This is a genomic window from Xanthomonas sp. NCPPB 1068 (assembly GCF_041479385.2).
GTDB classification, from domain to species: Bacteria; Pseudomonadota; Gammaproteobacteria; order Xanthomonadales; family Xanthomonadaceae; genus Xanthomonas; species Xanthomonas cannabis.
The window spans coordinates 4,527,889-4,585,559 of the sequence record NZ_CM192986.1; the positions used below are offsets into that span (position 1 = coordinate 4,527,889).

Consider the following 57,671-nt stretch of genomic DNA (forward strand, 5'->3'; position numbering starts at 1 on the left):
ATGGGGGACCGCGGCGTGACGCAACGTCAGGCCGGGCGCGGCTCGCCCATTATAGGGAGTGTCACCGCCATCAGGGTCGCATCGTCCGGATCCGGGCGCACGCCGAAGCCCAGGCTCTGGCACATCGCCAGCATGGTGCGGTTCTCGCGCAGCACCTGGCCTTCGATCTGCTTGAGGCCCAACCAGCGCGCGTACTCGATCATGATGCGCATCAGCTGCCAGCCGATGCCGTGGCCCTTGAGGTCGGAGCGGATCAGGATGCCGTACTCGCCGCCTTCGTAATCGGCGTCTGCATGCAGCCGCACCGCGCCGAGCATGTCGCCGGTCTTGGGGTCGATGGCCACCAGCGCGATCGAACGCGCGTAATCGAGCTGGGTCAGGCGGGCGATGAATTCGTGGCTGAAATGCTTGACCGACTGGAAGAAACGCAGCCGCAGGTCTTCGTCGGTGACGCGCGCGAAGAACGCGCGGAACAACGCATCGTCTTCCGGGCGCACCGGGCGCACCAGCGCGTGGGTGCCATCGCCCAGGCCGATCTGACGCTCCCATTCCTTGGGGTACGGGAAGATCGCAAAACGCGGATGGCCGCGGCCCTTGTGCAGCTTGCGCGCCGGCGCCACCGCCACGCGCGCGTCCAGCGCGATCACGCCATCGCGGTCGGCCAGCAGCGGGTTGATGTCCAGCTCGGTGATTTCCGGGATGTCGGCGGCCAGCTGCGCCAGTTTGACCAGCACCAGCGCCACCGCGCGCTCGTCGGCCGCCGGCACGTCGCGGTAGGCCTTGAGGATGCGCGAGACCCGCGTGCGCCCGATCAGCTCGTGGGCCAGGCGCAGGTCCAGCGGCGGCAAGGCCAGCTCGCGGTCGTTGATCACTTCCACCGCGGTGCCGCCACGGCCGAACACGATCGCCGGGCCGAACACCGGGTCGTCGGCGATGCCGGCGATCAGTTCACGCGCCTTCGGCCGCAGCACGGTGGGCTGCACGATCACCCCCTCGATCACTGCATCCGGCAGCGCAGCGCGCGCCCGCGCCAGGATGCCGGCCGCCGCCTCGCGCACCGCCGCCACGCTGGACAGGTTCAGGCGCACGCCATCCACATCGGACTTGTGCGCGATGTCGCTGGACAGCACCTTCAAGGTCACCGTGCGGCCGACGGCCAACAGCGGGTCGGCCAGCAAGGCGGCCTCGTTGGCGGTGGCGGCCACCTGCAGCGGCACGATCGGGATGCCGTAGGCGGCCAGCAGCCGGTTGGTGGCCACCGGGTCCAGCCAGCGCCGCCCGGCCGCCAGTGCCTCATCGACCACGGTGCGGGCGATGCCGGCATCCACCACGAAGTCTTCCGGCAGGCTGGGTGGGGTTTCCATCAGCGCCGCCTGCGCCTCGCGGTAGCGCACCAGGTGGGTGAAGCCGCGCACTGCGTCCGATTCGGTGGCATAGGTGGGCACGCGCGCGGCGTTGAGCGCGGCGATGGCCGCATCGTCCTGGCCCAGCCACACTGCGAACACCGGCTTGTCGCGCTGGTAGCGGTTGCGTTGGTCCAGCGCGCGGGTCAGCGCCTTGGCCGCATCGGCGGAGGAAGTAAAGGCGGTGGGCACGTTGACCACCAGCAGCGCGTCGTTTTCCGCATCGTCCAGCAGCGCTTCGATCGCCGCGGCGTAGCGCGCGCCATCGGCATCCACGATGATGTCCACCGGGTTGCTGCGCGACCAGCCTTCCGGCAGGGACTGATCGAGCTTTTCCAGCGTCTTGGGCGACAACTCGGCCAGGGTGCCGCCGCGCAGCACCAGCTGGTCCACCGCCAGCTGCCCCACCCCGCCGCCATTGCTCAGGATCGCCAGCCGCCGGCCGGGGAAGCTGCCGAGCCGGCCCAGGGTTTCGGCCGCGGCGAACAACTCGTCCAGCGCGCCCACCCGCAACAGGCCGGCGCGTGCGAATGCCGCTCCATACACCGCATCCGAGCCAGCCAGCGCCTGCGCGTGGGTGTCGGCATTGGGGTTGATGCGGAACTGGCGGCCGGACTTGACCACCACGACGGGTTTGGCACGTGCCGCAGCACGCGCGGCCGACATGAACTTGCGCGCATCGCCGATGCGTTCGACATACAGCAGGATGGCGCGGGTGCGGTAGTCGGTGGCGAAGTAATCGAGCAGGTCGCCGAAATCCACATCCAGCGTATCGCCAAGCGACACCACCGCGGAAAAGCCGACCGAACGAGCCACGCCCCACTCCACCAGCGCGGCGGCAATGGCGCTGGATTCGGAGATCAGCGCCAGGTCGCCGGCCTGCGGGCAATGCGCGGCGATGCTGGCATTGAGCCGCGCGTGCGGCGCGATCACACCCAAACAGTGCGGGCCGAGGATGCGCATGCCCTTGGCCCGCGCAGCCGCCTCCATGCGCGCAGCCGGCGAGCCAGGCCCGCGACCCAGGCCGGCAGTGAGGATGATCGCCGCGGCCACCCCGCGCCGCGCCGCGATGGAGACGATGCGCGGCACGATGCGCGCCGGCGCAGTGATCACCACCAGATCCGGCACCCACGGCAGATCGGTCAACCGCGGCACCGTGCGCACGCCATCGATTTCGGTGTAGCGCGGGCTCACCCAACCGATCTGGCCAGGGAAGCCGGCCGCGCGCAGATTGCGCACCACCGCCCGCCCGGCCGAGCGCTCACGCGGGCTGCCGCCCACCACCGCCACGGTGCTGGGGCGAAAGACCTGCTGCAGGTGGTAGGTACTCATGGTGCGGGGGACGCGGAAGCCATCGCGCTACGGTACACGTCAGGCAGAGCTGGCGTCATCGACCCAGCGGCAGAGAAACAGCGACACAGCACATCCTATTGTTGTGAACGATTCTTATTTTCGTTAATATCCCGTGGTCAGCCAGCTTCCCGCGCCGCCCGGCGCCCCTGCCGCCAGCGACTCATCCGGAACAGGGACCCCCCATGAAACTGCTGACACTGTCGGCGCTGCTGCTCGCTGCATCTGCCTCCGCGCATACCCCTTATCTGGCGCCGAACACCTTCGCTCCGCAGCCCGGTCAGACGGTGACGCTGGACGCGGCGTTCGCCGAGACCTTCTTCGTGCCCGAAGCGGCCTTCGACCAGAGCCATTTCAGCATCACCGGGCCCGATGGCCGCGATGTCGAACCGGCGCGGGTGCAGGCGCTGGACACCCGCACCGTCGTCGAACACGCGCTGGGCAAGCAGCCCGGCACCTATCGATTCAGCAGCGGCCTGCGCGTAGGCGCGCAGTTCCGCACCTGGGAACTGGACGGCAAGCGCGAGACCGTGCGCGGCCCGAAGGTGCCCATGCCCAAGGGCGCCACGCTGATCGCCAGCTTCCAGTCGCGCACCCTGGCGGAAACCTATGTGAGCGTCGGCAAGCCCGATCGCAGCGCATTGGCGCCGCGTAACCGCGGCCTGGAACTGGTGCCGGTCACCCATCCCAACGATTTGTTTGTGGGCGAGACGTTCGCTTTCACGGTGCAGTACGACGGCGTGCCGCTGGCCAGGCAGACCGTGGACATCAGCGAGGCGGTGTGGACCTCCGACCGCAAGCCGACGGTGCTCAGCGTGACCACCGACGCCGCAGGCCGCGCAGTCCTGAAACTGGACCACGCCGGCACCTGGCTGGCATTGACCCGCCACCGCACCCCCGCGCCGGCCGGCGCCCCGGTGCGCGAGTACAGCAACAGCACCACGCTCACCTTCCAGGTGCTGGAGCAGTAGCGCTACGCAAGCGCTGCGGCGGTTGCGTGTTTCGCGGCGTCCACGCACCGGTGCGGGCGCATCGGCCTGGCTCAGCTGGCCGTCTACAGGCAGCGCTCTGCCTGTCGCACCGATGACCCGGTCCGGCACTTTTTTCTTCCCTCACGAGGCAATCCATGAACACTGGCTCCCTGGCCGGCGCGTGCCTTTGCGCGCTGCTGCTTCCTGCCGTCGCTGTCGCCCAATCCGAGCCGCGCCCGCTGCTCGGCGGTCACGGCAACAATGTGCAGGCCTTCATCACCCAGCACGACGACAACCACGACGGCCGCATCACCGCCGCCGACTTCGCGGCCTTCCGCCGCAGCCGCTTCGATGCCACCGACCGCAACCACGACGGCACGGTCGATGAGGACGAGTACGTGGGCGAGTTCCGCGAGCGCCGCCAGCATGCGCTGGAACAGGAGCGCGGCGCACAGGCCGCGCAGGGCAAGCAACGCTTCGCCGCACTCGACAGCGATGGCGATGGGCAGGTCTCGCGCGCTGAATTCGATAATGCCGGCGCGCAGGACTGGGCGCGCGGACAGGCAGCCCTGGCGGCCGCCGCCACCGCTGCAGCTACCGAACCGACGGTCGCCTTCGATCGCGACGGCGGCCGCCCGGGCATGCCCGACAGCCAGTCGGCCGACGGCTTCCTGGCGCTGTACGACGAGAACGGCGACGGCAAGGTGGGCCGCGCGGAATACGCGGACCTGCGCGCGGCGCAGTTCGCCGGTGCCGACGGTAACCGCGACGGCGCGCTGTCGATGGACGAGTACCGCGTCGAGTTCGAAGACCGCCTCAACCGCCGCCTCACCGCGCTCGAGCAGGCCGACGATCGCCAGGTGCACGTGCGCTTCAACGTGCTCGACACCGACAAGGACAAGCGCATGAGCTTCGCCGAATACCAGGCCTCGGGCCTGCGCACGTTCGCCCGCGTCGACCGCAATCACGACGGAGTGGTGGATGCCAGCGACGCGGCGTTGCCGCCGCCTGCGCCTGCCCCGGCTTCTAGACCGGCCCGGGCGGACTGACGAACCGGCCAACTGCTCCTTCCGGCGCGGATCGACACCCGCGCCACCTGGCCCGCCACTGGCGGGCCCCACCCAGCCACGCGACCGCCCCGTGCCGCCCGCAGCCAGGTCCGCGCCTTTCGCGCCCCTCATTTCTCCTGACTGTGGACCCCACGATGACTTCGACACCGACCCTGCTGGCCCTGGCGATCGCCGCCGGCCTGGCCTTCCCGCTGCATGCCGAACAGGCGCCCGCCGACGCCACCACCTTCGACCCGGTCGAAGTGAAGGCCGCGCGCGACAAGCGCGCCTCCAGCAACCAGAACGTCACCACCCTGGACACTGCGCAGCTGCAGCAGGAACAGGCCGAAAGCATGGAGGACCTGGTGCGCTACATCCCCGGCGTGAGCATCGCCGACATGGGCCGCTTCGGCGAGAACGGCTTCAATATCCGCGGGCTGGAAGGCGACCGGGTGGCGATGACCATCGACGGCCTGTCGATGGCCGAAGGTGTGGAGACCGCGCGTGACTACGAGTTCTTCCGCGCCGGCCGCGGTGGCGTGGATGTGGATTCGCTCAAGAGCGTGGACATCGTCAAAGGCGCCGATTCGATCAGCGCCGGCAGCGGTGCGCTCGGCGGCGCGGTCGTCTTTACCACCAAGGACCCCTACGACTATCTCAAGGCGCAAGGCAACGACACCTATGTCGGCCTGAAGACCGGCTACACCGGTCATAACGACCAGCTGCTGGGCAACGTCACCGTCGCCAATCGCACCGGCATCGTCGAATCGATGCTGACTTATACCCGCCGCGACGGCCACGAATCGGAGGGCTGGTATTCCAGCACCGAAATCGACACCGGCAGCGCGCGGCGCACGCCCGACCCGATCGACAGCGAAAGCGACAACGTGCTGGCCAAACTCGACGTGGTGCCGAATGCACAGCACCGCTTCGGCGTGGTCTACGAACGCAACCGCTCGCAGAACCGGGTCGACAACCTGAGCCGTGTCAGCGCGCCAAGTTATGCCGAACGCATCGGCGACGACAGCAACGACCGCGATCGTTACGGCCTGCGCTATCTCTGGAACGCCCACAACGCCTTGTTCGACACCCTGGAAGCGCAGCTCGACCGCCAGCAGACCGACAGCCGCGGCACCACCCGCATCCTCACCCAGAGCGGCAGCTCGAGCACCCCCGCCACTGCGGCCACCACGCGCTGCACGGTGGCGCTGCCATGCCGCCGCGCCGAAGACCGCGACACCGAGCAGACCCTGGACCGCATCGCGCTGGATTTCGACAAGCAGGTGCACGGCAACGGCTGGTCGCAAGCGCTGCTGTACGGGGCCGCCTGGCAGCGCCGCAGCATCGATTTCCGCGCGGTCGACTACCGCTGGAACAACGCCGGCGCGCTGGACACCGCCACCGTCGACCCGGCACAGGTGCCACAGACCGATGCCGACACCTGGAGCGTGTACTTGCGCGATCGTATCGGCCTGCTCGACGACCGCCTGCAGCTCACCCTGGGCGCCCGCTACGACCACTATCGCTATACGCCGACACTGTCGCCCACCTTCATCGATACCACCGGCACGGTACGCGAGGTGACGTTCGCTTCGCCCACCTGGCAGGCCGGCATCAGCTACGCCTTCACCCCGCAGCAGACGCTGTGGTTCCAGGCCGGGCGCGGCTTCCGTGCGCCGACCACCGCCGAAATGTACGCCCCGACCAGCATCACTGCGCTGACCCGGGTGGACACCGGCACCACCGTCAACGTGCCGACCGTGGCCGCCAATCCCGCGCTGGAAGCAGAGCGCAGCCTCAACCTGGAACTGGGCTGGCGCTGGGAAAGCGACTGGGCGCGCGTGGGATTGTCGGTGTTCCGCGACCGCTACGACGACTTCATCCAGAGCGAGACGGTGACCGCCGATGCCGGCACGCGTTACCAGACCTGTACCCGCGGCGTGTGCACCTCGCGCAACGGCTACGCCTACACCACGCTGCTCAATGTCGGCCAGGTCGAGGTCAAGGGGGTCGAACTGGATGCGCAGTTCAAACTGGGCGATGCCTGGCTGCTGCGCGCGGCCTGGACCCACAACCAGGGCGAGCTGGAAGACGGCCGCCCGCTGGACAGCATCAATCCGGATCGCGGTGTGCTCGGCCTGAGCTGGCAGGGCCTGGACGAGCGGCTGCGCATCACTGCCAACATCACCCACGCGCTGGCCAAGAAGGCCAAGGACGTCAACGTGGAGAGCGATGTCTTCGGCGCGCCGGCCGAGCCGTTCCTCAGCGACGCCTACAGCGTGGTCGATCTGTTCGGCAGCTATCGCGTCAACGCACACGTGCGCGTCAATCTCGGCGTGTACAACCTGTTCGACGAGCGTTACTTCCAGTGGGCACGCATCCGCAACGTCACCCGCGGCGATTTCTATCTGTACGGCTATGCCACCGACGACGGCATCGGCCGCTATAGCGAGCCTGGCCGCAATCTGCGCGCCACGGTGTACGTCAACTTCTGACCGGCGTTGCCGGTGCGCAGTGATGCACGGTCTGCCATGCATCACTACGCAGGCTGTGCAAGATGTTCCGCAACCGCACGGCCGGGTACTGCAGCGCCTCTGCGCGCCAAGTGATGGCACGCAGAGGCGACTTACCCCGTATGAAATGCTGCCGTGCATGCGGCACCTCGACCGTCGGATCTCGACGATTGCAGACGTGACGAGGGCGGCGCGCAGCTGCTCGCACACGCGCCACGCATCGCGACGCTACAACAACGTGCCGCTCAGGATCGCCGCGGCGATGCTGAAATAAATCACCAGCCCGGTGACATCCACCAGTGTGGCCACGAACGGTGCCGAGGCGCTGGCCGGGTCGAAGCCGAAGCGTTGCAACACGAACGGCAGCATCGAGCCGGAGAGCGAACCGAAGGTGACGATGCCGATCAGCGCCGCGCCGATGGTCAGCGCCACCATCTGCCAGTGCGGACCGTAGTCGTACAGGCCGGCGTTTTGCCAGATTGCGATACGCACGATCGCCAGCACGCCCAGGATCGCGCCCAGGGTGAGGCCGGTGGGCAGCTCGCGCAGCGCTACCTTCCACCAGTCGCGCAGACGCAGTTCGCGCAGTGCCAGCGAGCGGATCAGCAGCGAGGTGGCCTGCGATCCGGAGTTGCCGCCCGAGCTCATGATCAACGGAATGAACAGGGTCAGCACCACCGCCTTGGACAGTTCATCCTCGAAGTGCTGCATCGCGCTGGCGGTAAGCATTTCGCCCAGGAACAGCACGCTCAACCAGCCGGCGCGCTTCTTGATCATCTGGCCAAAGCCGATCTGCATGTAGGGCCTGTCCAGCGCCTCCATGCCGCCGAACTTGTGCACGTCTTCGGTGGATTCGGCGATCAACGCATCCAGCACATCGTCCACGGTGACGATACCCAGCACATGGCCATGCGCATCCACCACCGGGATGGCGAGCAGGTCGTGGCGGCGGATCAGCCGTGCGACTTCTTCCTGGTCCAGCGCCGGGTCCACGGTGACCGGCGGATTGACCTGCGCCACATCCAGGATCGATGCCTCCGGCACGCCGGTGATCAGCCGGCGCATGGTGACCACCTGCTGCAGCACGCGGGTGTGCGGATCGAGCAGATAGATGGCGTAGACCGTCTCGCGGCTGCGCTCCACCTCGCGGATGTGCTGCAGGGTGCGGCCCACCGTCCAGTCGGACGGCACCGCCACGAACTCGGTGGTCATCAGCGCGCCGGCGGTGTTGGGCGGGTAGCGCATCAACGCCTGGATCGACAGCCGCGCCTCGGCACTGAGCAACCACAGCAGCGGCTGGCGCTGGTCGGCATCCAGGCCATGGAAGATATCGGTGGCGCGGTCGTCGGCCATCTGCCCGAGCAGCGAGGCGGCCTGTTCCGCAGGCAGTTGCGCGATCAGTTCGCTGGCATCGCGCAGCTCGGGTTGTTCGAGCAGCTTCACTGCACGCGGGGACGGCAACGCGGCCAGCACATGCGCAGCATCGTCGCGGTCGAGGGTGTTGAGATATTCCACCGCATCGGCCGTGTTGAGCTCGGCCAGGGGTGCGGTCAGTGCATCGACGCCTTGGGCAAGGCGCAGGGTTTGCTCGTACATGGTGGTTCGCCTGGTGACGACCGTCGTCGATGACAGCCGGCGAACCTCACGCCTCAGGCGCGCGCCAGCTGGGTCATCGACCCGGGTCTAGGGTGACTGTCGCTGGACATGGATAAAGGCTCCGAAAGTGCGCACCGACCGGCGATCCGGGCGGCAGCGCGGCGCAGTCTGCGCGCCTGAGTCGGCTTGGTCAATGCCCTGCGCAGGCCGTGCTCAGCGACCGTGCAGCCCCGTGCAAGTGGCCAGCGTCTGCGCCGTAGCGCGCCGGGGCGGCACCTCGCAGCATGCCCGCATGGAGACCCGACACTGCAGCGTGCGCTCACCTGGCCTGTTGCAGCGCGGCCCGGAACAGGCGATGCGCTGGCGACCGCAACGCGGCGTACCGTGCCTCGCTGCCGGGATCGGGCGCAGGCAGGCGTCGTTGCCGTGCGGCCGCGCCATGTCATCGGACGGACACCGGTTACCGGTGGCGTGCTGCGCGCCTCACAGCGTTTGGTGAATCACCGAACCGAAGTGCACCGCCGGCCCGCACCGTTGCACGCAGCGCACGCCAATCCAGGCGGGCACACGCAGGCCGGCGGCATAATGAGCACCTCAACGGAGAACGTGCATGCATAGCGGTGGTCTTGAACTGGCTTTGGTGCTGATGCTGGCCGCCATCGTGGCGGTGCCGGTGTTCAAGCGCTTTGGTCTGGGAGCCGTGCTGGCCTACCTGGTGGCCGGCGTGGTGCTCGGACCCGATGGCGTGGGCGTGGTGCAGGACGCCGAGCGCATCAGCGGTGCGGCCGAGATCGGTGTGGTGATGCTGCTGTTCGTGATCGGGCTGGAGCTGTCGCCGGCGCGGCTGAAGGTGATGCGCCATTCGGTGTTCGGCGCCGGCGCTACCCAGGTGGTGGTGACCACGGTGATCCTGGGCGGCCTGCTCATGGTGGGCAATCTGGGCTGGAAGAGCGCACTGATCATCGGCGTGGCACTGGCCTTGTCGTCCACCGCGGTGGGCCTGCAATTGCTGGCCGAGCGTAAGGCGCTGGGTAGCGACTACGGCCGGCTGGCGTTTGCGATCCTGCTGTTCCAGGACTTGATTGCGATCCCGCTGCTGGCGGCCATTCCGCTGCTGGGCGGCAGCAAGAACGCCACCCTCGCCTGGCCGGACGTGGCCAAGGCCGTGGCGGCGCTGGCGCTGGTGATCCTGTGCGGGCGCTTCGTGCTGCGCCACCTGTTCAACGTGGTGGCGCGCACGCGCATGCCGGAGGTGTTTACCGCCAGCGCCTTGCTGGTGGTGCTGGGCACCGCCTGGATCATGCAGGAAGCCGGATTGAGCGCCAGCCTGGGGGCCTTCATCGCCGGCGTGCTGCTGGCCGATTCGGAATTCCGCCATGAACTCGAATCGCAGATCGAACCGTTCGAAGGGCTGCTGCTGGGGCTGTTCTTCATCTCGGTGGGAATGGGCATCGACCTCAACCGCGTGGTCGCCGAGCCCGGCTTGATCGCGGCGGGTGTGGCGATCCTGCTGGTGGTGAAGTTCTCGCTGCTGGTGGGCATCGGCAGCGTGGCCAAGTTGCCGCTGCGCAGCAGCCTGATGCTGGGCAGCGTGCTGTGGCTGGGCGGCGAATTCGCGTTCGTGGTGTTCAACGAGGCCGACCGCGTGGGCCTGCTGGACGCGGCCAATCACGACCGGATGGTGGCCATCGTCGGTGTGTCGATGGCACTGACGCCGCTGTTGCTGCTGGGCATGCAACGCATCCTCAACGGACCGCTGCGCCTGCGTGCGCCCAAGTCCGAGCGCCCGTTCGACACCATCGACGCGCAGACGCCCAAGGTGCTGGTGGCCGGCATGGGCCGCTTTGGCCAGGTGGTTGCCCGCCTGCTCACCGCGCGGCACGTGCCGTTCGTGGCGCTGGAACATAACCCCGATACGGTGGAAGACCTGCGCCGCTTCGGCAGCCAGCTGTATTACGGCGACCCCACCCGCCCGGAGCTGCTGCGCGCCGCCGGTGCCGACCGCATCAAGGTGTTCGTGATCGCGGTGGACGACCCGGAAACCAATATCAAGACGGTGCGCCTGATCCGCCGCCTGTACCCGCAGGCCACGGTGCTGGCGCGCGCGCGCAACCGCCAGCACGCCTGGAAACTGATGGACCTGGGTGCAGAACCGTTCCGCGAAGTGTTCGCCTCCAGCCTGGAACTGAGCGGGCGGGTATTGACCTCGCTGGGACTCGGCGAGGCGGATGCGCGCGAACACGTCAAACGCTTCCGCCAGCACGACGAAGACCTGCTGCGCCGCCAGCACCTTGTCTACGACGACGAAGCCAAGGTGATCCAGACCTCGCGCGACGCCCGCGCCGACCTGATGAACCTGTTCGAAGCCGACGTCAAGGCCGACGTGGATGGCGAGCCGGCACCCGCCGCCACGCACGAGCGTTGAGCCCGGCACATCGCACTGACGTAGGCGCGCGCCTGAGCGCGATGGGGCTTTACCGGTAATGCCCGTCGCGCTCGGACGCGCTCCTACGAGGCAGGGAATACCGGCCGCTCGCTGCCGAGTGCCGACTCAAAAATCGGCGAATCGTTGCGCCAACAACAACCGCGCATCAACTCGCGAAGCCGCGCTTTTGTAGGAGCGCGCCTGAGCGCGATGGAGCTTTACCGGTCATGCCCCGTCGCGCTCGGGTGCGCTCCTACGAAGCAGCGAATACCGGCCGCTCGCTGGCGAGTGCCGACTCAAAAATCGGCGAATCGTTGCGCCAACAACAACCGCGCATCAACTCGCGAAACCGCGCTTTTGTAGGAGCGCGCCTGAGCGCGATGAAGCTTTACCGGTCATGCCCCGTCGCGCTCGGGTGCGCTCCTACGCGGGCGCTTGCGTTGCGTGACTGCGATTCATTGCACGCTGTCTGCGTGCACAGCCGCCGCCCGGCGGCGGCGGCGCTTCTGTCGTCGCTCAGCTGCGTGGCTTGCGTGTGGTGCGGGCTGAGGATTTCTTCGCTGCGGCCTTGCTGCCTGATGCGCTGCTGGTGGTCCTTGGTGCTTTTGCCACGCGCTTGCTTGCACGCTTGGTAGCGGTCTTCTTTGCCGACGTGCCCGAGGCTGCCGCTTGGGCAGGCGTGCTGGCAGCCGCCGACGCTCGCTTGGTTGACGCTTTGGTTGCCTTGGACGCGCTACCCGTCCTGGTCGCTTTCTTGGCCGCCTTCTTGGTGGCTTTCTTCACCGGCGTTGCAGCACTGGCACGCGCTTCCGGCGGCCGGCGCGGTGGCGGTTTACGGCCGGGGGTGAGCGCGCGCCAGGCGTGTCCGCCATTCATGGCCAGCAACGCATCGGCAGCCGAGGGGCCGGCGCTGCCGGCGGCGTAGTTGGGGAAGTCGCTCGCCGGTTGCTTCCAGGCATCCAGGATCGGCTGCACGATGCGCCAGGCGCCTTCCACCATGGCTGCGTCCTGGAACAGGCCGGCCTCGCCGTTCATGCAGTCCTGCAGCAGGCGCTCGTAGCCCACCGTGTATTCCTTGGGAAACCAGTCGCGATAACGGAAATCCATGCGCACCGGCGCCAGTGCGACCTGTGCGCCTGGGCGCTTGACGTCGAACTGCAGCGAGATGCCTTCATCCGGCTGGATATGCAGCACCAGCCAGTCGGGGCCGTAGCCGCCGACCTCAGTGCTGCGGAACGGTGCCAGTGGCGCGGGCTTGAAGCGGATCGCGATCTCGGTGGTGCGCTCGCGCAGGCGTTTGCCGGTGCGCAGGTAGAACGGCACGCCGGCCCAACGCCAGGTGTCGACCTGCAACTTCATCGCCACGTAGGTTTCCGTGTCCGAATCGTCCGGCACGGTGTCTTCTTCGCGGTAACCGGGGACGGCGTTGCGATTGACCGCGCCGGAGGCGTATTGCCCGCGTACCACGTCCTCGGGCTTGATCGGGCGTACCGCTTCGATCACTTCCGCACGCCGGCGATGCATGGCCTCGGTGGTGAAGGCGGCCGGCGGCTCCATCGCGATCATCGCCAGCAGCTGGAACAGGTGATTGGGCACCATGTCGCGCAGGCACCCGGTAGGGTCGTAGAAGCGGCCGCGCCCTTCCACGCCGATGGTTTCGGCGGCGGTGATCTGCACATGATCGATGCGGTCGCGGTTCCACACCGGCTCGAACAGGCCATTGGCGAAGCGGAACGCCAGGATGTTCTGCACGGTTTCCTTGCCCAGGAAATGGTCGATGCGGAACACCTGATCCTCGTGCAGCACCTTGGCCACGGTGGCATTGAGCGCGACGGCGCTGGGCAGGTCATGACCGAAGGGTTTTTCCACGATCACGCGGCGCCAGCCCTGGTTCTCGCGCTGCTTGACCAGACCGGCTTCGCCCAGGTTGAGCAGCACCGGCTCGAAGAAGCGCGCGGCGGTGGCCAGATAGAACAGCACATTGCCTTGCGTCCCGTAGCGCTTGTGCAGTTTCTCCAGCACGCCGTCCAGCGCCTGGTAGGCGCCTACATCGGTGAAGTCGCCGCGCAGGTAATGCATGCGCTCGCGCAGCCAGTCCCAGGTGTCGGTGTCGAATTCGTCGGTCTGGAATTCCGCATCGCGGCTGCTGAGCAGCTGCGTCATCGATTGGCCCATGTTGCTGCGCCAGGCGCGCTCGCTGATGTCGCCGTGGTCCATGCCGACGATGGCGAATTGCTCGCCCAACGCACCGGCGCGGCGCAGGTTGTACAGCGCCGGCATCACCAGCCGCCGGGTCAGATCGCCGCGCGCGCCAAATACCACGATGATGCAGGGCGGTGTGGTCTGTTGCTCGTTCATGGATGTGTTTCCTCTTCGCCCATGCGTCCGTGCAGGCGCAGTGCCGCATTGACCAGGGCCACGTGGGAATACCCTTGCGGGAAGTTGCCAAGCATGCGTTTTGCCCGTGGGTCGTACTCTTCCGCGAGCAGGCCCACGTCGTTGCACAGTCCGAGCAGGCGCTCGAGCAATGCGCGCGCTTCGTCGGTACGGCCGACCAGCGCGAAATTTTCCACCAGCCAGAAACTGCAGGCCAGGAAGGTGCCCTCGCCCGCCGGCAGGCCATCGGCGCTGTCGTCGGCGCGATAGCGTTCGACCAATCCGTCGATGGTGAGCTCGCGCGCGATCACATCGGCGGTTGCCGCGATGCGTGGGTCGTCGGCCGGCAGAAAGCCGACGATGGGAATCAGCAGCAGCGATGCGTCCAGGCGGTCCGAGCCATAGCTCTGCACGAAGTGCCCGTCCGGGTGCACGCCCTTCTCCAGCACTTCGGCGCGGATCTCCTCGGCGATGCGGCCCCAGTGCGCGCGTTTTTCCGCAGTGGCATGGGTAATGCCATCGCGGGTGCCGCAATCGAACGCCAGCCAGGCCATCACCTTGGAATGCACGAAGTGGCGGCGCTCGTCGCGGATTTCCCAGATGCCTTCATCGGGTTGGCGCCACAGCGTTTCCAGCGTGTCGAGGATCTTTTCCAGCAGCGAAGCAGAAGAACCATCGTCATCGGACGGCGGCGCCACGCCTTTTTCGCGCGCGTAATGGAAGGCGCCAATCAGCTCGCCGTAGACATCGAGCTGGAACTGATCCACCGCGCCGTTGCCGATGCGCACCGGGCCGGAGTTCTCGTAACCGGGCAACCAGTGCGCCTCCCATTCCTGCAGGCGGCGTTCGCCACCAATGCCGTACAGCGCCTGCAGTTGATCGGGCGAACCGGCGATGGTGCGCTGGACCCAGTCGCGGAACGAGGCAGCTTCGTCGCGATAGCCGGCCTGCAGCAAGGCGATCAGCGTGAACACCGAATCGCGTAGCCAGCAGTAGCGGTAATCCCAGTTACGCGTGCCGCCCAGATGCTCGGGCAACGAGGCGGTGGGCGCGGCCACGATGCCGCCGGTGGGCAGATAACTCAGCCCCTTCAACACCACCAGCGAGCGGCGCACCTGCTCGGTCCACGGGCCGACGTCGGTACAGCGGCGCGCCCAGCCATGCCAGAACGCGGTGGTGCGTTGCAGCGCCTGCTCCGGGTCGATCGCCGGTGGCGTGGGCTGGTGCGAGGCGCCATGGCTGAGCAGGAACCAGGTGCTCTCGCCGTCGCGCAGGGTGAAGTCCGCTTCGGTGCCCATGTCCTCGCCGTGCAGCGTCTGCGGCGAGCGCAGTGCAAGCTGATCGGGGCCGGCGATGGCGCGGATGCCGTCGTCGATGCGCGTCACCCACGGCACCGTGCGGCCGTAGTTGAAGCGGAAGGTCAGGCGCATGTGCATGGGCACTTCGCCCTGCACGCAACGCACGATGCGCACCAGATGCTGATGCACCTCGCCGTCTTCGCTGGCCACCATGAAATCGACCAGCTCCACCGTGCCGGTATCGGTGCTCAGTCGTGTGCACAACACCAGGCTGTCGTCTTCGTAGGCACGTTCGCTGCGGAAGTCCGCTGCGGGCGCCAGTGCCCATTGCCCGTGTTGCTCGTCGCCCAGCAACGAGGCGAAGACCGCATCGGAATCGAAGCGTGGCAGACACAGCCAGTCGATGGTGCCACGGTGGTCGACCAGGGCCGCGCTGTGGCAATTGCCCAGCATGGCGTGGTCCTCGATACGCACGCTCATCGTATGGGCGCTTCCTTCCGGCGAAAGAACATGCAGTCTTGCATGTGCGGTGTCGGGATCAGGTTACGAATACGCCGGCAAGCGCAGCAACGGTGGCACCGTGTGTTCCAGCCGACGGATCAGTGCCGGGTCCATGTAGGCGTAGTCGTCGGGAATCTGCAGCGAGAGCACGCGGCAATGGCGCAGATGCGCGGCGAAGCGTTTGCGCAGCAACTGCAGATGGCGGCGCTCCATCACCAGCACCAGCTCGGCCTCGTGCAGCAGTTCGGGGGTGACCTGTACTTCGGCATCGGCAGCCAGACCGGCCGACTGGGTCTGCACGCCGGGCCAGTCGGCGAACACGCGCTCGGCAGTGGGGCTGCGCAGGCGGTTGCGGCTGCACACGAACAACACCCGCAGCGGTTGCCCGCCGCGCCGGCTCAGCGGCCTTCGCGCAGGAAGCGCGCCATCGACGACACGCCCGGCAGCGCCGGTTCGAACTGGCCGGCCACATCGATGAAGCCGCGCATGATGGCGATCTCGCGCGGGGTGCGGTTGAGCGCATCGCGACGATCGGCGTCGGCACCGGCGCGCAGCAGGCGCTGCACCAGCAGCGGCAGCCCGTGCAGCGCGGCCAGATGCAGCGGGCCGAAGCCACGCTGGTCGGCCACATCCAGCGAGACGTCTTCGTCCAGCAGGCGTTCGACGCCGGCCAGCACCACCTTCTCGTCGCAGGTGGTGCCCGGTTCGGCACGCGCGCCCAGCAGCAGCAGCAACGGGCTGACCCGGCCGCCAGCCAGATGGTCCGGGTCGGCACCGGCCAGCAGCACGGTATCCAGCAGGGCCAGCAGGCGGGTCTTGTCACGCGCGGTGAAGCCGTACAGCGCCGCGCAATGCAGCGGCGCCAGCCCCTGATCGTCGGTGGCATGCACATCGGCTGCTGCGGTGAGCAGGCGCGCCACGATGTCCGGCAGGCCCAGCGCGCAGGCCAGCATCAGCACGGTGACCCCGCCCGGCAGGCGGTGCTCGATCTGTGCGCCGGCCTGCAGCAAGGCGGCCACGATCTCGGTCTGGCGCATGCTCACCGCCGCCGACAACGGGGTGGCGCCGCTGTTGGCTGCGCGCTGCGGATCGGCGCCACGGCCGAGCAGATGCGCCACCACGCCAAGATGGCCGCCACCGGCCGCACGCAGCAGCGCGGTGCAGCCCTGCGCGTCGACGGCATCCACCGGCAGCCCCAGGTCGATCAGGCGACGCACGGCGTCGGTGTCGCCGGTCATCGCCGCGGACGGCACATCGGCCTCGCGCAGCGTGCGGCGCGGCAGCGACCAGATCCGCCAGTCCAGCCAGTCGGCCAGATCGCGGCGGCCGATCGACAACGCCACGCCCAGCGGGGTCTGCCCGTCGGCAGCGCGCGCTTCCGGCGAGGCGCCCTGCTTGACCAGTAATTTCAGCGACGCGTCGCGGCCCAGCGCGGTGGCCAGATGCAGTGCGGTCATGCCATGGCTGTCGCGCGCTTCGCGGTCCACCCCGTGTTCCAGCAGCCACTGCTGCAGGCGCAGCCAGCCCAGCCGCACCGCCAGCGACAACGGTGGGTCGCCCGCCGCCGACGGCGCGAACGGGTCGGCGCCGCGGTCGAGCAATTCAAGCGCGAACTGTTCCAGCCCGCGCGACGCGGCGTCGTGCTGCACGCAGGCACTGAGCAGCCGGGTCAGCCCACCGGCGCCGGCCGGCGACACCCCATGGCGCAGCAGGGCCTGCATGGCCGGCACCGCCTCCACGCCGCGCGAGAGCAGCGCAAACATGGGCACATCGCCGCAGGCATCGCGCACTTCGGCATCGGCGCCGTGGCGCAGCAGCCAGTCGACCGCATCGGCATTGAGCGCCAGGTGCGCGTCGTGCAGCAGGCCGCCGAGTTCTTCCGGGCCGCACAACCGCGCCAGGGCGGTCAGGCCGTCACGCTGGCCGAACTGCAGGCCTTCGCGCAGCAGCACCAATGGCGGGCGATCCGGCAGCACGGTCACACCCGGGGTGTCGCCCGGGGCGTCGCTGACGGCAGCCGGCAGCGGGTAGGCCGGATCGAGCAACTGCACGATCGCCCAGCGCCCGGCTTCGGCCGCCACGTCCACGGCGCGACGGCCATGCACATCGGCCGCGTCGGCCGGCACCTGCAGATCCAGCAGCCGGCGAATCAGCGCCGGCGAGACGCTGTCGGCGGCGCAGGCGAGCATCACCGCATTGCGGCCCTCGCCATCGACGGCCAGCACATCGGCCTTGCGCGCCACCAGGCGTTCGAGCACCGCGCTGCGCGCCTGCCGCGCGGCGTCCAGCAAGGGCGTGCGGCCGAGCAGATCGCGCGCTTCCAGGTTGGCCCCGGCCGAGAGCAGCGCCTCGACGATGTCGCCATGGCCCGCCAGCGCGGCTTCGTGCAGGGCGCTGCGGCGCTGCCGGTCGCGCGCATCCACACGGGCCTTGTGCTTGAGCAGTAGCTGCACACCGGCCGGGTCGTCCTCTTCGGTGCCGGCGGCAGCCAGCAGCACCGGTGCGCCGCCATCCGGTTCGGAATGGGCACCACGCTCCAGCAGGAATTTCGCCAGCCGCCAGTTACCGACCTGGCAGGCCATTGCCAGCGGCGAGTGGCCGTCGTTGTTGAGCGCACCGAGTTCGGCGGCGGCATCGCGCAACAGCGCGGCCACGCCGGGGTCGGAACTGCGTACCGCATGGTGCAACGGGGTGTTGCCGTCGTTGTCGCTGGCGCGCGGGTCGGCGCCATTGGCCAGCAGGGTCATCACCGCATCCGGGCGGCCATGCCAGCTGTCGCGGGTGGCGGCCAGCAGCGGGGTCATGCCGCGGTGCGGCTGGTTGACGTCCACGCGCCGCACGATCAACTCGCGCAGCAGGCGCAGGTCCGGCAGCACCGCCGCCAGTGCCGGCAGGCTGCGTTGGTCGCGCCATTCCGGCAGCGGCATCGCCTGCGGGTCGGCACCGGCCTCCAGCAACTGCAGCGCGCGATCCACCCGGCCGCTGCGCGCGGCCTCGAACAATTCGGGCACCAGCTGATGCTGGGCCACCGGCTCCAGCGGGCGCGGCTCGGCGGCGGCCTCATTGAAGAAATCGGCCGCCTGGCGTGCCACCGGCGCATCGCTGCGGGTCGGTGCGGCGGTGCGTTGCAGCAGCAGGTGGGCGGCCGGCAGCAACGCGGCGGCGGCAATCGCCAGGCCCCAGCGCAGGCTGTCGGACAACCAGCCCGGCCAGGCCAGCGCCACCCCCAGCGTGCACACCGCCAGCACCAGCGCGGCCGCCAGCAGGCCACGCCAGGCATGCAATTCCTGCGTGGCCAGCGCATGCCAGCGCGGCGCCAGCGCACCACCGTCGCGCTCGACCTCGCCCCACAACGGCCAGGTCCGCCACAGGCCCAGCAACGCGGCGCTGATCGCCACGCTCAGCGCCAGCGCCGCGGCCAGGCTGCCGCTGTCGCGCAGGGCGGTCAGCGGCCAGCTGATCAGTGCGGCCAACGCCAGCAGCCCGACGCCCCAGATCGTCAGCAACGGTGGCAGCGTCTGGGCAATGGCACGCGGCTGGGTCGCCAGCGCGCGGCTGCCGCGCGCCCACGACACCGCCAAGGCAAAGGCCGGCTGGGCCAGCCACAGACTCACCGCGGCAATGCCGCCGCCAAACCCGCCCAGCAGGGACAACCCCACACCGGCGGCGCCAGCCAGGGCGGCGGCGCGCACCCGCGCGGCACGCTGCGGCTCAGTCATGGTCGCACTCGCCCGCCAGCACCACCGTCTTGGGTAGCTGCAGATAGAACCCGTGCTTGCCAAGCGCCTCGCGCACGGTGGCCGCATCGGCCTGCGCCAGGCGCCGCTCAGGCGTCAACGCCACCTCCAGCACGAAGGTCAATGGCGCCAGCTGCGTGTGCACGGCAGCGGGAAGACCGGAGAAGTCGTCACGCGTGGCGAGATAGACGAAGGTGTCCTGCTTGCGTTGGCTTTTATAGACGTAGGCGTGCATGCGCGCGTGATCGCGCTCGTAAGAGAGGTGGGCCGCAGGATTGTGTCCCAATTGCGGCGACGGCGAAAGCGCGGCAGCTGCGAAAAATCCCAGCTGCGTCAGCGACATGACCGGCGCGTTCAGTTGCGCCATCGACGGGGCCCAGCCACGCCATCGATATACTGCGAACACTTTTTGCCAGCCAGACCACCGTGAGCCAAGCGCAGCATTCGTCCCAGATGGCCCCGGTCGCCGTCACCGCCTTCACTTCCACCACCGCGCTCGGTGCGGGTCTCGCGGCCCAGGCCGCCGGCCTGCGGGCGCAGCGCAGCGGTCTGCGTCGCAACGATTTCGGGCCGCAACCGCTGCCCTGCTGGATCGGCCGCGTCGACGGCGTGGAAGACGTGGTCCTGCCCGCCGCATTGCAAGGCTGGGACTGCCGCAACAACCGCCTGGCCTGGCTGGCCCTGCAGCAGGATGGCCTGCTGGAGGCGGCGCAGGCCGCCGCGCAGCGCTACGGCGCCGAGCGCGTGGCGGTGATCATCGGCACCTCCACCTCCAGCATCGGTGCCAGCGAAGAGGCCTATACACGGTTGGTGGAAGACGCCGACGGCGCGCGCTTCCCGCCCGATCTGGAGCGCCCGATCGTGCATACGCCGCATTCGCTGGGCGACTTCGTGCAGCACGCCACCGGCCTGCGCGGCCCCAGCGTCACCGTGGCCACCGCCTGTTCGTCCAGCGCCAAGGTGTTTGCGCAGGCAGCGCGGCTGATGGCCGCCGGGGTGATCGACGCGGCCCTGGTCGGTGGCGTGGACACGCTGTGCGGCAGCGTGCTGTTCGGCTTCAACTCGCTGCAGGTGGTGGCGCCGGAGATGTGCCAGCCGTTCGACGCACGCCGGGTCGGGCTGAGCCTGGGCGAGGCCGGCGGTTTTGCGCTGGTCGAACGCACCGAGGCGGCACCGGACGCGGCGCTGTGGCTGTATGGCTATGGCGAATCCAGCGATGCGCACCATATGTCCGCCCCACATCCGCAGGGCCTGGGCGCGCAGCTGGCGATGCGCGGCGCGCTCGAACGTGCCGGGCTGGAGCCGGGCGCGGTGGGCTATCTGAACCTGCACGGCACTGCCACCCCGGCCAACGACAGCGTGGAAGCGGCCGCGGTGGCGGCGATCTTCCCCGATACCCTGCACGCCAGCTCGACCAAGGCCTGGACCGGGCACACCCTGGGCGCGGCCGGCATCGTGGAATCGGTGATCGCACTGCTGGCGCTGCGCGACGACCTGCTACCGGGCACGCTCAACAGCGAGGTGCCCGACCCGGCCTGCGGCCCGCAGATCCGTTTCGACACTGCCCACTCCCGGATCGATTACGCAATGAACAACTCTTTCGGTTTTGGCGGCAACAACTGCTCGCTGCTGTTCGGGCGGGCACGCTGATGCTGACCGCCACCATCGAAGGCATCGGCTTCTGGACCCAGGGCCTGCCCCACTGGGAGGCCGCGCAAGCCTTCGTGCACGGCGGCGCGCTGCAGGACACCCCGGCGCGTCCGGCGCCGCAGCTGCTGGCCGCCAATGAACGCCGCCGCGCACCGGACACGGTGGCGGTGTCGCTGGAAGCCGCGCTGGCCGCCTGCACGGCCGCCGGGCGCGCCCCGACCAGCCTGCCCTCGGTCTTCACTTCCACCCACGGCGATCTGGCCATCACCGATTACATGTGCACCACCCTGGCCAGCGACCCGCTGGCCATCTCGCCGACCAAGTTCCACAACTCGGTGCACAACGCCGCGGCCGGCTACTGGACCATCGGCGCCGGTGCGATGACCCCGACCACCGCGATCAGCGCCAACGCGGCCAGCTTCGCGCAAGGCCTGCTGGAAGCGCTGGTGCAGCTCACCGACGGCGTGGATGCGGTGCTGCTGGCCGGCTACGACGCGCGCTCGGTCGGGCCGCTGGGCCGGATCTCGCCCAGCCAGGGCCTGCTCGGGGGCGCGCTGGTGCTGGGCCGTGCCGGCCAGGCCGGCAAGCCGCAACTGCAGGCGCGGCTGGACGACGGCGTGCCCTCGCCGGCCGAGGGACCGTTGTCGCGGCATGTCGCCGGCAACGCAATGGCGCCGATGCTGCCGCTGTTCGAGCTGTTGGCCGGCGCTGGCAAGGCCGTGGCACTGCATGCCGGCCCTGGCCGCGTGCTGCATGTGGAGCTGCAACGATGAGCCGGGTACCCCTGAGCCGCGAGGACACCGCCATCCTGGTGCCGGCCCTGAACGAGGCATTGCGCATCCGCGAAGTGGTCACCGATGCGCTGACCTATTGCGCGCATGTGATCGTGATCGACGACGGCTCCGACGACGGCACGGCCGATTGCATCGCCGACCTGCCGGTCATCCTGATCCGCCACCCGCAGCGCAGGGGCAAGGGCGCCGCGCTCCGCAGCGGGTTTGCACGCGCCCAGCAGATGGGCATGCGTGCAGTGATGACCATGGACGGCGACGGCCAGCACAAGGCCGCCGACTTCCCGCGCCTGCTGGCGGCGGCCAACCGCCATCCCGGCTGCGTGATCGTCGGTGCACGCATGCGCAAGCGCGCCACCCAGCCCACGATCCGCCGGATCGGCAACGACTTCGGCGACTGGGGCATCGCCTGGGCCTGCGGCTTCCAGCTGGTGGACAGCCAGAGCGGGCAGCGGCTCTACCCGGCCTCGGTGTTCACCCTGCCCGACGTGCCCGGCGAAGGCTTCGTGTTCGAAGCGCAGTTGCTGATCTCGGCCGCGCGCCAGGCCGGTGCGCGCGTGGTCGCGGTGCCGATCGAAACCCGCTACGCCGGCAGTGCGCCCGGCACCTTCCGCAAGAGCCACTTCCGGCTGGTGCGCGACCTGTGGGAAATCACCTCGCACGTGGTCGTCCAGGCCTGGACGTATGGGCACATCTGGCGCGAATACCGCAACGTGCGCGCCAACCCGGTGATCGTTGACGATGCCGACGGCGAATTTGCTACTGTGCCGGCGGTCACCAAGAGCAACCCGTCCCCATGAATGCACAGCGTACCGATGTCGTCATTACCGGTGGTGGACTGGCCGGCCTGAGCCTGGCCCTGCAACTGAAGCAACGCGATCCGGAGCTGGCGATCACCGTGCTGGAGCGCCGCGCGCACCCGGTGCGCGAGGCCGCCTTCAAGGTCGGCGAATCCACGGTGGAAATCGGCGCGCATTATTTCGCCGATGTGCTGGGCCTGCGCGAGCATCTTGAGACGGAGCAGATCCGCAAGTTCGGCTTCCGCTTCTTTTTCTCCGACAAGCGCGACGACATCGACCGCTGCACCGAACTGGGCGTGAGCAAGATCCTGCCGACACCCTCGTGGCAGATCGACCGTGGCCGCTTCGAGAATTTCCTCGGCGAGCGCGCCCGCGCGCAGGGCATCACCTTTCTCGACAGCTGCAGCGTCAAGGGCGTTGAATTGTCCGGGGACGAGGCCGATCACGCGGTGCGTTACGAACAGGCGGGCGTGCAGACGACGCTGAGCGCGCGCTGGGTGGTGGATGCCAGCGGACGCGCCGGCCTGCTCAAGCGCAAGCTCGGCCTGGCACAGGACAACGCGCACAACGCCAACGCCGTGTGGTGGCGCGTGGAAGGGCTGATCGACCCGAATGGCTGGTCGCAGGACAGCAGCTGGTTGCAGCGCTGCACCCCGCCCGATCGCTGGCGCTCGACCAATCACATGTGCGGGCCGGGCTACTGGTTCTGGCTGATCCCGCTGTCCTCGGGCGCGCATTCGCTGGGCATCGTCTGCGATGCGGACATGCATCCGCTGGAGACGATGAACACCCACGACAAAGCCATGGACTGGCTGCGCCTGCATCAACCGCAGGTGGCCGCCACACTCGACAAGGCCGATTATCGGCTGCAGGACTTCCTGTTCCTGCGCAAGTTCTCCTACGGTTGCAAGCAGGTGTTTTCATCGCAGCGGTGGGCGCTCACCGGCGAGGCCGGGTTGTTCCTGGACCCGTTCTATTCGCCCGGCAGCGACTTCATCGCCATCTCCAACACCTACATCTGCGAACTGATCGGCCGCGATCGCGCCGGCAAGTCGCTCAGCCCGTATGTGGAGCTGTACCAGCAACTGTATTTCTCGTTCTACGAAAACACCCTGACCCTGTATCAGGACCAGTACGCACTGTTCGGCGACGAGCAGGTCATGCCGGTCAAGGTGATCTGGGATTACACCTACTACTGGTCGCTGCTGGCGCCGCTGTTTTGCGCCGGGCGCATCGCCGACCTGAGTCTGCTCTCGCGCATGAAGGCAGATTTCCTTTACGCGCGCGACATGAATCTGGCCATGCAACGCGTGCTGCACGACTGGGGCGTGCGCAATACCGAACAGGGCATCACCGGCGGCGAAGGACGCCTGCTGGATCAGTACCTGATCGGCTGGTTCAACGAACTCAATGGCGCGTTGAACGACACCCTGGACGACGACGCATTCGTCGCACGCATCCACGCCAACGTGGCGCAGATGGCAGTGCTGGCCCGCGAGATCCTGCAGCAGGCACGCCAGCGCCACCCGGACCTGCCCGACCACGGCCTGGATGCGCTGACCGCCAATGCCAGCGGCGCGCCGATCCTGACGGCCACGTGGTACGCCGACGCGGCGTGAGCTTGAGCGAGCGCGTCGATACGCGATGAGTTGTGGCGGACGTTGCGTGCGAGACGCCCGCCAGACAGTTAGGCGGCTGCTTTATTAAAAGCCCTGCGGACCGACCATCTCGACTGGTCCTTGCCCGCCCACCGTCGCGGGACCTTGAGCGGCATGGATGCCGCGCCAGAGCCTACAAGGACGTACTTGCGGCGTGTCCTGCGATGGTGGGCGGGCAAGGACCCTGCAGCAGAGGCGCAGACCATCCGCTCTGCGCCTGATCTGTCGGGATCGAGCAATCAGGTCGAGATGCCTGCACTGCGCGTATCGCGATCACTTGGCTCTTGAAGTCTGGTCGAGGGCGCGGCGCCCTCACCGATTGCGGGACACGCCGTGAATCCGTCCGTGGAGGCTCGGTGGCGGCATCCATGCCGCCACACGGTCCCGCAATCGGTGAGGACACCACGCCAGACGGTTGGTTGGTGGGTTTGTTGAAAAACGAAGATGCCACGTCGCCAGCTTGCAGGCTGCTTGAAACCTGTGCGCACCGACCATCCTCACTGGCCTTGTCCGTCCACCGTCGTAGGACCCGTGGCGGCATGGATGTCGCCACGGAGCTACATGGACGTACTTGCAGCGTGTCCTGCGATGGTGGGCAAGCGCCAAGCGCCTGCGTTTTGCCAGCCGCCCTCAGCCCATCCCACCATTGACGCCAATGACCTGGCCATTGATGTAACCGGCAGATTCCGAACACAGGAAGGCGACCAGCGCGGCGACTTCGTCGGGTTTGCCCACGCGCCCGGCGGGTACCAATTGCTTGATCACCTCCGGCGCAAAACTTTCGCCGACCATCTCGCTTTCGATCACGCCAGGCGCGACGACATTGACCGCGATTCCGCGGCTGGCCATCTCGCGCGACAACGATTTGGTCGCGCCATGCAAGGCCGCCTTGGCGGCGGCGTAGTTGGTCTGCCCGCGATTGCCCAGCACCGCCGCCACCGACGACACACTGACGATGCGGCCCCAGCGCGTGCGCGCCATCGGCAGCAGCAACGGTTGGGTGACGTTGAAGAACCCGTGCAGCGAGACATCGATGACGCGATGCCACTGCTGTGCATTCATGCCCGCCATCGGTGCGTCGTCATGGATGCCGGCGTTGTTGACCACGATCTGGATCGGCCCGGCTTCCAGCAACTGCTCCAGCGCCGCACCGCTGGCCTGCGCATCGGCCACATCGAACGCCACCGCCTCCGCGTGGCCCCCGTCGGCCACGATGGCGGCCACCACGGCTTCTGCGCGCGCAAGATTGCGATTGGCATGCACGATGACGTGCCGCCCCTGCGCCGCCAGCTGGCGGCAGATCGCACCGCCAAGATCGCCGCTGCCACCGGTCACCAATGCACGACGCTGCGGAATGGATGTGCTCATGACAGTCCCGATAAAGCCGCGTAAAGACGGCGGAAAGAGCCTCATCCTAACGACTGGCAGCAGGCGCAGGAATAGAGCGCCCGCATCGATCGCCCACATCCGGTAGGAGCGCGCTCGCGCGCGATGGGGCTTTCGCGGTGATGCTTCATCGCGCGCAAGCGCGCTCCTACAGGGCCTGTGCAGCGCCCAGCATCACCGTGGCACGCCCATCGGCAAGCAATTGCGCGCCGTGGGTCAGGCGAAAACTGTATTGCTGACTGTCCTCGCCCTGCATCAGCACCTGTGCTTCGCAGTCGATCGCATCCGGCAGCGTGTCCAGATACGTCACATGCAGCTCAACGCCACGCAGCGCCACCAACATGCCCGGGCGTACCGGCTTGCCGGATGCACGGCCCAGCAGGCCACCATGCACAGCCATGGCCTGCGCGCCGTATTCGCATAGATGCAGCGCGCGCAAGCGCCCGTTGGAACGCAATGGATGCGTGTCGCTGCGATGCGCATGACTGCGCAGCACGACGCGCTGCGCGTCCCATTGGACCAGCTCTTCCCACAAGCACATGCTGCCCTGGTGCGGAATCAAGGCGGCAATTGCGTCACGTCCCTGCATGCGGCTCTCCATCGCGCCTGCGCTCCAGTGCCGGCTCACGCGAGACCAGCAGCGCGAGAATGAAATTGAACATTACGCCCAGCGCCACGGTAGTGCCGATCGCGCGCAGTACCGGGATGCTCGATGCCGCCAGCAGTGCAAACACCAGCAGCGTCATCAGGCTGCACACGATCAAGGCATGCAACGTGCGCAGCTGGTCGGCATGATCGTCGCCGGCATGATCGAAGAACAGCGCGTAATCCAGCCCCAGGCCGGCGGCCAGGATCAGCGCGATCAGATGGAACAGGTTGAGCTCCACACCGGTGCCACGCAGGATCGCCAGGATCAGCACCGTGGTCAGCGCCATCGGCAACAGCACCCGCACGATGCGGCGCGGACTGCGCAGTGCAATGGCCACGGTAACCGCCAGCAACAGCGCTGCCAGTACCAGGGCGCCCAGCACGCGGCCACGGTAGGCCGCCACCAGCGATTCGGAGGCGTCCTTCAGATCCAGCAACTGCGCGCCGCTGCCTTGCAAGGCGATGGCCAGCACCGATGGATCGCGCAGGCCCGTCAGCGACACCAGGGCGGTGCTGCGATCGCCACGGCCCAACAGCAACCCGCCGACCGAGGTGGCCAGCGGCGAGCCGGCCAGATCCTTCGGCAATAGCGGTGCGGCGCGCTTGGCGGCGTCCAGGTCCTGCAGGAACGGCGCAAACGCATCGCCGCGGAATGGCGTGGTGGCGACGGCCCGCTCGGTCAATGCGCGTGCCTGCGCGGCATCGGGCAACGCGGCCTGACGCGCATGCTGGGTCTTGGCGCTGGGCAGATAGCGTGCCGCCATGTCGTAACCGATCAGCGCACCATCGCGCACCAGCGCATCCAGGCGCGGGCGCAACTGCTCGCTGGCCTGCAACGCGGCCTCATCGCTGGCTGCCGGCAGCGCCAGTACGTAACGCACATCGGGGGCGCCCAGTTCCTGACGCAACCGGGTGTCCTGGGCCAGGGCCTTGGGCGGCACCGGGGTGAGCTTGGACAGATCGTTCTGCCAGAACTGCCCCGGTGCGAAGGCGATCACCGCGATGCCGATCACCGCGATCGCCGCCAGGCTGAGGCGTGGGCGCGGCAGCCGCGCGATGCCACGCCACAGCAGCGCCAGCATGCGCGAGTCGGCGTAGTCGCGCGGCGCCGGGTCGATCAACCACGGCAGCAACCAGCGTGTGGTGATGGCGGCAGTCGCCAGCCCGGCGATGGTGAATACCGCCAGCTGCCGCAGGCCATCCACGCCGGAAAACAGGAAGGTCACATAGGCAATGCAGGTCGACACCACGCCGGTAGCCAGCGTGGGCCACAGATGGCGCGCGTTGTCGCGCGGATCCAGGCCGGGCCGCTGATGACTGAACAGGTGAATCGGGTAGTCCTGCACCACGCCGATCAGGGTGAACCCGAAGGCCACGGTGATGCCATGCACGCCGTCGAACAGCAGCGCTACGGCACTCAGACCAGCCAGCCCGGCACTGGCCAACGGCAACACGCCCAGCACCGGAATCTTCCAGCTGCGGTAGGCGATCAACAGCAACAGCACCAGGCCCGCCGTGTCCAGCGTGCCGATCCACTGCGACTCGCCTTGCGTGCGTGCGGTGATCTCCACTGCGAACGCGCCCGGCCCGGTGAGGGTCAGCCGCGTGGCAGTGCCCTTGCTGACCTTGGCAAACGCCGCCTGCACCGCGTCGTAGGCCAGTTGCTGGCCGGTGGGATCGAACCCGGCCGCGCGCGTCTGCACCAGCAGCAAGGCCGAGCTGCCGGCCCGGTCGAACCACACCTCGTTACGCGTCTGCGGCGCGGCTGCCGGCTGCAGGGTTTCGGCCAGATGCAGCACTTCCAGCGTGGGGTCGCGCGGCAGCAGCGGCTCCACCAATGCCGCTGCCGGTGAACCCAGATCCTGCACGCGCGCCTGCAACGCCGCCTGCAGGCTCGATGCATCCAACGGTGCCTGGTCGAAGCTGTCGCTGAGCAGATACCGATAGGGCAGCAACCGTTCGGGAATCGCATCCAGGCCGGCAGTGCCGCCATTGGCGACCAACTCGAACAACGCCGGCTGCGCGACCAATGTCTCGCGTAGCTGCTGCGATTGCGTCGCCAGCGTGTCCGGGTCGCTGTTGGACAACGCCATCAGCAGCAGCCGCGAGCCCGGGCCTTCGCCCAGTTCTTCGATCAGCAGTTTCTGCGCCGGCGTGCGCGGGGCGGGCATGAACTTGCGCAGGTCGCCGGTGACCTTGAGCGTCTCGCTCAACCAGAATCCGGCCACCACCAGCAACGCCAGCCACAGCAGCGCCAGGCCGATGCGGCGGTTTGCGTTCAACTTAAACGCCATGGTGTGCGTGTCCTGCTGCAGCGGCCACACGTCCACCGGCCGCGCGCGCGGCATGCGAGGTCATCGGCAGCACACGCTTGCCGAAGGTGGAGGGTGTGATCTCTCTGCAGACGACCGGCGCAACCCTCGCGCGCGCGGTCACGCGCCCGAACCATGGCACAGCGTGGTCAGCGCGGCGGCATCGGTCACGCTGGCCGCCTCGCGCGCCGCACCAGCCAGCAGCGTGCGCTGCACGTCGCCCTTGGCCGGCACGCTTTCGATACACCGCAGCTCGTCGTTGCGCCCGTACAGACGCAATTCGCGCACCTGCTTGGCAACGGCGGCGTCCCTGGGCTGCAGCGTCAATGCCCAGGCGTGGGGTCGGCCTTGTCCGCTGACGCGGTACTGCTGTTCCAGCAGTGCACGGTCGCCGGCCAGCAACGCGCCGAAGCCGGATTTCAATCCAGCCAGCTCAGGCACGCGGCTCAACGAAAAACGTCGCGGCGGTTTGCCTTCGCGTTCCAGCACGCCTTCGTCGCCCTGCAAGGTGGTGGTCTCGCGGTACGGCGCGCTGACTTCGCGCACCAGCGTCTGCGCATCCGGGCGACGGTAGTGGCCCTGCACGCGCAAGGGCGTCTTCAGCAGGGCCGAGCCACGCAGTTCGACGAATTCGGTGCTGACCGGTGCGGGGCGTGCCAGGCGCTGCAGCACCTGGCCGACGTCCAGCGTCTCAGGCGGTGCGGCGCATAGCGGTGCGGCGCTGAACAGCAGTATCAGCATCCACGGCAGGGTGCGGCACATCGGCATGGTGGGTGTTCCAGAAATCGTAGAAGTTGAACCAGTTGTACGGCGCGTAGCGTGTGTAATGTTCCAGCCTGGCGGCGTAATCGCGCATGAGTACCGCCAGCACCGGGGCGCGCTGACGACGCGGCACGTCCAGGCCTTCGCTGAAGGTCTCGAAGGCCAGCTCGTAATGATTGCCGCCGCGATACAGGCCGAATGCCAGCACCACCGGCACCTTGAGCGCGGCGGCGATCAGCCAAGGCGAGGTCGGGAACATCGCGTTGCGGCCCAGGAACATCGCCGGCAACGCGGGGTCGCCTTCGCGCGGGCGATCGATCAGCAGCGCCACCAGCGCACCGGCATCGGTGGCTTCCTTGATCGCCATGACGATCGAGGTCGCATCCATGCCGGCGTCGATGATGTTGGCGGCCAGCTGCGGGTTGAGCGCGCCCAGCAGGTCGGTCATGGCGCGGTTGTGCGCCTTGTCCAGCACGACCTTGACCTGCACGTCGGGGCGCTCGGTGGCCAGCACACGCAGCGCATCGAAGCTGCCCAGGTGCGAACCGAAGATCAGCACGCCGCGGCCGCGATCCATCTGCGTGTGCAACTGATCCAGCCCGGTGATGTCGACGCGGAAGCGCTGCATCTGCCCGCACAGCATGTAGACGCGATCCAGGATGGTGGAGGCGAAGGTGTGGATATGCCGCGCCACGTCGCGCAGCGTTGCCTTCCGCCCCAGCACCCGCGCCAGATAGGCACGCGAGGCGGCGCGCTCGGGCGCACGCACCAGCAGGAAGTACAGCGTGATCGGATACAGCAGCGCGCGCCCCACGGCGCGCCCGGCATGCCGTGCAATGCCGCGGATCAGCCACAACGCAAAGCGCCCGCCGCCTTCCGGACGCTGCTTCCAGTGCTTGCTCATCCCGCCGCCTCCGCCACCAGCTCGCCGCTGACCAGCAGTGTCTGCTCACGCTGCACGCGAAAGCGCCAGCGCGGGCCATCGCCTTCCAGCGTGACCGAGGCGGTCTGCCCGGGCAGCAAGGGCTGCACGAACTTCACCTGCGGCAGGCGCGCGGCTGCGCGCGGACCATGCAGCGCTTCCACCGCCTGCAGCACATGGTCGAGCACGACCACGCCGGGTACCACGGGGCGGCCCGGGAAATGCCCGGGCAGGCAGGGATGATCATGCGGCACGACGAAATCCATAAGCGCAGAACTCAGATCCTGGGTTGAAGCATTGCAGCCACGGCCTTGTGTGCCTGCTCGGTCAATTGTTGGCGGTCCGGCGCATCCGGCCCGGTCACTGCGATCGGCGCACCGATCCGTACGCGAATGATGCCGGGGCGCACCCTGAACAGACCATCGACCGGCAATACCTTGCCGCAGCCGTCCAGCGCCACCGGAACCACCTGCACGCCAGCATCGATAGCGGCCTGCAGTAGCCCGGCCTTGAATGGCAATAATGCGCCGCTGCGGCTGCGCGTGCCTTCCGGAAACAGACACAACTGTTTGCCCTCGCGCAGCAGCGCGGCGGCCTGACGGCGCACCAGCGCGCCGGCCCGGCGGCTGTCGCGGTCCAGAAACAGCATGCCGGTGGCGCGCGCATACCAGTTCACGAACGGCACCTTGAGCATTTCTTCCTTGAGCAAGAAGCGCAGCGGCACCGGCAGCGCGTAGAACAGCGCGCAAATGTCGATGATCGACTGGTGGTTGCTCACGAACAGATAGTTCTTGGACCAATCGACCTGCTCGCGCCCTTCCACGACGACGGTGGCGCCCGCGCCGCGGAACAGCACCGGCGCCCACATCCAGGCGCCCATGCGCAGCAGGCGGTCGGCGTCGCGCGTGATCGCCAGCAGCACCAGGGCATAGACGATGCCGCCAGCGGTAAACGTCAGCGTAAAGGCCAGTTGCAACAGGTTGAACACGGCCCACGCCAGGCGCGACGGCATCCTTGCCAACGGCATCTTTGTCTTGTCCCCGAAAATATGCACGTACGTCGCTGCCCCTGGCCACGCACTCAGCGCAGCAGATCGCGCCAGAAGTCCGGCCCGAGCCGCGCCATCTGGCGCAAGAAGTCTGGCAGATTACGATAGGGACGCTGTGGAAACCAGCGGCCGCGCAATAGATATTCCCCTACGAAGAACCCGCCAACCACGCCGTAGGCGAGCAGATTGGCGAACAGCGAGGCGCGCGCGTCGCTGATCGGCAGCGGCGAGGCGTAGCCCAGCTGCGCCAGCACGCCGCTGGGCTCGGCGCACAGGCCCAGCACCAGGTTGACCAGGGTCAGCGCGCACAGCAGCAGCGCCCAGGCCAGGGTGAGACGACGCGTGTAGCGGTATTGCTCCGGCGTGATCGGCATGCCGGCCTGGCGATACAGCCCTTCGACAATGCGCGTGATCAAGGGCGTGCGCCCACGGCGCAGGCTGCGGCCGAAGAACCAGGCGATCCAGCCGGTGAACACCACCGGCGGCGCGGCCAGCAGCAACATCGCATACGGGGAGTGCCACAGTGCGCTCAGGGCCAGCAACGTCAGCACCGCCAGCGCCCAGGCCCAGGCCCGGCGCGCCACCATCGGTTCGATCAACACCATCAGCACCAGCAAACCACCGGCGATGACGGCCAGCTCAGGGCGGTGGGTGGCGTTGGCCCAGTGCGCCAGCGGCGAGTACGCCACCGCCAGCAACACGCCCAGCCCGAGCACCCACGGCGGGGCGTCGCCGGGCGCTAGATCAGACGGTCTTGTTGGCTTCGACATGCGCCGACAATGCGCGCAGCGACGCGAAGATGCGACGGTTCTCGTCGTTGTCCGAGCGCAGCTGGAAGCCGTAGCGCTTGCTGATCGCCAGCGCCAGTTCCAGCGCGTCGATCGAATCAAGCCCCAGCCCGGTATTGAACAGCGGCGCCTCCGGATCGATGTCGGCGGGTTGGACGTCTTCCAGGTTCAGGCTTTCGACCAGGAGTTCGGCCAGTTCACGTTCGGCAGCGGTTTGCGAGGACATCCAGAAGTTCCAGGGTGAGGGTCGGGCAAAAGTCGGCGCAGGCAGGCGACGGCGCGCGGCCATCGGCGGGGCGGGCGGCGCATCGCCTCGTCAGTGTACGTGGTCGTACCTGTCGATTCCGAGCGCCCGGCCCGCGTCGCATCCGGCGATCGCGCTGTCCTTGCATGGTCCTGAGTGGGTGCAGCATGGGCCCGCATCAGTGTCCGGGCCGCCGGTCAGGCTATCATGACTGCTTGACGCTCGCCCGCTGCAGGTTCGTTCCAGGATGACTTCCACTGTTGTTCGCCCCACCCCGACCGCCATGCCGGCAGCCGGGCCGGCCCCCGGACCGGAGTGTCCGGATGTCCTGATCGTTGGCGGCGGACCGGCCGGCTGTGCGGCAGCGATCATACTGGCCGAGCTCGGCTGGGCGGTGACCGTGCTCGAAAAAGCGCAGCATCCGCGCTTTCATATCGGCGAATCGCTGCTGCCGATGAACATGCCGATCCTCGAACGGCTGGGCGTGCTGGAACAGGTGCGTCAGATCGGCGTGCTCAAGCGCGGCGCGGATTTCCCCAATGACGCCGGCGGCTACAACACGTTTCGGTTTTCGCACGCGCTCGATGCCAAGGCCGACTTCGCCTTCCAGGTCCCGCGCGCGCAGTTCGACCAGGTCCTGTTCAACCGCGCACGCGCGGTGGGCGTGGATGCGCGTGAGCAGGTCCTCGTCGAACAGGTGAACCTGGACGGCGAACAACCGGCGCTGCAGGCACGCAGCGCCGACGGCCAGCGCCTGCAGTTCCGCCCGCGTTACCTGCTCGATGCCAGCGGCCGCGACACCTTCCTGGGCAACCGGCTCAAGCTCAAGCGCGCCAATGCCAAACATCAATCCGCAGCGCTGTTCAGCCATTTCCGCGGCGTCGCCCGGCGGCCGGGCGAGGATGCCGGCAATATCAGCATCTATCGGCACGCGCATGGCTGGATGTGGCTGATTCCGCTGCCCGACGACATCATGAGCGTGGGCGCGGTCTGCTATCCGGAGTACATGAAGACCCGTCAGGGCGACAGCGAAGGATTTCTGATGCGCACGCTGGCGCTCAACCCCGAAGTTGCCGCGCGCATGGCCGGTGCGCAGCGGGTGGCGCCGGTGCATGCCACCGGCAACTACGCCTACGAATGCACGCGCATGGCCGGGCCGCGCTGGCTGATGCTGGGCGATGCCTATACCTTCGTCGACCCGATGTTTTCCTCCGGCGTCTTCCTGGCCATGCACAGCGCCGAACGCGGCGCGGCGATGGTGGATGCCGCACTGCGCGCGCCGCAGCAGGAGGCCAAGCTGCAGCGCAGGCTGCAGCGTGAACTGGACCGCGGCATCGACGAATTCAAATGGTTCATCTACCGCTTCACCTCGCCGACGATGCGTGCACTGTTCGCGCAGCCGCAGAACACCTGGCAGCTGGAACAGGCGGTGGTGGCGATGCTGGCCGGCGACGTGTTCGACAGCCCCAAGGTCCGCTTGCGCCTGCGTGCGTTCCGCGCCATCTATGCGCTCACCACACTGTCGATGATGCCGCGCGCCTGGCACTCGTGGCGCCTGCGACGGCGCCAGGCCAAGCTCGGTTTCGACGGCGACACCTTGCAACGAGACCCTCAATGACCGCTTCCCCGGCCCAGACCGCGCAGCCGCTGCGCCATCCCCGCCTGCAGGTCGATTATGTCGACCAGACCGACCCGAGTGCGCTGCTGGCCGACCCGCGGGTGCTGGCGGTGTTCGGATTCGGCAACGCGGCGCCTGGCCTGGACGACCCGCGCTATCTGCGCGTGCCGCTGCAGCCGTACCGGGCCGACGTGCTGGAAGTGTGGCGGACCGATGCGCCGGTGCGCAGTGGCCGTAACGGCAACATCGCCTGGTCCAGCGATGGGCATCTGCAGTTCGGCGTAATCGAGATCGACGAGCAGGATGTCGACATCGAAGAGGCCGCCGCCAAGGCATATGCGGAAATGACCGCGTTCGTCAGCGGCAGCGCGACACCGCGCCTGCTGCGCATCTGGAACTACCTGGATGCGATCACGCTTGGCAGTGGCGACCGCGAGCGCTATCGCCAGTTCTGCGTGGGCCGCGCGCGGGGGCTGGGAGCGTTCGACACCGCGCAGTTGCCCGCTGCCACGGCGGTGGGCCGCTGCGATGCCGAGCGCATCATCCAGATCTACTGGCTGGCCGCCGCCGATGCCGGCACCCCGCTGGAAAACCCGCGCCAGGTCAGCGCCTACCACTACCCGCGCCAATACGGCCCGCAGCCACCGAGCTTCGCGCGCGCCATGCTGCCGCCACCCGGCAGCGACATGCCCCTGCTGCTGTCAGGCACGGCCGCGGTGGTCGGCCATGCCTCGATGCATACCGGCCAATTGCTGGCGCAGCTGGAAGAGACCTTTGCCAATTTCGATGCCCTGCTCGGCGCCGCGCGTCAGCACGCGCCCGCGTTGCCCGCGCAGTTCGGCGCCGGCACCCGCCTGAAGGTCTATGTGCGCGAGCAGGACGATCTGCCCAAGGTCGCCCAGGCCCTGGACGCACGCTTCGGCAACGCGGTCCCGCGCCTGCTGCTGCACGCGGTGATCTGCCGCGACGAGCTGGCAGTGGAAATCGATGGGGTGCACGGGTAGGTAAACCACGCCCGCCGCAGATCCCGTCTACGGCGCCCGACTGCCAAGGATGAGCGGCAGGCAGCGTTTGCCGGCTGCACACGCGCGTCTGCAACGCTCAGCCGTTGAGCAAGCCCAGCACGGTATCGCGCGGCAGTTTGCCGGTCTCGTTGCGTGGCAGGACGGCAAGCTTGCGCAGGCGGCGCGGCAGGAACACCGGGTCGACGCTGACGCGCAGTGCGGCCAGCACCTGGGCTTCGTCCAGGGTGGGGGCGACCACCAGCGCGGCGATGCGGCCCACCGCCTGGCCGGCATCCGGGGCCAGTTGCACGATGGTGCCGTCGACCACGCCGGGGATGGCGAGCAGGCGGCGGGTGAGATCGGCCAGCGAGGCGCGTTTGCCGGCAATCTCCAGCAAGTCGGCCTGGCGCCCGCGCACCTGGAAGGTGCCATCACTGGCCACGTCCATCATGTCGGCCAGCATCACCGGGGTGGCCAGATGCGGTGCATGCACCAGGGTGCCCGCGGCCTGGGCCTGAAGACGCACGCCGGGCAGCGGTGTCCATGCCGCTTCCAGTGCGGTGCGGCGCACGGCGAACACGCAGGTTTCGGTGGAGCCGAACATCTCGCGGACTTCTCCGCCAAAGCGCGCCTCGGCGGCGGCGGCAATGTCCTGGGTCAGTGGCGCGGTGGCCGACACGATGCCCGCCAGCGGTGGCAGCGCCACGCCCGATTCCACCAATGCACGCAGGTGCACCGGCGTGGTCACCAGCACGCGCGGCGCGGGAATCTCTGAAAGCGCGCGCGCCACATCGTCGGGGAAGAACGGCCGGCCGGCATGCACCGCCAGCTCGGTCACCATCGGCAGCAGCACCGACAGCTCCATGCCGTACATGTGCTGCGGCGGCACCGTGGCCACCACGTGCGGCACCGCGTCGGTCCCGGCCCACAGGCTTTGCAGAGCAACCAGATCCTGCCGCGTACTGGTCAGGAAGCTGCCCCAGGTCTTGGGATTGGGCTGCGGGCTGCCGGTGCTGCCGGAGGTGAAGCCGATCGCCACCAGGGCGTCGTCGGCCAGCTGCGGTACCGCGCCATCGGCCTGCGGCAGCTCGGCCGGCAGCTGCCAATACCGCGGCGGCGCCAGCTCCAGCGCCAGATCGCCCAGACAGTACGCATCGGCGTGACGGGCCTGCACTTCGCCGACCACGGCCGGCGCGCGCGAGGATGGCAGCAGCGACACCTGCCCACGCAGCGCGCAGGCGTAGAACGCGACCATGAAGCGGTACCGGTCTTCGCACAGGTTTACCGCGTGCTGGCCGTCGGGCAGCTGCTGCGCCAGGCCGTGCACGTGCGCGATGAACGTCGCCAGGTCGACCGACTGCCCCGCGCGCCACGCCAGCGGCCGGTCAGGCGCGCCGACGGCCATCGGGTGGAAAACGGCAGAAGAAGGCAGGCTGGACATGTGCACCGACAATCGCAAAAGCGCGCTAGCTTGGCGGCCACCCGCGCTGCTGGCAAGTCGGGAGGTTTCCGGCAGTGGGACGCGGCCACACCCGGCGGAACAGCTGTCAGATGCGTGCTGCCGGCAAGGCCCAGGACCACAACCGGGGCTGCCGCCGTGATGCGCGCTGGCTGCAACCAGCGACGCCGCACCTCACGCAAGTGCGGTGCCGGTCGGCGCATCCGATGGGGCATCTTTACCGACCACCCGCTCACCTGACGGCTGCCGCCTGAAGCACTGGCCACGCGCATTGACCCGACCGCCAGCGGCCGTTTTGCATCGGTTACCCGTGCACCGCGCCACCGCTGCTGCAACGCGATCGGCGCGAACAGGCATCGCTACGCGACACGCCCACGCCGCTTTCTGCCGCTGGACACCAGCGTCGTGCATGGCCGCGCCGCTTACGCGCAAACGCGCGTGCAGTGTTCGAACGCAACCGCCGCGCCGCGCCAGCCGGCCGCAGCGCCAACGCGACGCCGCATAGCCTCGATCGAGCGTAGTGCCGCACAGGCAAGCACGCGCGCCCGGCAGACTGAAGCGTTTAGCCCGATCCCGGTACCGCAATCGACGGGCACACAGCGACGTCGTGGCATCGCATTGCACTGCCCACGATCGCCGCATCGATCATCGCCGTGTGCCGCCGCGCAACAGTCCCGCTCGTCATCCCAGCCCGAGGCGTGGCACCGCCCACGCATGACCTGTGGCCCAAGCGTGCCGCAGAGGCAAACTGCTAGGCTTGCCCGCTCTTCCGTTGCGCCCGTTGTTATCGATGCCCAGACTGTTGCCGTTGACCCTTCTGCTGCTGGCCGCGACCGCGCATGCGCAGTCCGCCGCACCGCTCACCATCGAACAGGTCATGGCCGACCCGGACTGGATCGGGCCGTCGGTCGATCAGGCCTGGTGGCAATGGGACGGCAAACAGGTGCAATACCTGCTCAAGCGCGACGGCAGCCCGGTACGCGACACCTATCGCCAGAGCATCGGCGGCAGCACTGCCGAACGTGTGGCCGACACCGCCCGCGCCGGCCTGGATGCGGCCAACCCCAGTTACGACGCAACCCGTCAGCGCATGCTGTTCGCACGCAATGGCGACATCTTCTTGCGTGACCTGCGCTCGGGCGCACTGACGCAGCTGACCCGCAGCAACGAGCTCGAATCGCGTCCGCAGTTCGCCAGCGATGGCGGCGCGATCTGGCGCGCGGGCAACAACTGGTACCACTGGCGTGCCGACGGCGGCACTGCACAGGTGGCCGTGGTCAAGGCCGAGCGCGACCCCAACGCCGCACCCAAGGCCGACGTGCTGCGGGAACAGCAACTGGCCACGCTCGCCACGCTGCGTCGTGACCGCGAGCAGCGCGACGCCTTGCGTACCCAGGAAGATGCCTGGCGCCGTGCAGACGCCACCCGTGCGGCAGCGCCGGTGTACCTGGGCGATGAGGTCGAGATCGTGGACAGCGCCCTGTCGCCGGATGGCCGGCACCTGCTGGTGGTGACGCAGGCCAAAAGCGCCGACGAAGGCCAGGCCGGCAAGATGCCCAAGTACGTGACCGAATCCGGTTACGAGGAATTCCAGGAAGCGCGCACCCGGGTGGGCCGCAACGCCCCGGCCGCGCACACGCTGTGGCTGGTCGATGTGGCAGCAGGCAGCGCACGGCAGCTGTCCTTCGATGCATTGCCCGGCATCGCCACCGACCCGCTCGCCGCACTGCGCAAGGCCGCCAAGCGCGATGCGCTCAAGGGCAACCGCGCCGTGCGGGTGGAAAGCGATGGCGACGGTCGCGGCCCTGCCGTGCACTGGAGCGACGACGGCCGCAACGTGGCGGTGGAAATCCGCGCGGTGGACAACAAGGACCGCTGGATCGCCAGTGTGGACCTGGACAACGCCAGGCTGCAGCCGCGTCACCGCCTGAGCGATGGCGCCTGGATCAACTGGGACTTCAACGATTTCGGCTGGCTGCCCGACAACCGCACGCTGTGGCTGCTGTCGGAAGAATCGGGCTATTCGCAGCTGTACACGGTGGAAGGCAATGGCAAACCGCGTCAGCGCACACGCGGCAAATGGGAAGTGTCGATGCCGGTGCCCAGCGCCGACGGCAACGGCATGTACTTTCTGTGCAACCAAAAATGGCCGGGCGACTACGAGGTGTGCAGGCTCGACCTGCGCAGCGACCAGCTGACCGAAGTCACCGCATTGAACGGCGTGGAAGGCTTCAGCCTGTCGCCGGACGGCCAGCAGCTGCTGGTGCGCTACTCCGGCAGTTACCTGCCCACGCAGCTGGCCGTGGTACCGGCCACCGGCGGTCAGGCCACCGTGCTTACCGACACGCGCACGCCCGCATTCAAGGCGCAGCCGTGGATTGCACCGCAGTACGTGCAGGTGCCGTCCAAGCATGGCGCCGGCACGGTTTGGGGCAAATATTACGGGCCGAAAAATCCCAAGCCGGGCAAGCAGTATCCGATCGTGATGTTCGTGCATGGCGCCGGCTATCTGCAGAACGTGTCCGAGCGCTACACGCCGTATTTCCGCGAGCAGATGTTCCACAACCTGCTGGTGCAGCAGGGCTACATCGTGCTGGACCTGGACTACCGCGCCTCCGAAGGCTACGGCCGCGACTGGCGCACCGCGATCTATCGCAACATGGGCCACCCGGAGCTGGAAGACTATCTGGACGGCCTGGACTGGCTGGTCGCCACCAAGCAGGGCGATCGCGCACGCGCCGGCATCTATGGCGGTTCGTACGGCGGCTTCATGACCTATATGGCGTTGTTCCGCAGCCCGGGCACGTTCAAGGCCGGTGCGGCGCTGCGGCCGGTGGGCGACTGGATGCAGTACAACCACGAGTACACCTCCAACATCCTCAACACGCCCGAGCTCGACCCGGAGGCGTACAAGACCTCCTCGCCGATCAACTACGCCGACGGCCTGCGCGACCATCTGCTGATCGCCCACGGCATGATCGACGACAACGTGTTCTTCAAGGACTCGGTGGACATGACGCAAAAGCTGATCGAACTGCACAAGGACAACTGGCAGGTGGCACCGTACCCGCTGGAACGTCACGGCTTCACCCGCGCCGATGCATGGCTGGACGAGTACAAGCGCATCCTCAAGCTGTTCAACGAGCAGGTGAAGCCGTAAACGGCTGACAACTGCGCGTGCTGTCTTGAAATGGATATTGACCGCGCGCGTAGAACCTCGTTTGCGTGTGTTGGGGGCAGAAGGTGACTCCATCTTCTGCCTTGACCGCCAGCGCTTATGCGGCCCCTGACGGCAGCTGGCAGCACCAGCCCCGACGTCGAGACCTGGGTATCGCGGGTTAGCATAAAAGCGGCAGATGCCACGCTGATGCATCTCTACGCACTTAGGCTTGTCGCTCCGAAGCGCTCTCAGTGCTCCGGGCGCGGGGCAGCGACGAACCGCCCTGGCCACGTGTGCAAACTTTTCCCCGTCCCACTATCGGCCGCCGCGGCTGCACACTCCCGGCCGCAATGCGCACGCAACCCCACGTGCGCGGCTCAGTTGCTTCGCACTCACCTGTCGCTACACAAGTGGCTCTAAGCTTGGCGCAGGATAGGTAACGCGCTGGCGCATCGCGTGCGCCGCGTTACTGGTCCGCCGAATGACCGGTGCGCCGCCGGCATGGCGGCGCTTCCACTCACCATTGGCGCAGGGAAGGTAGAAACGATGGGCCTGTGGGACCGTTTGTTTGGACGCAAGACCGCTGCGGCAAAGACGCCGCGCACAGAACCAGCCGCAGTGCCCGTCGCTGCCGAACACGCATCGGAGGCGGCGGCCGAGATCGACCCCGCATTGCAGCCGGCATTGACTGCGTTTCAGCGCGGCGACCACGTCGGCGCCTACAACGCTGCGCAGGCGCAGCTGCAGCTGGGTGCGGACGCGCAGCGCCTGTGCGCCCTGTCGTTGAGCGCGCTGGACCGCTACCGCGAGGCCTACCCGCACTGGCTGGCCCTGTATGAGCTGGAGCCCACCGCACACAACGCGCTGCAGCTGGCGACCACCTCGGTGATGTGCAACGAGATCGAACGCGGCGAACAGTGGCTGCTGACCTTCGACGATCTCAACGCGCAGGAGCGATCGACCTCGCCTGCCACCGCACGCACCAGCTTCCTGACCGCACTGACCCGCGCCGGCCACGGTGCACATGCCTTGCCGCACCTGGAGTGGCTGCGCGAAGCCTATGCCGGCATGTCGATCACCGACAGTCATTTCCTGTATGTGCGTGGCCTGCCGTTCCTGGAGGCCTTTCTCGAGCGCAGCACCCCGCTGCTGCGCCAGTGCCTGCCGGCCGATGCCCTGCCCGGCTGGTACGCACAGCTGCAGCCTGCGCTGGACCCGCCGGGGCAGGCCGCAGTCGCCGCGCATATCGCCTCCCTGCAATGAACGCGACACGGCGCGTAGCACCGCAGCCGCACGGCGGATTCGTCTCGCCGCTGGCATGGGTGTCGTTGTTGCTGGGCGTGGTGAGTGCGCTGGCCAACCTGTTGCAGATCGTGCTGATCGCGCTGACCCCGGATGCAGCATCGTTAGGACTGCCCGAAGGCGTCACGCTGCCGCGCTCCTGGCAATGGCTGATCGACCATGCGCTGTCATTGTCTGTCGCCGGCGTGGTGCTGTCGGCCGCCTTCGCGTGGTTGAGCTGGGCGCTGCTACAGCGGCGCGAATGGGCAAGGGTCGGTTTCGTGGTAGTGCTCGTGGTGACCGGCCTGCTCAATTTCGGCGGGCTGGCGTTGATCGGGCCGTTGTTCGACGGCGTGCAGACGCTACTACCCGCCGATGTACTGCAGAGCCCGGAATGGCCACAGATGCAGGCACGTTTGCAGGCAACCCGGCAGACGGCGTTCATCCTCACCGGCCTGGGCGTCGTGGCGATCGGCTGCGTACACGCGGCATTGGCATGGCGGCTGTGCACGCCAGCCGTCCGCGCGGAGTTCGCCCAGGCGTAGTGGCTGCAGCAGCGCGTCGGTCACCAGCCGCGAATTTCCTGCCGGCCACGGCCAGGGCATGCCGTCTTCGACATCCAGCATCTCGCGCTTGGAGCAGACCGGACCCTGCAGCAAAGGCGCTGATGATCCGCTCTCCGCCTGATCTGCCAGTATTGCGCCATCAGGTAGCGACGCCTGCATCGCGCGTATCGCGAGCGCTTGGCGATCTTCAAGCTTCCAGTCTGGTCGAGGGCGCGGTGTCCTCACCGCTTGCGGGACACGCCGTCAACCCGTCCATGGGGGCTCGGTGGCGGCATCCATGCCGCCAACGGTCCCGCAATCGGCGAGGACACCGCACCAGACAGTTGGCTGGTGGTTTTGTTGAAGAGCAAAGACACCGCGCCGCCAGCTTGCCAGTCGCTGGTTGAGATCCATGCACACCGACCAACTCCAGTGGCCCTGCCCGCCCACCGTCGCGGGACCCTTGGCGGCATGGATGCCGCCAAGGAGCTACATGGACGTACTTGCAGCGTGTCCCGCGATGGTGGGCGGGCAAGGGCCCTGCAGCCAACCTGCAGATCAGTTGCTCTTCCGCTCTTCCCTCTTCCCTCTTCCCTCTTCCCTCTTCCCTCTTCCGCCAGGCATCCACCCTCCACATCGCCCTGCGACAAACTGGCGCGTTCGGGTGGACGCACCGGCCGCGATGCACAGCTTAGAATTGCGCCATGAACGAATTCGACCGTGTACGCGATTATCTGACCGACCTGCAGGACCGTATCTGCGCTGCTGTGGAAGCAGCCGATGGGCGAGCGCGGTTCTCCGAAGATCTCTGGCAACGCGAGGAAGGCGGCGGCGGGCGTACCCGCATCCTGCGCGATGGCGCGGTGTTCGAGCAGGCCGGCATCGGCTTTTCCGACGTTTCGGGCACCCGCCTGCCGCCCTCGGCCAGTGCGCACCGCCCCGAACTGGCCGGCGCCACCTGGCGCGCCTGCGGCGTGTCGCTGGTGTTTCATCCGCACAATCCGCATGTGCCCACCACGCATGCCAACGTCCGCTATTTCCGCGCCGAACGCGATGGTGAGGTGGTTGCCGCCTGGTTTGGCGGCGGCTTCGACCTGACCCCGTTCTACCCGGTGGACGAAGACGTGCAGCACTGGCACCGCGTCGCGCAGGCGCTGTGCGCCCCGTTCGGCGAGGAGCGCTATGCCGCGCACAAGCGCTGGTGCGACGAATACTTCTTCCTGCGCCACCGCAACGAGACGCGCGGCGTCGGCGGGCTGTTCTTCGACGATCTGGGTCAGGACTTCGAGCGCGACTTTGCGTACCAGCAAGCGGTCGGCAACGGCTTCCTGGATGCCTACATGCCGATCGTGCAGCGCCGCAAGGATGAGCCGTTCGGCGAGCGCGAGCGCGAATTCCAGCTGTACCGCCGCGGCCGCTACGTGGAATTCAACCTCGTCTACGATCGCGGCACCCTGTTCGGGCTGCAGAGCGGCGGGCGTGCCGAAAGCATCCTGATGAGCCTGCCGCCCCGGGTGCGCTGGGAGTATGGCTACACCGCAGAGCCCGGCAGCGCCGAGGCACGGCTGCTGGATTATCTGGTCCCGCGCGACTGGCTGGGCTGATGGCGTCAGCGGCCAGCTGATCTGCTTCGGCGTTTAACGGAAGCGCTGACATCCTGATCCACAGAGAGAGACGTCAGCGCCTTATCGCCATCGCCCAATCAAGCGCCACTCAGCGGCGTATTCAGAATACTAATTCATGAAACCTGAATTGGGAAAATGAAACACTGTGTTGATTAATCGAGTTAATCGCGCCTATTTATATTTGTAATTGCTCGTACCTCGACGCCGAAATCCATTTCGTGTGTTGCGATGCGCCATGCGCTAGAGAGCTGTAGCACAGGACATAAAAAAGCCCCGCAGACCAGGGGGAGGTCGGCGGGGCCAGGGAACGGAAACTTGGGGAGGAGTTTCCGCTCCGAGATCTGCTCCAGGGGATGGGAGAGATCTGCCGACAGGCGTTGCGCCCGTCGAGGGATATAACACCATTTTCTACATTGATGGATCGTGAAGATAACTGTTAAAAAAATGTAGAATTTAGCGGTTATTCATTCCCTCAAACTTGCTGAATTCGCATTATGTTTGACCGACTTATGTCTGGTCTGTGCGTTCAGCATATCAGCGTCTTATGGCGCGTCAGTGCGCCTCGTCCCAGTTATCGCCAACACCCGAATCCACCACCAGCGGCACGCGTAGCTCGGCCGCTGCGGCCATGCGCGTGGTGACTTCGCGCAGCAGCGTGTCGACGAAATCGGCATCTGCCTCGAACACCAGTTCGTCGTGCACCTGCAGGATCATCAGCGCGCGCTGCGCGTGGTCGGCGATCCAGCCGTCCACACTGACCATGGCGCGCTTGATGATGTCTGCGGCGGTGCCCTGCATCGGCGCGTTGATGGCGGCGCGCTCGGCGCCGGCGCGCTGGCCCTGGCTGCCGGCGTTGATGAAGTCCAGATACAGCCGGCGGCCGAACACGGTTTCCACGTAGCCCTTGTCGCGCGCCTGCTGGCGGGTGGTTTCCATGAAGTCGCGCACGCCCGGGTAGCGGCTGAAGTACAGCGCGATGTAGTCCTGCGCCTCGCTGCGCCCGATGCCGAGCTGGCGGGCCAGGCCGAACGCGCTCATGCCGTACATCAGGCCGAAGTTGATCGCCTTGGCGGCGCGGCGCTCGTCCCCGCTGACGGTGTCGATGGTGCGGCCGAACACCTCGGCGGCGGTGGCGCGGTGCACGTCGGCACCGGACTCGAACGCGCCCACCAGGCCGGGGTCGCCGGACAGGTGCGCCATGATGCGCAACTCGATCTGCGAGTAGTCGCAGGCGATCAGCTTGCGCCCGGCCGGCGCGACGAAGGCGCGGCGGATGCGGCGGCCGTCCTCGGTGCGGATCGGGATGTTCTGCAGGTTGGGGTCGGACGACGACAGCCGCCCGGTAGCGGCACCGGCCTGGTGGTAGCTGGTGTGCACACGCCCGGACTGCGGGTGGATCATCTCCGGCAGCTTGTCGGTGTAGGTGCTGCGCAGCTTGGTCAGGCCGCGGTATTCCAGGATCACCCGCGGCAGCTCGTGCTGGTCGGCGATGGCTTCCAGCGCTTCTTCATTCGTCGAGGGCTGGCCCTTGGGCGTCTTTACCACCGCGGGAAGCTTGAGCTCGTCGAACAGCAGCGCCTGCAGCTGCTTGGGCGAATCTAGGTTGAAGGTGCGCCCGGCCAGTTCGGTGGCTTTCTGCTGGGCGGCGAGCATGCGCTTGGACAGGTCCGCGCTCTGGCGACGCAGCTCGGCCGCGTCCACGCACACGCCGTTGGCTTCGATGCGTGCCAGCACGCCTACCAGCGGCATCTCGATCTCGCGATAGACGCGCTCGAGGCTGGGCTCGGCGGCCAGGCGCTTGCCCAGCACCTGGTGCAGGCGCAGGGTGATGTCGGCGTCTTCGGCAGCGTAGCGCGTGGCATCTTCCAGGCTGACATGGGCGAAGGGAATCTGCTTGGCGCCCTTGCCGCAGACGTCTTCGTACTTGACGGTGTCGTAGCCCAGGTAGCGCTTGGCCAGGCTGTCCATGTCGTGGCGGGCGCTGCCGGAATTGAGCACGAAGCTTTCCAGCAGCGTGTCGTCGGCATAGCCGGCCAGGTCGACGCCATGGCGGCGCATCACGTGCAGGTCGTACTTGCCGTGCTGGCCGAGCTTGCGCACGGCGGGGTCGGTCAGCAGCGGTGCCAGCTGGGCCAGGGCCTGGGCCCGGTCGAGCTGGGCCGGGGCACCGGGGAAGTTGTGGCGCAACGGCAGATAGGCCGCCTGGCCGGGCTCGGCGGCCACACTCAGCCCGATCAGGTCGGCCTGCAGCGGGTCCAGGCTGTCGGTTTCGGTGTCGAAGGCGAACTGCCCGGCCGTGCGCAGGCGTGCGACCCAGCTGTCGAGCTGTTCCTGGGTGAGGATGGTCTCGTACTGGCCGGGGGCGGACAGCGCCGGGTCCAGGTCCACCGGCGCACTGGCCGGGCCGGACACGAACCCGGTGCCGCGGGCGCGGCCGGGCTCGGTGCGGGCCACCGCCATCGCTTCGGTCTGCGCCCCGGCTGCGGCCGCGCCGCCCAGTTCGCGTAAGGCCTGGCTGAAACCGTAGCGGGCGTACAGCACGGCCAAGGCTTCGGCATTGGGCTCACGCAGGTCCAGCGCACGCGGGCCGCTGGCCAGTACCACATCGGTCTTGATGGTGACCAGCTCACGGTTGAGCGGTAGCCGCGGCAGTGCGGCGCGCAGGTTGTCGCCGATCTTTCCCTTGATCTTGTCGGCGTTGGCGATGACGCCATCGAGCGAGTCGTATTCGGCCAGCCATTTGGCAGCCGTCTTGGGGCCGCACTTGTCCACGCCCGGCACGTTGTCGATGGCATCGCCCATCAGCGCGAGCAGATCGACGATCTGGTCGGGCCGCACGCCGAACTTGGCGATCACCGCCTCGCCCGAATCCATGCGGCTGCCGCTCATGGTGTTGACCAGTTCGATGCCCGGGCGCACCAGCTGGGCAAAGTCCTTGTCGCCGGTGGAGATGGTGACGCTCAAGCCGTCGGCCGCGCCCTGCAGCGCCAGCGTACCGATCACATCGTCCGCTTCCACGCCGTCGATGCGCAGGATGTCGATACCCAGCGCATGCACGATGTCGCACATCGGCTGCACCTGCGCGCGCAGGTCGTCGGGCATCGACGGGCGGTTGGCCTTGTAGTCGGCATACAAGTCATCCCGAAATGTCTTGCCCGGCGCATCCACCACGAACGCGACGTAGGCCGGGCGCTCCTTCAAGGTGGCGCGCAGCATGTTGACCACGCCGAACAAGGCGCCAGTGGGCTCGCCCTGGGCATTGGTCAGCGGCGGAAGCGCGTGGAACGCGCGGTACAGGTAACTGGACCCGTCGATCAGGACTAATCTGCTCATGGCCCAATTCTACGCTGCACGCCCACGCCACACCGTGCCAGCGCATACTGGCCGGCGACCTAGAACGGATGACAACGATGAAGAGAGCACGTCTTTTGCTGCTGCCGTTGCTGCTGCTTGGCGGCTGCGCCACCACCTCCGGCGGCGCTGGCGGTGACAGGATCCCGGCCGGTGCCGATGTCACCAGCAAGACCATGGGCAATGGCGACAAGGTGGACGAATACCGCGTCAACGGCCAGCTGGAAATGGTGCGCGTGACCCCGGCGCGCGGCGCGCCCTACTTCCTGTACGACCGCGACCATGACGGGCATACCGACGCGGAGAAGGACAAGGTCAACAAGGTGTATTGGCAGCTGTATAGCTGGTGATTCCGGAGTCGGGATCGGGATTGATGGAAGCGGGCCGATAGTTGGTGTCGGTGCCGGTTGTCGGTGGGGTGTTGCAGGTCGCTGAGCGCGGCATGCAGACGATGCGCCAAGGTGCGGGCCGTCGCGCAAGCTGGCGGCGTCGACCTTGGACGTGTTGGATGTGGAGCAGTGATGGCCAAGCGGCCGCGCAGCGGTTGGCGGGCAGATTGCAGCTGGATGAAGACCAGCGCCCGCAATGTCCATGCCGATGCCGGTGGGCTGTGACCGGTTGGCAGGCCGGGCCGAGGTGCCACCGGTCGCAGTGAGGTGAGCCGGGAGTCGACAGCCGGACACCCTGCCTTGCAGCAGGGAAGCAGCCGGGTGTTGCACACGGCCGTCGTCTACAGCGTCTTTATCGGCTGTGAGGGCGCACCCATCCTTGGTGGCCCAGCGCTGCACCGTTTGCGTTCAGGGCTGGAGCGGGGGTGGGGGCGATTGCGGTTGAACCGGCGTGGCCGAGGCCACGGCGATGGGCGGGCGTTGCTCGAAGCCCGCACGATCGAGCCCGGTGCTGATCTGCACCGCCTGCTGCGCGTGGTCGCGCGCGGCGGCGGCCTGCCCCAGCGTGCGCTCGGCTTCGGACATGCCGCGCAGAATTTCTGCCGTCTGCGGATGTGCGCGGCCCAGCACCCGCAGCGAAGCCGCCAGCGTGGCGCGCTGTTCGGCCAGCGATTGCGCCGCCTGCCCGGCGTCCAGCAACCAGAACGCATGGTTGCTGCGGAAGGCGATCGTCTCGGGCGCGTCGTCGCCGAGCACCGCGCGCGCGCGGTCCAGCACCGCCCGGTAATGCGGGCCGGCCTCGGCCACCTTGCCCTGCTGCCGCAATGCGCCGGCCAGGTTGCCTTCCACCGTCAGCGTGTCGATGGCGTTGTCGCCATGGAGCTTGCGGCTGACCTGCAGCAGCGGCGCCAGCTCGGCCTCTGCACCGGCGTAGTCGCGCTGCATCAGCAGATACATCGACAGACTGTTGCGCATCGACAGCGTGAACGGATGCTCGGGCCCGTCGAGCGCGATGCGCTCGCGCAGCAGGGCGCGCTGCAGGGTGATCGCCGGCGCCAGTTGCCCGACCTCGGCCAGCATGGCGGCGTAGACATTGCCCGCGTCGATGCGCTGCCCCGGGCGCGTGGCAGGGTTGGCCAGCGCCGCCACGTAGGCATGCCGGCTTTCGGTCATGGCCTCGGCAATGCGGCCCTGGTCGCGTAGCGTCCAGGCCAGCCATCCGCGCATGTCGTTGGCCATGGTCTGCTGCTGCGCGTCGCCACGCTGCGCCTGCGCAATGCCCTGGCGCAGCAGCTGCGCGGCGTCCTCGCGCCGACCGGCACCGCGTAGCGCCTGGCCCAGCATGGAGGCCGCCTGCAATGCCGGCATGCTGCCCTCCCCGGTGCTCTGCTGCGCCAGCGTCTGCGCAGTGCGCAGGTGCTCCACCGCCTGCGGGTACTTGGCCAGTGCAATCAAGGTGCGGCCCAAGGTCAGCTCCACATCGGTGCGCGCATCCGGCTGGCTGGCCAGCTCGCGCGCGGCGCGCTGCGAGGCCTGCTCCAGCACGCGCAGCATCAGCGTCTTGTCCAGATCCTGCGCCACGCCGGGGTCCACGCTGGACAACACCGAACTCATGAAATCGCCGGTGACGCGCGCGCGTTGCGCATCGCGCGCGGCCTGCTGCAACGACCACAGCGTGGCGCCGAGGCCGGCGAGCGAGGCAACCGCCACCAGGCCGCCGGCCAGCACGCCGCTGCGATGGCGCCGAATGAACTTGCGCAGCCGCACCCAGCGGCCGGCCTGCAAGGCGCGCGGTGGGTAGCCGTCGAGCCAGCGGTGCAGATCGTCCAGCAGCGCCGACACCGAGGCATAGCGCGCCACCGGTTGCGGCGCCAGGGCACGCAGCACGATCGCATCCAGACCATCGCGCAGCTGCTGCTGTAGCTGCGTGTGGGTGGTCGCGCGTGCTGCGCAGATGCGTGCACGCGCATCGGCCGGCACGGCCGCCACCCGTTGCGAGGGTGGCTGCGGCACGCCGTCGCTGCCGGCTACCGGCGCCAGCCCGCAGCTCAGCTCGTAGAACATCGCGCCCAGCGCATAGATATCGCTGCGCGCATCCACGTCCTGCACACCACGCGCCTGCTCCGGGCTCATGTAGCCGGGCGTGCCGCGGCCATGCGCGGACGTCATGCCGGGGTTGGTCGCATCGATGGCGATGCCGAAGTCGATCACGCCCGGCATCGGCCGGCCGTCGATCTCGCTCACCAGCACGTTGCCGGGCTTGAGGTCGCGATGGATCACGCCCTTCTGGTGCGCGTGCTGCACCGCCTCGCTCACCCGCAGCATCAGCAGCACGCGTGCATGCAGCGACAACCGATGTTCGTCGCACCACCAGGTGATGGGCTCGCCACGCAGGTACTCCATCACCAGATACGGACGGCCCTGCGCATCGGTACCCACGTCGTGGATCTGCGCGATGGCCGGGTGCACCATCTGCGCCAGCACGCGGCATTCGAACTCGAACAAGGCCCGGCCCTGCGCATCCAGCGCGTCGGCGGCCACCAGCTTGATCGCCACCTCGCGCTCGTAGGTACCGTCGGCGCGGTGGCCCAGGTAGACCTGGCCCATGCCGCCGGCGCCGAGCAGGCGGTCGATCGCCCACGCGCCGAAGCGCGTGCCCGCCGGTAGTTCCGGCAATGGCGCGTGCAAGGCCGCGGCCGCCTGCTTGAGCGGTGCGCGCACGCGCAAGGTGGCCTGCGATTCCGCCGCCAGCATCGCCAGCAACTCGTCGCGCAACACGGGCTCGTCGCCAGCCTGCGCGCGCGCGAAGGCGTCGCGCTCTGCGGCCGGCAACAGGCATGCCTGGTGAAACAAGGCCTCCAGCCGTTGCCAGGTGGTGGCCGCCACGCTCACAGCTGCGCCGCCAGCCACACCCGCGCAAAGCGCAGATCGCGCTCCAGCGTGGGCACCGACACCTCCAGCTGATCGGCTGCTTCGGCCACGCTGAATCCCACCAGCTCGGTCAACGCGAACGCGCGGGCCTTGCGCTCGTCCACCTGCGCCAGCTTGTCGAAGGCATCGGCCACCAGCATCAGCGCCTCCGGCCGCGCCGCGCCATCGGACAGGCTGATGGTCAGCGTCACGGCCTGCCCCAGCCTCTTGGCGCTGGCCTGCTGGCGCGCCAGATCCACCAGCAGGTGCCGCATCTGCAAGGCCGCCACCGCATAGAAATGCGTGCGCGAACGGAACGCCTGCTGGCCTTGTTCCAGCCGCAGCCAGGCTTCATGCACCAGCTCGGTGGCCTGCAAGCCGGCACGCGCATCGCGCCGCAGCTCGCGCAAGGCGGTCGCCCGCAACACCTCATAGACCTGCCGCGCCAAGGCGTCGCCCGCCCCGGGCTCGTCGTGCTGCCAGGCCTGCAACAACTCGGTGATCGGCAGCTCGGGCATCGAAGTCCATCTCACCTGCGTGGACGCGCAGTATCCCGCATTGGCGAGCGGCCGGGCGCTTCAAGCCCGAACGGTTTGGTTCGCTTGCGCCGTCCCTGGCACATAGACGTTGGGACGCCCGATCTGGCGGTCAGCAAGCCGGCCTTCGCGTCGGCCCTGACGGACGAAGGCCACGCAGGCTCCGGCGTCCAATCGCCAGCCGTCCCCGTGCCTGATCTTGGTATTTGCAGGATTTGCCAGATTTCGGGTTGTGGCACCAGCCCTTGCACAGATTCCCAGCATCACCAGTTGGCAGGGAATCGCCCTGCCCTCCAGCGGTTTGTTGCGCTTGACCTGATCTGGATTGGCGACGTCGATCCGGTGATGTCCGACCGCTTTTGCCACAAGCGGTTGGGCCGTGGTGAGTTCGGCATCATCTGGCGGACGGCGTCTGCTGCAGGACTCGTCCTTTGCTTCGGTGAATCAGCGACCTCGCACAGGAACGTGCTGGCTGTGACCAGCGCCGATCTCGATGAAGTGCACACCTTGCATCAGCGGCGGGCCAACGCGCAGGCCGGCTCGCCAGCGTCGCGATGCATCGAGGCGAGGGCCGCCCGATTCGGGGTCAGCGGCACCGATGCGTGACGCAACGCCGGATTCAAGAACGGCGCGTGATGGGTTGGCGATGCTTTTTTCGGTTGATCCAGGGACAGGCCCCGGGGAGTGGGCCGCAGGCAGCACCGCATGAGCATCAGTTACTACAGCGCCGTCGTTCCGCAAGCGCCCGCAGCCACGAAGGCGCACGCGTCACTGATGATCGATCTGCTGGCCTACATCGAGCAGCACATCGGCGAGGCGGAGCTTGGTACCGGGTCGTTGCAACAGGCGTTCGCGCTGTCGCGTGCCTCGTTGTACCGGATGTTCCAATCGCACGGCGGGGTGGCCAGCTATATCCGCGAGCAACGCCTGCGTACCGCATATCGCTATCTTCAGGCGTACCCGGAGTGCAGCCTGACCTGGCTGCTGTACGAGATGGGCTTTGCCTCGGAGCGACAGTTCCAGCGTGCATTCCAGCAACGCTTCGGCATGCCGCCGATGCAGTGGCGCCGCCTGTGCCGCGCCACGCCGCATGCGCCGGCACCGCGCCGCGGCCACTGCATGCCGATGTGGCGCTTCATGCGTGAACTGCGCCAGGACCTGCAACCGCAGCCCGTCAGCGCATTACGCAGCCGCATGCCAGGTGCGCATGGCGCACCGCTGATGCACGCCGAGGCGCTGCGCCGCCTGACGCGGCCGGCAATCGGCGCCACACTGCAGCGCGAGCCGTTGGACGCGTGAGCTGCCGCCCGCAGGAATGGGCTTGCGCGCGAGGGGTTTGCTGGGAAGGCCCTCGCGCCCGGGTGCGCTCCTACGGTGGAACGAGAAACTTGTGCGTGACAGCTCGGGACATGGCGTTGCACCACGGATAAACACGACGTCTTGCTGGCACAGCCGCTGGGCGCGTTGCGTGCAGCACTGCAGCGCGTCGGTTCCTCAGCGAATCACCAATACCGGAATCGTGCTGTGCGTGAGCACTTCCACGGTCTGGCTGCCGAGCAGCATGCGGCGCATGCCGCGGCGTCCGTGCGACGTCATGATGATCAGGTCGCTTTTGCATTCCTCGGCGGTCTGCACGATGCCTTCGGCGGCGAAGCGATCCAGCACGTGTCGCGAGGTTGCCTTGATGTTGGCAGCCGCTGCCAGTTCCAGTGCCGGGCGCAGGATCTTCTCGGCCGCCGCTTCGCGTTCGGTACGGTACTCCGGGCTTGCTTCGTAACCCACGCTCCAGCCCATCGCATCGTACATGCCCATCGCCCACGGCTCGGACACGGTGACGATGTCGACCTTGGCGCCGGTGGCCTTGGCCAGTTCCAACCCTTGAAACAAGCCACGGTGGGACAGCTCGGATGCATCGATGGCGATGAGAATACGTTTGTACATGGTGACCTCCTGCAAGGGTGGCAGTGCTGCCGATGGGCGTGAACGCACGGTGGCATGTGCGGGTGGAACGGGCCTTGATGCGGATCAGTGCGGCGATGCTGCTGGCTGTGTTGGGGACGCGTTGATGCCGCAGAGAGTGATGTTTCGATTGCGTTGCCGTGCGGGTGGTGGCTGGATGCTTGCGAGCTTGCAGTTGCCATGCCGCTGTTGCCGCCGGCGCTTTGCTTCCGCTGTTCCTGTCTCCATTGTGCGCGCGGCGCCTGTGTGATCGACGACGAAGACCACCACTTGGCACGCGCTGCGCTCAATCGGTGGCAACCGCATCCGGGTCCGCGCGCACCTCGCGCAGGCGTGCCGGATTGCCGACCGCGGTCGCCCCTGCCGGTACATCGCGCGTGACCACCGCACCGGCGCCGATCAACGCATCGTCGCCGATGGTCACGCCGGGCAGGATGATCGCCCCGCCCCCGATCCACACATTGCGCCCGATGCGGATCGGCCGCCCGAACTCCAGGCCGCTGGCACGCCCGGCGGCATCGCGCGGGTGATCGGCAGCGTAGATCTGCACGCCGGGGCCGATCTGCGTGCCGTCGCCGATGTGCACCTCGCAGATATCCAGGATCACGCAGTTGAAGTTGAGGAACACACCGGCGCCCAGGCGGATGTTGTAGCCGTAATCGCAATGAAACGGCGCACGAATCACGGCGCCGTCGCCTACGTCGGCAAGGCGCTCGCGCAGCAGTGCGTGGCGCTGTGCTGCCGTCTGCACTGCGGCCGCGTTGTAGCGCTGCATCCACGCGGCCGCGGCCGCTTGATCGGCCTGCAGCTGCGCATCGGTGGCGCTGTACAGTTCGCCTGCCAGCATCTTCTGTTTTTCGGTCCGCATGGTTTGGCGTCCCACGGTCGTGATGTCGGCCTGCAGGGTGGCACGGACGCCGCGGCGAATGCATCGAGCGATGCACCAATGGTTGCCAGCTCCACCAACGGCGACTGTCCGGGTTTTGCTGTCGCGTCGTAACGACATCATCGATGCGCGGGGACGTGCTGAGCGTTCTGTCTCCGCCATTACGGGCGACGGATGCGGGAAGCCCTGGCCCGGCTGATCGGCTGCCCCCATCCGCCCTGCGGGCACCTTCCCCCGCCTGCGGGGGGAAGGGAGCGATGCGGGGTGTTTGCCCGCACTGACGTCTCGGCGTGCACGGGAACTCGCACGCGCGTGCAGGCCCTCCCTCTCCCGCCTGCGGGAGAGGGGACGAGATGGGGGCACGACGAAGGTGGCAGATGGCAGCGGCCGGCTGGCAGCGCACCAACAACGGCGCCGTTACCCGCTGCCGGTGCGAGGACCGCTACGGCGTGTTCCAGCGCAACCGGCGGCCATCCTCAAGGACGGTGCAGCGCCGATGGACGTCACCCAATTACACCACCGTCAAATTTGCGTACGCCATCACCAGCCACTTGGCGCCGACTTCGTCGAACTGCACCTGCACGCGGGCGTGCGCGCCGGCCCCTTCGTAATCGATGACCACACCGCCGCCGAACTTGGGGTGCTCGACGTTGGCGCCGAGCTTGATCGGCGCCGTCTCCACGATGCCGTGCACCGGGCCGCCCCGCGCCGCGCCCAGCGAGGCGGTGCGCGAGACCTGCACCTTCGGGCGCACTTCGTTCAACAGATCGCGTGGAATCTCGCGCAGGAAGCGCGAAGGCACGTTGTAGTTGTCCTGGCCGTGGATGCGGCGCGATTCGGCGTAGCACAGCACCAGCTTCTGCCGCGCGCGGGTGATGCCCACGTAGGCCAGGCGGCGCTCTTCTTCCAGCCGGCCGGTCTCTTCGAGCGAGCGCGCGCTTGGAAACAGGCCATCTTCCAGCCCGACCAGGAAGACGATCGGAAATTCCAGGCCCTTGGCCGAATGCAGCGTCATCAGCTGCACGCCTTCTTCGCCGGCCTGCGCCTGGCCTTCGCCGGCCTCCAGCGAGGCATAGGCCAGGAACGCGACCAGCTCGGTCATGCCCTGGCTGTCTTCGTCGTCGGGGCGGGTGAAGCGCGAGGCGACTGAAACCAGTTCGTCCAGGTTCTCGGTGCGCGACTCCGAATCCAGCCCGCCGCGGCTTTCCTTGGCCCAGTGCTCGCGCAGGCCCGAGCGCATCAGCACGTGGTCGATGCGTTCGGCCAATTCCATCTGCCCGGTTTCGGCATGCAGCTGGCCGACCAGGCTCAGGAACGTGGCCAAGGCATTGCGCGCACGCGCGGCCAGGCTGTTTTCCTGCGTGGCCAGCATTGCCGCTTCCCACAACGACAAGGCGTTGGCGCGCGCCAGCCGGCGCACTTCATCCAGCGTGCGGTCGCCAATGCCGCGCGTGGGCGTGTTGACTGCGCGTTCGAACGCGGCGTCGTCGCTGCGATTGGTGAGCAGGCGCAAGTAAGCCAGCGCGTCCTTGATTTCCGCACGCTCGAAGAAGCGCATGCCGCCATACACGCGGTAGGGCAGCTGCTCGGAAATCAGCGCCTCTTCCAGCGCGCGCGATTGCGCGTTGCTGCGGTAGAGCACCGCCACTTCGCCGTAGCTGCCGCCATCGCGCACCCACTGCCGGGCGCGCTCGACCACATAGCGCGCTTCGTCCACTTCGTTGTAGGCCGCATACAGATCGATCGGGTCGCCATCGCCCGAGTCGGTCCACAGCTGCTTGCCGATACGGTCGGGGTTGTGCGCGATCACTGCATTGGCCGCGCCCAGGATATTGGCGCTGGAGCGGTAGTTCTGCTCCAGGCGCACGGTCTGCGCGCCGGGGAAATCCTTCAGGAACCGCTGCACGTTTTCGACCTTGGCACCGCGCCAGCCATAGATGGCCTGGTCGTCGTCGCCCACCACGAACACGTTGCCGGACTCGCCGGCCAGCACCCGCACGAAGGCGTACTGGATGGCGTTGGTGTCCTGGAACTCGTCCACCAGAATCTCGCGAAAGCGCGCGCGGTAATGCGCCAGCAGGGCCGGCGTGTCGCGCAGCAACTCATGCGCGCGCAGCAGCAACTCGGCAAAATCCAGCAGGCCGGAGCGGTCGCAACGTTCCTGGTAGGCCGCATACACCTGCCGGCGCACCTCGGTCCAATCGTCGTTGGGCTCGGGCTGGATATGCTGCGGACGGCGCCCCTCGTCCTTCTGCTCGTTGATCCACCAGCTCAGTTGCTTGGGCGGATATTTGCCTTCGTCCAGTTCCAGCGACTGCACCACGCGCTTGACCAGCCGCAGCTGGTCGTCGCTGTCCATGACCTGGAACCCTTCCGGCAGGCGCGCGTCCTGCCAGTGCAGGCGCAGCAGGCGATGCGCCAGCCCGTGGAAGGTGCCGATCCACATCCCGCGGCTGCCATTGCGCAGCTGCAGGTCGGTGCGGTGGCGCATTTCGCCGGCGGCCTTGTTGGTGAAGGTCACCGCAAAGATGCCGTGATTCGGCACGCCCTGGACTTCATTGAGCCAGGCGATGCGATGGATCAGCACGCGCGTCTTGCCGGAGCCGGCACCGGCCAGCACGAGGTAATGCCCCGGCGGCGCGGAAACGGCCTCGCGCTGGGCGGGGTTTAAATGATCGAGCAAATGAGAGACATCCACCGCGGTATTTTACCGGTTGTGGCGTCGCTGCGGCTGAGATTGCGATGAAGCGGTTGGGATTGCGAGGCTTCGCACGTACCCTCATCCGCCCCTGCGGGGCACCTTCTCCCGAGGGGAGAAGGGAACAACGCCCAGCATTACCAACACATCCCGCGCAATCGCCGCTGCCTGCTCGCGCAACTCCGGCACCGCCAGGCTCTCCCACAGCGAGCCGATGCGCAGGCTGCCGATCACCCGCAGCCGGGGGTTGGCCTGCGTGTCGGCGTCGATCAGGCTGCCATCGGCGGCGGTATCCACGCCGATCCCGTGCGGGCCGGCCACGGCAATGCCCTGCCCCAGCAATTGCTGCAGCAAGGGGTTGCGCATGGCCTGCACGCGCATTTCCACACCGGTGGCATTGACCAGCGCCTGCACATCCAGCTGCAATGCGTGCCCGGCACTGGCGGCGCCGGCACTCACGCGCACGCAGGCACCCACTTCGAAGGCCACATCCAGCCGCGCGCGATGCAGCTGCAATTGCCCGCGCGCGCGCATGGCCTGCAGCTGCGCATGCACCGGCGCGGCGATGCGGTGACGATGCACGTCCCAGTAGCGCACCACATGGCGCAGGAAACGGCGTTGATCGGCCACCGACAGCGTCTGCCACAAGGCCTGGCTCAACGGACGAATCCGCTCCATCACGCTCTGCCACGGCCGCCCCTGCGCCAGTGCGTCACGCGCATGCTGCCGCAGCCGGCGCAGCCGCGCGCGCAGCGGCAGTGCCAGCAGCGGCTGCGGGTCGAAGTCGGCCGCCGCGCCATGCGCCTGCGGCAGCGGCAACAGGCCATGCCGCGACACCACGTGCACTGCGCCGCGATGCGCCTGTGCGGCCAGCGTCACCACCGTGTCGGCCATGCTCAGCCCGGAGCCGACGATGCACACGGCCGCATCCTGCGGCAGCGCGGCCACCGCCCCGGTGTCCCAGGCTTCCACCCGCTGCGCCGCCGACAGGCCGGTAGCACCACGCAGCGGCAAGGGACGCAGCGCATTGCCCACTGCCAGCACCACCGCAGCGGCCAGTACCGTGTGCCCGTCGTCCAGCTGCAACAGCGCACCGGTGGCGCTGGGTTGCAGGGTCTGCACGCGTGCGGCGTGCACGCGCAGGGTGGCAGGGCTGGCGGCACGCGCTGCCTGCAGGCGGTCGCGCAGATACGGTGCGTAATGCCTGCGCCCGACAAATTGCTGCGGCAGCTGCGCAGCGTCCAGCGCCGCGCAACATCCCTGCGCGCGCAGGTAGTCGACGAAATCCTGCGGCACGTCGGCGAGCGCACTCATGCGGCCGGCCGGTACGTTCAACAGGTGTTCGGGGCGCGTGGTGGAATACGCCACGCCTTCGCCCAGCACCGCATGCGGCTCGATCAACACGATCTGCATCGGTGTGGTCGCCTGCTGCAGCAGCTGCACTGCCACCAGCACACCGGATGCGCCACCACCGACGATGGCGATCACCGCATCGCCGGGATTGTGCAGTTCAGTCATCCGGCAATTGTAGGCGATGCCCGCGTCGCGCCGATGACCGCTGCGCGACCCGGCCAGACCTACGCCCGGCCGCAGCAGCCACGCCTGCTGCCTGACGCATCCGCCGGGCACGCGCGTGGCCACGCTCCAGACCCGGTACGCGCCGCTACTGCCCGCAGATGCAGGAAGACCACGACCCACCGCCGATCGCCCATGTCGCGCACAGCCCGCAGCGCCCGCGCCCGCCTCACATCAACGCATCGGCCAGCCGCGCAATGCCTTCGCGGCTGCGGCGCCAGGCCGGGCGACGGCGCCACTGCTCCAGCTCCAGCTGGCGCGCGTGGGCCAGATAGTCCTGTTCGATCTCGCGCAGCCGCTGCACCACGGTGCGGTCGTAGCAGAGCATGCCGATCTCGGCGTTGAGCGCAAACGAGCGGATGTCCAGGTTGATCGAACCGACCAGCGCGATGTCGTCGTCCATGCTCAGGTGCTTGGCATGCAGAAAGTGCGGGCGATACAGCGCAA

41 protein-coding genes and 1 pseudogene (1 of these 42 running past the window's edge) are annotated in these 57,671 nt (G+C 67.9%); 17 read left to right on the plus strand and 25 right to left on the minus strand.

Features of this window, described 5'->3' with window-relative positions; all coding sequences use genetic code 11:
- Positions 1-26: 26 nt before the first annotated feature.
- Positions 27-2,735 carry a bifunctional acetate--CoA ligase family protein/GNAT family N-acetyltransferase gene (locus ACCQ12_RS19265; protein WP_372382482.1) on the minus strand — a complete coding sequence of 903 codons (2,709 nt, stop codon included), beginning with the start codon at positions 2,733-2,735 and terminating at the stop codon, positions 27-29.
- Between the two features lie 203 nt (positions 2,736-2,938).
- Here ACCQ12_RS19265 and ACCQ12_RS19270 point away from each other — a divergent pair, with 203 nt between their 5' ends.
- The 3 genes from ACCQ12_RS19270 to ACCQ12_RS19280 all read left to right on the plus strand — a co-directional run bounded on the left by ACCQ12_RS19270 (position 2,939) and on the right by ACCQ12_RS19280 (position 7,268).
- Positions 2,939-3,724, plus strand: coding sequence for a DUF4198 domain-containing protein (locus tag ACCQ12_RS19270; RefSeq protein ID WP_372382483.1), 786 nt, complete (start codon positions 2,939-2,941; stop codon positions 3,722-3,724).
- A 155-nt stretch (positions 3,725-3,879) separates the two neighbouring features.
- Positions 3,880-4,773, plus strand: coding sequence for an EF-hand domain-containing protein (locus tag ACCQ12_RS19275; protein ID WP_372382484.1), 894 nt, complete (start codon positions 3,880-3,882; stop codon positions 4,771-4,773).
- A gap of 155 nt (positions 4,774-4,928) precedes the next feature.
- Positions 4,929-7,268: a TonB-dependent hemoglobin/transferrin/lactoferrin family receptor gene (locus ACCQ12_RS19280; protein ID WP_372382485.1), complete on the plus strand. Its 2,340-nt coding sequence runs from the start codon at positions 4,929-4,931 to the stop codon at positions 7,266-7,268.
- Between the two features lie 246 nt (positions 7,269-7,514).
- Here ACCQ12_RS19280 and mgtE read toward each other — a convergent pair whose 3' ends face one another.
- Positions 7,515-8,882, minus strand: coding sequence for a magnesium transporter (mgtE, locus tag ACCQ12_RS19285; RefSeq protein WP_166752567.1), 1,368 nt, complete (start codon positions 8,880-8,882; stop codon positions 7,515-7,517).
- Positions 8,883-9,492: 610 nt separating this feature from the next.
- Between mgtE and ACCQ12_RS19290 the strand changes: the two genes are divergently transcribed.
- Complete coding sequence (locus ACCQ12_RS19290) at positions 9,493-11,307, plus strand: monovalent cation:proton antiporter-2 (CPA2) family protein (protein WP_372382486.1); 1,815 nt, start codon at positions 9,493-9,495, stop codon at positions 11,305-11,307.
- A 516-nt stretch (positions 11,308-11,823) separates the two neighbouring features.
- On the opposite strand, the gene zwf is transcribed toward ACCQ12_RS19290, so the two are convergent.
- The 5 genes from zwf to ACCQ12_RS19315 all read right to left on the minus strand — a co-directional run bounded on the left by zwf (position 11,824) and on the right by ACCQ12_RS19315 (position 19,454).
- The gene (gene zwf / locus ACCQ12_RS19295; RefSeq protein ID WP_372382487.1) at positions 11,824-13,665 is read right to left on the minus strand and encodes a glucose-6-phosphate dehydrogenase; all 1,842 of its coding nucleotides are present in this window, start codon (positions 13,663-13,665) and stop codon (positions 11,824-11,826) included.
- Positions 13,662-15,461, minus strand: coding sequence for a glycoside hydrolase family 15 protein (locus ACCQ12_RS19300; RefSeq protein WP_166752565.1), 1,800 nt, complete (start codon positions 15,459-15,461; stop codon positions 13,662-13,664). The genes zwf and ACCQ12_RS19300 overlap by 4 nt, the downstream gene beginning before the upstream one ends.
- 63 nt (positions 15,462-15,524) lie before the next feature.
- A complete protein-coding gene (locus ACCQ12_RS19305; protein ID WP_081422688.1) occupies positions 15,525-15,854 on the minus strand; it encodes a low molecular weight protein tyrosine phosphatase family protein in 330 nt (109 codons plus the stop codon).
- A 26-nt stretch (positions 15,855-15,880) separates the two neighbouring features.
- Positions 15,881-19,201 (minus strand): ankyrin repeat domain-containing protein, encoded by a 3,321-nt coding sequence (locus ACCQ12_RS19310; RefSeq protein ID WP_372382488.1) that lies wholly within the window; start codon positions 19,199-19,201, stop codon positions 15,881-15,883.
- On the minus strand, positions 19,194-19,454 hold the full coding sequence (locus ACCQ12_RS19315; RefSeq protein WP_039414450.1) for a YcgL domain-containing protein: 261 nt from the start codon (positions 19,452-19,454) through the stop codon (positions 19,194-19,196). The genes ACCQ12_RS19310 and ACCQ12_RS19315 overlap by 8 nt, the downstream gene beginning before the upstream one ends.
- A gap of 218 nt (positions 19,455-19,672) precedes the next feature.
- On the opposite strand from ACCQ12_RS19315, the gene ACCQ12_RS19320 reads away from it, so the two are divergent.
- Genes ACCQ12_RS19320 through ACCQ12_RS19335 form a run of 4 tightly spaced genes read left to right on the plus strand, consistent with a single transcriptional unit; the run spans position 19,673 to position 24,079 of the window.
- The gene (locus ACCQ12_RS19320) at positions 19,673-20,869 is read left to right on the plus strand and encodes a beta-ketoacyl-[acyl-carrier-protein] synthase family protein (RefSeq protein ID WP_179456478.1); all 1,197 of its coding nucleotides are present in this window, start codon (positions 19,673-19,675) and stop codon (positions 20,867-20,869) included.
- Positions 20,869-21,642 carry a beta-ketoacyl synthase chain length factor gene (locus tag ACCQ12_RS19325; protein ID WP_039414442.1) on the plus strand — a complete coding sequence of 258 codons (774 nt, stop codon included), beginning with the start codon at positions 20,869-20,871 and terminating at the stop codon, positions 21,640-21,642. Before ACCQ12_RS19320 ends, ACCQ12_RS19325 begins: the two co-directional genes overlap by 1 nt.
- Positions 21,639-22,460 carry a glycosyltransferase family 2 protein gene (locus ACCQ12_RS19330; protein ID WP_372361645.1) on the plus strand — a complete coding sequence of 274 codons (822 nt, stop codon included), beginning with the start codon at positions 21,639-21,641 and terminating at the stop codon, positions 22,458-22,460. The genes ACCQ12_RS19325 and ACCQ12_RS19330 overlap by 4 nt, the downstream gene beginning before the upstream one ends.
- Positions 22,457-24,079, plus strand: coding sequence for an NAD(P)/FAD-dependent oxidoreductase (locus tag ACCQ12_RS19335; RefSeq protein ID WP_179456474.1), 1,623 nt, complete (start codon positions 22,457-22,459; stop codon positions 24,077-24,079). Before ACCQ12_RS19330 ends, ACCQ12_RS19335 begins: the two co-directional genes overlap by 4 nt.
- 669 nt (positions 24,080-24,748) lie before the next feature.
- Here the strand turns inward: ACCQ12_RS19335 and fabG are convergent.
- The 9 genes from fabG to xanC all read right to left on the minus strand — a co-directional run bounded on the left by fabG (position 24,749) and on the right by xanC (position 32,210).
- Positions 24,749-25,486, minus strand: coding sequence for a 3-oxoacyl-ACP reductase FabG (gene fabG / locus ACCQ12_RS19340; RefSeq protein WP_047697924.1), 738 nt, complete (start codon positions 25,484-25,486; stop codon positions 24,749-24,751).
- Between the two features lie 166 nt (positions 25,487-25,652).
- Positions 25,653-26,093 (minus strand): hotdog family protein, encoded by a 441-nt coding sequence (locus ACCQ12_RS19345; RefSeq protein ID WP_372382489.1) that lies wholly within the window; start codon positions 26,091-26,093, stop codon positions 25,653-25,655.
- On the minus strand, positions 26,080-28,446 hold the full coding sequence (locus ACCQ12_RS19350) for an MMPL family transporter (protein WP_372382490.1): 2,367 nt from the start codon (positions 28,444-28,446) through the stop codon (positions 26,080-26,082). Before ACCQ12_RS19350 ends, ACCQ12_RS19345 begins: the two co-directional genes overlap by 14 nt.
- Positions 28,447-28,584: 138 nt before the next feature.
- Positions 28,585-29,232 (minus strand): LolA-related protein, encoded by a 648-nt coding sequence (locus ACCQ12_RS19355; RefSeq protein WP_355505962.1) that lies wholly within the window; start codon positions 29,230-29,232, stop codon positions 28,585-28,587.
- Positions 29,156-30,130, minus strand: a complete 975-nt coding sequence (locus ACCQ12_RS19360; protein WP_039404851.1) for a lysophospholipid acyltransferase family protein — start codon at positions 30,128-30,130, stop codon at positions 29,156-29,158. The genes ACCQ12_RS19355 and ACCQ12_RS19360 overlap by 77 nt, the downstream gene beginning before the upstream one ends.
- A complete protein-coding gene (locus ACCQ12_RS19365) occupies positions 30,127-30,414 on the minus strand; it encodes an ApeI family dehydratase (RefSeq protein WP_184441399.1) in 288 nt (95 codons plus the stop codon). Before ACCQ12_RS19365 ends, ACCQ12_RS19360 begins: the two co-directional genes overlap by 4 nt.
- A gap of 11 nt (positions 30,415-30,425) precedes the next feature.
- The gene (locus tag ACCQ12_RS19370) at positions 30,426-31,175 is read right to left on the minus strand and encodes a lysophospholipid acyltransferase family protein (protein ID WP_166745362.1); all 750 of its coding nucleotides are present in this window, start codon (positions 31,173-31,175) and stop codon (positions 30,426-30,428) included.
- 53 nt (positions 31,176-31,228) lie between these two features.
- Positions 31,229-31,912, minus strand: a complete 684-nt coding sequence (locus ACCQ12_RS19375; protein ID WP_179456880.1) for a COG4648 family protein — start codon at positions 31,910-31,912, stop codon at positions 31,229-31,231.
- A 28-nt stretch (positions 31,913-31,940) separates the two neighbouring features.
- Positions 31,941-32,210 (minus strand): xanthomonadin biosynthesis acyl carrier protein XanC, encoded by a 270-nt coding sequence (gene xanC / locus ACCQ12_RS19380; protein WP_011260626.1) that lies wholly within the window; start codon positions 32,208-32,210, stop codon positions 31,941-31,943.
- A gap of 301 nt (positions 32,211-32,511) precedes the next feature.
- Here xanC and ACCQ12_RS19385 point away from each other — a divergent pair, with 301 nt between their 5' ends.
- Together ACCQ12_RS19385 and ACCQ12_RS19390 are read left to right on the plus strand one after the other, a co-directional pair.
- Entirely contained in the window at positions 32,512-33,846 is a 1,335-nt protein-coding gene (locus ACCQ12_RS19385; protein WP_372383666.1) for an NAD(P)/FAD-dependent oxidoreductase, read from the plus strand.
- A complete protein-coding gene (locus ACCQ12_RS19390) occupies positions 33,843-34,850 on the plus strand; it encodes a chorismate transformation FkbO/Hyg5 family protein (protein ID WP_184371918.1) in 1,008 nt (335 codons plus the stop codon). Before ACCQ12_RS19385 ends, ACCQ12_RS19390 begins: the two co-directional genes overlap by 4 nt.
- A gap of 97 nt (positions 34,851-34,947) precedes the next feature.
- On the opposite strand, the gene ACCQ12_RS19395 is transcribed toward ACCQ12_RS19390, so the two are convergent.
- A complete protein-coding gene (locus ACCQ12_RS19395) occupies positions 34,948-36,291 on the minus strand; it encodes an AMP-binding protein (protein WP_372382491.1) in 1,344 nt (447 codons plus the stop codon).
- 817 nt (positions 36,292-37,108) lie between these two features.
- On the opposite strand from ACCQ12_RS19395, the gene ACCQ12_RS19400 reads away from it, so the two are divergent.
- From ACCQ12_RS19400 to hemF, 4 genes are all read left to right on the plus strand, one after another.
- A complete protein-coding gene (locus tag ACCQ12_RS19400; protein ID WP_372383667.1) occupies positions 37,109-39,469 on the plus strand; it encodes a S9 family peptidase in 2,361 nt (786 codons plus the stop codon).
- Between the two features lie 546 nt (positions 39,470-40,015).
- A complete protein-coding gene (locus ACCQ12_RS19405; RefSeq protein ID WP_047697917.1) occupies positions 40,016-40,732 on the plus strand; it encodes an SH3 domain-containing protein in 717 nt (238 codons plus the stop codon).
- Positions 40,729-41,295 carry a hypothetical protein gene (locus ACCQ12_RS19410; protein WP_372382492.1) on the plus strand — a complete coding sequence of 189 codons (567 nt, stop codon included), beginning with the start codon at positions 40,729-40,731 and terminating at the stop codon, positions 41,293-41,295. The genes ACCQ12_RS19405 and ACCQ12_RS19410 overlap by 4 nt, the downstream gene beginning before the upstream one ends.
- Before the next feature lie 704 nt (positions 41,296-41,999).
- Positions 42,000-42,899: an oxygen-dependent coproporphyrinogen oxidase gene (hemF, locus tag ACCQ12_RS19415; protein WP_039404874.1), complete on the plus strand. Its 900-nt coding sequence runs from the start codon at positions 42,000-42,002 to the stop codon at positions 42,897-42,899.
- Between the two features lie 573 nt (positions 42,900-43,472).
- On the opposite strand, the gene polA is transcribed toward hemF, so the two are convergent.
- Positions 43,473-46,253 (minus strand): DNA polymerase I, encoded by a 2,781-nt coding sequence (gene polA, locus ACCQ12_RS19420; protein WP_372382493.1) that lies wholly within the window; start codon positions 46,251-46,253, stop codon positions 43,473-43,475.
- Positions 46,254-46,330: 77 nt separating this feature from the next.
- On the opposite strand from polA, the gene ACCQ12_RS19425 reads away from it, so the two are divergent.
- A complete protein-coding gene (locus ACCQ12_RS19425; protein WP_104581477.1) occupies positions 46,331-46,621 on the plus strand; it encodes a DUF2782 domain-containing protein in 291 nt (96 codons plus the stop codon).
- Positions 46,622-47,068: 447 nt separating this feature from the next.
- Here the strand turns inward: ACCQ12_RS19425 and ACCQ12_RS19430 are convergent, their stop codons facing one another.
- Both ACCQ12_RS19430 and ecfK read right to left on the minus strand, forming a co-directional pair.
- Entirely contained in the window at positions 47,069-49,570 is a 2,502-nt protein-coding gene (locus tag ACCQ12_RS19430; RefSeq protein ID WP_372382494.1) for a protein kinase domain-containing protein, read from the minus strand.
- Positions 49,549-50,088 (minus strand): ECF-type sigma factor EcfK, encoded by a 540-nt coding sequence (gene ecfK / locus ACCQ12_RS19435; protein WP_372382495.1) that lies wholly within the window; start codon positions 50,086-50,088, stop codon positions 49,549-49,551. The genes ACCQ12_RS19430 and ecfK overlap by 22 nt, the downstream gene beginning before the upstream one ends.
- An 84-nt stretch (positions 50,089-50,172) precedes the next feature.
- On the opposite strand from ecfK, the gene ACCQ12_RS19440 reads away from it, so the two are divergent.
- Positions 50,173-50,712 (plus strand): hypothetical protein, encoded by a 540-nt coding sequence (locus ACCQ12_RS19440; RefSeq protein ID WP_372382496.1) that lies wholly within the window; start codon positions 50,173-50,175, stop codon positions 50,710-50,712.
- 34 nt (positions 50,713-50,746) lie between these two features.
- Positions 50,747-51,405: pseudogene (tagK, locus tag ACCQ12_RS19445) on the plus strand (transcriptional regulator TagK).
- A 195-nt stretch (positions 51,406-51,600) separates the two neighbouring features.
- Here the strand turns inward: tagK and ACCQ12_RS19450 are convergent.
- The 5 genes from ACCQ12_RS19450 to cls all read right to left on the minus strand — a co-directional run.
- Entirely contained in the window at positions 51,601-52,047 is a 447-nt protein-coding gene (locus ACCQ12_RS19450; RefSeq protein ID WP_039405036.1) for a universal stress protein, read from the minus strand.
- Between the two features lie 304 nt (positions 52,048-52,351).
- On the minus strand, positions 52,352-52,933 hold the full coding sequence (locus ACCQ12_RS19455) for a sugar O-acetyltransferase (protein ID WP_179456845.1): 582 nt from the start codon (positions 52,931-52,933) through the stop codon (positions 52,352-52,354).
- 529 nt (positions 52,934-53,462) lie between these two features.
- A complete protein-coding gene (gene uvrD, locus ACCQ12_RS19460; RefSeq protein WP_047697909.1) occupies positions 53,463-55,649 on the minus strand; it encodes a DNA helicase II in 2,187 nt (728 codons plus the stop codon).
- Between the two features lie 81 nt (positions 55,650-55,730).
- Positions 55,731-57,167, minus strand: a complete 1,437-nt coding sequence (locus tag ACCQ12_RS19465; protein ID WP_372382497.1) for an FAD/NAD(P)-binding protein — start codon at positions 57,165-57,167, stop codon at positions 55,731-55,733.
- 226 nt (positions 57,168-57,393) lie between these two features.
- Positions 57,394-57,671, minus strand: the final stretch of a protein-coding gene (gene cls / locus ACCQ12_RS19470) for a cardiolipin synthase (protein ID WP_166752545.1). Its footprint extends 1,141 nt past the window's final position; only the last 278 of its 1,419 coding nucleotides appear in the window; its start codon lies beyond the right edge, outside the window; its stop codon occupies positions 57,394-57,396.

Coding starts and splice junctions, on each gene's coding strand:
- ACCQ12_RS19325 (WP_039414442.1), top strand. CDS start 20,869: ATGCTGACCGCCACCATCGAAGGCATCGGCTTCTGGACCCAGGGCCTG.
- fabG (WP_047697924.1), bottom strand. CDS start 25,486: ATGAGCACATCCATTCCGCAGCGTCGTGCATTGGTGACCGGTGGCAGC.
- ecfK (WP_372382495.1), bottom strand. CDS start 50,088: ATGCCCGAGCTGCCGATCACCGAGTTGTTGCAGGCCTGGCAGCACGAC.
- ACCQ12_RS19280 (WP_372382485.1), top strand. CDS start 4,929: ATGACTTCGACACCGACCCTGCTGGCCCTGGCGATCGCCGCCGGCCTG.
- ACCQ12_RS19350 (WP_372382490.1), bottom strand. CDS start 28,446: ATGGCGTTTAAGTTGAACGCAAACCGCCGCATCGGCCTGGCGCTGCTG.
- zwf (WP_372382487.1), bottom strand. CDS start 13,665: ATGAACGAGCAACAGACCACACCGCCCTGCATCATCGTGGTATTTGGC.
- ACCQ12_RS19390 (WP_184371918.1), top strand. CDS start 33,843: ATGACCGCTTCCCCGGCCCAGACCGCGCAGCCGCTGCGCCATCCCCGC.
- ACCQ12_RS19355 (WP_355505962.1), bottom strand. CDS start 29,232: ATGCCGATGTGCCGCACCCTGCCGTGGATGCTGATACTGCTGTTCAGC.
- ACCQ12_RS19320 (WP_179456478.1), top strand. CDS start 19,673: ATGGCCCCGGTCGCCGTCACCGCCTTCACTTCCACCACCGCGCTCGGT.
- ACCQ12_RS19410 (WP_372382492.1), top strand. CDS start 40,729: ATGAACGCGACACGGCGCGTAGCACCGCAGCCGCACGGCGGATTCGTC.
- ACCQ12_RS19315 (WP_039414450.1), bottom strand. CDS start 19,454: ATGCACGCCTACGTCTATAAAAGCCAACGCAAGCAGGACACCTTCGTC.
- ACCQ12_RS19385 (WP_372383666.1), top strand. CDS start 32,512: ATGCCGGCAGCCGGGCCGGCCCCCGGACCGGAGTGTCCGGATGTCCTG.
- ACCQ12_RS19300 (WP_166752565.1), bottom strand. CDS start 15,461: ATGAGCGTGCGTATCGAGGACCACGCCATGCTGGGCAATTGCCACAGC.
- mgtE (WP_166752567.1), bottom strand. CDS start 8,882: ATGTACGAGCAAACCCTGCGCCTTGCCCAAGGCGTCGATGCACTGACC.
- ACCQ12_RS19265 (WP_372382482.1), bottom strand. CDS start 2,735: ATGAGTACCTACCACCTGCAGCAGGTCTTTCGCCCCAGCACCGTGGCG.
- ACCQ12_RS19310 (WP_372382488.1), bottom strand. CDS start 19,201: ATGACTGAGCCGCAGCGTGCCGCGCGGGTGCGCGCCGCCGCCCTGGCT.
- ACCQ12_RS19425 (WP_104581477.1), top strand. CDS start 46,331: ATGAAGAGAGCACGTCTTTTGCTGCTGCCGTTGCTGCTGCTTGGCGGC.
- ACCQ12_RS19370 (WP_166745362.1), bottom strand. CDS start 31,175: ATGCCGTTGGCAAGGATGCCGTCGCGCCTGGCGTGGGCCGTGTTCAAC.
- ACCQ12_RS19395 (WP_372382491.1), bottom strand. CDS start 36,291: ATGTCCAGCCTGCCTTCTTCTGCCGTTTTCCACCCGATGGCCGTCGGC.
- ACCQ12_RS19450 (WP_039405036.1), bottom strand. CDS start 52,047: ATGTACAAACGTATTCTCATCGCCATCGATGCATCCGAGCTGTCCCAC.
- ACCQ12_RS19335 (WP_179456474.1), top strand. CDS start 22,457: ATGAATGCACAGCGTACCGATGTCGTCATTACCGGTGGTGGACTGGCC.
- ACCQ12_RS19345 (WP_372382489.1), bottom strand. CDS start 26,093: ATGCAGGGACGTGACGCAATTGCCGCCTTGATTCCGCACCAGGGCAGC.
- ACCQ12_RS19465 (WP_372382497.1), bottom strand. CDS start 57,167: ATGACTGAACTGCACAATCCCGGCGATGCGGTGATCGCCATCGTCGGT.
- ACCQ12_RS19405 (WP_047697917.1), top strand. CDS start 40,016: ATGGGCCTGTGGGACCGTTTGTTTGGACGCAAGACCGCTGCGGCAAAG.
- ACCQ12_RS19360 (WP_039404851.1), bottom strand. CDS start 30,130: ATGAGCAAGCACTGGAAGCAGCGTCCGGAAGGCGGCGGGCGCTTTGCG.
- ACCQ12_RS19275 (WP_372382484.1), top strand. CDS start 3,880: ATGAACACTGGCTCCCTGGCCGGCGCGTGCCTTTGCGCGCTGCTGCTT.
- polA (WP_372382493.1), bottom strand. CDS start 46,253: ATGAGCAGATTAGTCCTGATCGACGGGTCCAGTTACCTGTACCGCGCG.
- ACCQ12_RS19290 (WP_372382486.1), top strand. CDS start 9,493: ATGCATAGCGGTGGTCTTGAACTGGCTTTGGTGCTGATGCTGGCCGCC.
- ACCQ12_RS19365 (WP_184441399.1), bottom strand. CDS start 30,414: ATGGATTTCGTCGTGCCGCATGATCATCCCTGCCTGCCCGGGCATTTC.
- xanC (WP_011260626.1), bottom strand. CDS start 32,210: ATGTCCTCGCAAACCGCTGCCGAACGTGAACTGGCCGAACTCCTGGTC.
- ACCQ12_RS19455 (WP_179456845.1), bottom strand. CDS start 52,933: ATGCGGACCGAAAAACAGAAGATGCTGGCAGGCGAACTGTACAGCGCC.
- hemF (WP_039404874.1), top strand. CDS start 42,000: ATGAACGAATTCGACCGTGTACGCGATTATCTGACCGACCTGCAGGAC.
- ACCQ12_RS19270 (WP_372382483.1), top strand. CDS start 2,939: ATGAAACTGCTGACACTGTCGGCGCTGCTGCTCGCTGCATCTGCCTCC.
- ACCQ12_RS19330 (WP_372361645.1), top strand. CDS start 21,639: ATGAGCCGGGTACCCCTGAGCCGCGAGGACACCGCCATCCTGGTGCCG.